This window comes from Microbulbifer discodermiae (genome assembly GCF_040742695.1).
Taxonomy (GTDB): Bacteria; Pseudomonadota; Gammaproteobacteria; order Pseudomonadales; family Cellvibrionaceae; genus Microbulbifer.
In genome coordinates this window covers 1-48,208 of sequence record NZ_JBFLAB010000031.1, presented here as the reverse complement: position 1 = coordinate 48,208, position 48,208 = coordinate 1, and the positions used below count along the sequence as shown (strand labels likewise).

The 48,208-nt window shown below is 58.7% G+C and carries 41 protein-coding genes and 1 tRNA gene; 29 read left to right on the top strand and 13 right to left on the bottom strand.

Annotated features, from left to right (window positions below; genetic code table 11):
• Nucleotides 1-230 precede the first annotated feature (230 nt).
• The 5 genes from AB1S50_RS12210 to AB1S50_RS12190 all read left to right on the top strand — a co-directional run bounded on the left by AB1S50_RS12210 (nucleotide 231) and on the right by AB1S50_RS12190 (nucleotide 3,731).
• The gene (locus AB1S50_RS12210) at nucleotides 231-956 is read left to right on the top strand and encodes a TorF family putative porin (protein WP_367151017.1); all 726 of its coding nucleotides are present in this window, start codon (nucleotides 231-233) and stop codon (nucleotides 954-956) included.
• A 47-nt stretch (nucleotides 957-1,003) separates the two neighbouring features.
• Nucleotides 1,004-1,342, top strand: a complete 339-nt coding sequence (locus AB1S50_RS12205; protein WP_367151015.1) for a P-II family nitrogen regulator — start codon at nucleotides 1,004-1,006, stop codon at nucleotides 1,340-1,342.
• Between the two features lie 79 nt (nucleotides 1,343-1,421).
• A complete protein-coding gene (locus AB1S50_RS12200) occupies nucleotides 1,422-2,681 on the top strand; it encodes an ammonium transporter (RefSeq protein WP_367151013.1) in 1,260 nt (419 codons plus the stop codon).
• A gap of 127 nt (nucleotides 2,682-2,808) precedes the next feature.
• A complete protein-coding gene (locus tag AB1S50_RS12195; RefSeq protein WP_043319767.1) occupies nucleotides 2,809-3,147 on the top strand; it encodes a P-II family nitrogen regulator in 339 nt (112 codons plus the stop codon).
• Between the two features lie 356 nt (nucleotides 3,148-3,503).
• Nucleotides 3,504-3,731 (top strand): hypothetical protein, encoded by a 228-nt coding sequence (locus tag AB1S50_RS12190; protein WP_367151012.1) that lies wholly within the window; start codon nucleotides 3,504-3,506, stop codon nucleotides 3,729-3,731.
• A 148-nt stretch (nucleotides 3,732-3,879) separates the two neighbouring features.
• Here the strand turns inward: AB1S50_RS12190 and AB1S50_RS12185 are convergent, their stop codons facing one another.
• From AB1S50_RS12185 to lptM, 4 genes are all read right to left on the bottom strand, one after another.
• On the bottom strand, nucleotides 3,880-4,629 hold the full coding sequence (locus tag AB1S50_RS12185) for a DUF484 family protein (protein ID WP_367151011.1): 750 nt from the start codon (nucleotides 4,627-4,629) through the stop codon (nucleotides 3,880-3,882).
• A 23-nt stretch (nucleotides 4,630-4,652) separates the two neighbouring features.
• Nucleotides 4,653-5,483, bottom strand: a complete 831-nt coding sequence (dapF, locus tag AB1S50_RS12180; protein WP_367151009.1) for a diaminopimelate epimerase — start codon at nucleotides 5,481-5,483, stop codon at nucleotides 4,653-4,655.
• Nucleotides 5,484-5,634: 151 nt separating this feature from the next.
• A complete protein-coding gene (lysA, locus tag AB1S50_RS12175; protein ID WP_367151007.1) occupies nucleotides 5,635-6,888 on the bottom strand; it encodes a diaminopimelate decarboxylase in 1,254 nt (417 codons plus the stop codon).
• Entirely contained in the window at nucleotides 6,885-7,142 is a 258-nt protein-coding gene (gene lptM, locus AB1S50_RS12170; protein ID WP_367151006.1) for an LPS translocon maturation chaperone LptM, read from the bottom strand. The genes lysA and lptM overlap by 4 nt, the downstream gene beginning before the upstream one ends.
• A gap of 93 nt (nucleotides 7,143-7,235) precedes the next feature.
• Here lptM and cyaY point away from each other — a divergent pair, with 93 nt between their 5' ends.
• Entirely contained in the window at nucleotides 7,236-7,565 is a 330-nt protein-coding gene (cyaY, locus tag AB1S50_RS12165) for an iron donor protein CyaY (RefSeq protein ID WP_367151005.1), read from the top strand.
• Between the two features lie 25 nt (nucleotides 7,566-7,590).
• Here cyaY and argH read toward each other — a convergent pair whose 3' ends face one another.
• Nucleotides 7,591-9,003 carry an argininosuccinate lyase gene (gene argH, locus AB1S50_RS12160; RefSeq protein WP_367151004.1) on the bottom strand — a complete coding sequence of 471 codons (1,413 nt, stop codon included), beginning with the start codon at nucleotides 9,001-9,003 and terminating at the stop codon, nucleotides 7,591-7,593.
• A gap of 113 nt (nucleotides 9,004-9,116) precedes the next feature.
• Here argH and AB1S50_RS12155 point away from each other — a divergent pair, with 113 nt between their 5' ends.
• Both AB1S50_RS12155 and AB1S50_RS12150 read left to right on the top strand, forming a co-directional pair.
• Nucleotides 9,117-10,247, top strand: a complete 1,131-nt coding sequence (locus tag AB1S50_RS12155; protein ID WP_367151003.1) for a sensor histidine kinase — start codon at nucleotides 9,117-9,119, stop codon at nucleotides 10,245-10,247.
• A complete protein-coding gene (locus AB1S50_RS12150; protein ID WP_367151018.1) occupies nucleotides 10,247-10,987 on the top strand; it encodes a LytR/AlgR family response regulator transcription factor in 741 nt (246 codons plus the stop codon). The genes AB1S50_RS12155 and AB1S50_RS12150 overlap by 1 nt, the downstream gene beginning before the upstream one ends.
• A 48-nt stretch (nucleotides 10,988-11,035) precedes the next feature.
• On the opposite strand, the gene AB1S50_RS12145 is transcribed toward AB1S50_RS12150, so the two are convergent.
• Nucleotides 11,036-11,953, bottom strand: coding sequence for a LysR family transcriptional regulator (locus tag AB1S50_RS12145; RefSeq protein ID WP_367151001.1), 918 nt, complete (start codon nucleotides 11,951-11,953; stop codon nucleotides 11,036-11,038).
• A 170-nt stretch (nucleotides 11,954-12,123) separates the two neighbouring features.
• Between AB1S50_RS12145 and AB1S50_RS12140 the strand changes: the two genes are divergently transcribed.
• The 5 genes from AB1S50_RS12140 (at nucleotide 12,124) to pepN (ending at nucleotide 18,867) form a co-directional block, all read left to right on the top strand.
• Entirely contained in the window at nucleotides 12,124-13,461 is a 1,338-nt protein-coding gene (locus AB1S50_RS12140) for an aspartate aminotransferase family protein (protein ID WP_367151000.1), read from the top strand.
• A 101-nt stretch (nucleotides 13,462-13,562) separates the two neighbouring features.
• Nucleotides 13,563-15,056, top strand: a complete 1,494-nt coding sequence (locus AB1S50_RS12135) for a CoA-acylating methylmalonate-semialdehyde dehydrogenase (RefSeq protein ID WP_367150998.1) — start codon at nucleotides 13,563-13,565, stop codon at nucleotides 15,054-15,056.
• Nucleotides 15,057-15,127: 71 nt separating this feature from the next.
• Nucleotides 15,128-15,586 (top strand): protein tyrosine phosphatase family protein, encoded by a 459-nt coding sequence (locus tag AB1S50_RS12130; protein ID WP_367150996.1) that lies wholly within the window; start codon nucleotides 15,128-15,130, stop codon nucleotides 15,584-15,586.
• Nucleotides 15,567-16,010 (top strand): GNAT family N-acetyltransferase, encoded by a 444-nt coding sequence (locus tag AB1S50_RS12125; protein WP_367150994.1) that lies wholly within the window; start codon nucleotides 15,567-15,569, stop codon nucleotides 16,008-16,010. Before AB1S50_RS12130 ends, AB1S50_RS12125 begins: the two co-directional genes overlap by 20 nt.
• Before the next feature lie 178 nt (nucleotides 16,011-16,188).
• Nucleotides 16,189-18,867, top strand: a complete 2,679-nt coding sequence (pepN, locus tag AB1S50_RS12120) for an aminopeptidase N (RefSeq protein WP_367150993.1) — start codon at nucleotides 16,189-16,191, stop codon at nucleotides 18,865-18,867.
• 88 nt (nucleotides 18,868-18,955) lie between these two features.
• On the opposite strand, the gene AB1S50_RS12115 is transcribed toward pepN, so the two are convergent.
• Nucleotides 18,956-20,515: a hypothetical protein gene (locus AB1S50_RS12115; protein WP_367150992.1), complete on the bottom strand. Its 1,560-nt coding sequence runs from the start codon at nucleotides 20,513-20,515 to the stop codon at nucleotides 18,956-18,958.
• Nucleotides 20,516-21,197: 682 nt separating this feature from the next.
• Between AB1S50_RS12115 and AB1S50_RS12110 the strand changes: the two genes are divergently transcribed.
• Nucleotides 21,198-23,879 (top strand): M1 family metallopeptidase, encoded by a 2,682-nt coding sequence (locus AB1S50_RS12110; RefSeq protein ID WP_367150991.1) that lies wholly within the window; start codon nucleotides 21,198-21,200, stop codon nucleotides 23,877-23,879.
• Between the two features lie 185 nt (nucleotides 23,880-24,064).
• Here AB1S50_RS12110 and galE read toward each other — a convergent pair whose 3' ends face one another.
• A complete protein-coding gene (galE, locus tag AB1S50_RS12105; RefSeq protein WP_367150990.1) occupies nucleotides 24,065-25,093 on the bottom strand; it encodes a UDP-glucose 4-epimerase GalE in 1,029 nt (342 codons plus the stop codon).
• Between the two features lie 342 nt (nucleotides 25,094-25,435).
• On the opposite strand from galE, the gene AB1S50_RS12100 reads away from it, so the two are divergent.
• Genes AB1S50_RS12100 through AB1S50_RS12090 form a run of 3 tightly spaced genes read left to right on the top strand, consistent with a single transcriptional unit; the run spans nucleotide 25,436 to nucleotide 30,247 of the window.
• Entirely contained in the window at nucleotides 25,436-27,358 is a 1,923-nt protein-coding gene (locus AB1S50_RS12100) for a PrkA family serine protein kinase (protein WP_367150989.1), read from the top strand.
• A gap of 25 nt (nucleotides 27,359-27,383) precedes the next feature.
• Nucleotides 27,384-28,664, top strand: a complete 1,281-nt coding sequence (locus AB1S50_RS12095) for a YeaH/YhbH family protein (protein ID WP_367150988.1) — start codon at nucleotides 27,384-27,386, stop codon at nucleotides 28,662-28,664.
• Nucleotides 28,664-30,247, top strand: a complete 1,584-nt coding sequence (locus AB1S50_RS12090) for a SpoVR family protein (RefSeq protein ID WP_367150987.1) — start codon at nucleotides 28,664-28,666, stop codon at nucleotides 30,245-30,247. The genes AB1S50_RS12095 and AB1S50_RS12090 overlap by 1 nt, the downstream gene beginning before the upstream one ends.
• 21 nt (nucleotides 30,248-30,268) lie before the next feature.
• Here the strand turns inward: AB1S50_RS12090 and AB1S50_RS12085 are convergent, their stop codons facing one another.
• Nucleotides 30,269-30,838: a response regulator gene (locus AB1S50_RS12085; RefSeq protein WP_367150986.1), complete on the bottom strand. Its 570-nt coding sequence runs from the start codon at nucleotides 30,836-30,838 to the stop codon at nucleotides 30,269-30,271.
• A 519-nt stretch (nucleotides 30,839-31,357) separates the two neighbouring features.
• On the opposite strand from AB1S50_RS12085, the gene AB1S50_RS12080 reads away from it, so the two are divergent.
• The 5 genes from AB1S50_RS12080 (at nucleotide 31,358) to AB1S50_RS12060 (ending at nucleotide 36,692) form a co-directional block, all read left to right on the top strand.
• Nucleotides 31,358-32,578, top strand: coding sequence for a multifunctional CCA addition/repair protein (locus AB1S50_RS12080; RefSeq protein ID WP_367150984.1), 1,221 nt, complete (start codon nucleotides 31,358-31,360; stop codon nucleotides 32,576-32,578).
• Nucleotides 32,571-33,299, top strand: a complete 729-nt coding sequence (locus AB1S50_RS12075) for a pteridine reductase (protein WP_367150983.1) — start codon at nucleotides 32,571-32,573, stop codon at nucleotides 33,297-33,299. Before AB1S50_RS12080 ends, AB1S50_RS12075 begins: the two co-directional genes overlap by 8 nt.
• 278 nt (nucleotides 33,300-33,577) lie before the next feature.
• Nucleotides 33,578-34,270: a response regulator transcription factor gene (locus AB1S50_RS12070; protein ID WP_367150982.1), complete on the top strand. Its 693-nt coding sequence runs from the start codon at nucleotides 33,578-33,580 to the stop codon at nucleotides 34,268-34,270.
• Nucleotides 34,257-35,564: a HAMP domain-containing sensor histidine kinase gene (locus AB1S50_RS12065; RefSeq protein WP_367150980.1), complete on the top strand. Its 1,308-nt coding sequence runs from the start codon at nucleotides 34,257-34,259 to the stop codon at nucleotides 35,562-35,564. The genes AB1S50_RS12070 and AB1S50_RS12065 overlap by 14 nt, the downstream gene beginning before the upstream one ends.
• Nucleotides 35,565-35,627: 63 nt before the next feature.
• Complete coding sequence (locus AB1S50_RS12060) at nucleotides 35,628-36,692, top strand: type 1 glutamine amidotransferase domain-containing protein (protein ID WP_367150979.1); 1,065 nt, start codon at nucleotides 35,628-35,630, stop codon at nucleotides 36,690-36,692.
• Between the two features lie 362 nt (nucleotides 36,693-37,054).
• Here AB1S50_RS12060 and folK read toward each other — a convergent pair whose 3' ends face one another.
• The 3 genes from folK to tsaD are packed head-to-tail and all read right to left on the bottom strand — an operon-like array spanning nucleotide 37,055 to nucleotide 38,967.
• On the bottom strand, nucleotides 37,055-37,546 hold the full coding sequence (gene folK / locus AB1S50_RS12055; RefSeq protein WP_367150977.1) for a 2-amino-4-hydroxy-6-hydroxymethyldihydropteridine diphosphokinase: 492 nt from the start codon (nucleotides 37,544-37,546) through the stop codon (nucleotides 37,055-37,057).
• Nucleotides 37,547-37,548: 2 nt separating this feature from the next.
• Nucleotides 37,549-37,929, bottom strand: a complete 381-nt coding sequence (gene folB, locus AB1S50_RS12050; protein WP_367150976.1) for a dihydroneopterin aldolase — start codon at nucleotides 37,927-37,929, stop codon at nucleotides 37,549-37,551.
• A 15-nt stretch (nucleotides 37,930-37,944) separates the two neighbouring features.
• On the bottom strand, nucleotides 37,945-38,967 hold the full coding sequence (gene tsaD / locus AB1S50_RS12045; RefSeq protein ID WP_367150975.1) for a tRNA (adenosine(37)-N6)-threonylcarbamoyltransferase complex transferase subunit TsaD: 1,023 nt from the start codon (nucleotides 38,965-38,967) through the stop codon (nucleotides 37,945-37,947).
• A gap of 166 nt (nucleotides 38,968-39,133) precedes the next feature.
• Here tsaD and rpsU point away from each other — a divergent pair, with 166 nt between their 5' ends.
• From rpsU to AB1S50_RS12010, 7 genes are all read left to right on the top strand, one after another.
• The gene (gene rpsU / locus AB1S50_RS12040; protein ID WP_367150974.1) at nucleotides 39,134-39,349 is read left to right on the top strand and encodes a 30S ribosomal protein S21; all 216 of its coding nucleotides are present in this window, start codon (nucleotides 39,134-39,136) and stop codon (nucleotides 39,347-39,349) included.
• Between the two features lie 191 nt (nucleotides 39,350-39,540).
• Nucleotides 39,541-39,987, top strand: a complete 447-nt coding sequence (locus AB1S50_RS12035; RefSeq protein WP_367150973.1) for a GatB/YqeY domain-containing protein — start codon at nucleotides 39,541-39,543, stop codon at nucleotides 39,985-39,987.
• Between the two features lie 17 nt (nucleotides 39,988-40,004).
• A complete protein-coding gene (gene dnaG / locus AB1S50_RS12030) occupies nucleotides 40,005-41,963 on the top strand; it encodes a DNA primase (RefSeq protein WP_367150972.1) in 1,959 nt (652 codons plus the stop codon).
• Nucleotides 41,964-42,196: 233 nt separating this feature from the next.
• Nucleotides 42,197-44,050, top strand: coding sequence for an RNA polymerase sigma factor RpoD (gene rpoD, locus AB1S50_RS12025; protein WP_367150971.1), 1,854 nt, complete (start codon nucleotides 42,197-42,199; stop codon nucleotides 44,048-44,050).
• 99 nt (nucleotides 44,051-44,149) lie between these two features.
• A complete protein-coding gene (locus AB1S50_RS12020; protein WP_367150970.1) occupies nucleotides 44,150-44,539 on the top strand; it encodes a diacylglycerol kinase in 390 nt (129 codons plus the stop codon).
• Between the two features lie 484 nt (nucleotides 44,540-45,023).
• Nucleotides 45,024-46,055 (top strand): autotransporter outer membrane beta-barrel domain-containing protein, encoded by a 1,032-nt coding sequence (locus AB1S50_RS12015; RefSeq protein WP_367150969.1) that lies wholly within the window; start codon nucleotides 45,024-45,026, stop codon nucleotides 46,053-46,055.
• Between the two features lie 333 nt (nucleotides 46,056-46,388).
• Nucleotides 46,389-46,465: transfer RNA gene (locus AB1S50_RS12010), tRNA-Ile, on the top strand.
• A gap of 307 nt (nucleotides 46,466-46,772) precedes the next feature.
• Here AB1S50_RS12010 and AB1S50_RS12005 read toward each other — a convergent pair.
• The gene (locus AB1S50_RS12005; RefSeq protein ID WP_367150968.1) at nucleotides 46,773-48,044 is read right to left on the bottom strand and encodes an alpha/beta hydrolase-fold protein; all 1,272 of its coding nucleotides are present in this window, start codon (nucleotides 48,042-48,044) and stop codon (nucleotides 46,773-46,775) included.
• Nucleotides 48,045-48,208: the final 164 nt, after the last annotated feature.

Below are 48,208 nucleotides of genomic sequence, written 5' to 3'. Positions count from 1 at the left end.
AAATGAAGTAGAGCGTCTGTTTCGCCGCTTGAAAGGTTTCCGAAGAATATTTAGTCGATTTGATAAGTTGGATGTCGTTTTTAAGTTCTTCATCAACTTTTCATTGATCGCTGACCGGCTAATTAGTGTTAACAGGCCCTAGGGCGATATGCCCGTGGCCGACCCCCGAGCTGAAGCCGGCTGTAAACGTAAAAAAGTTACCGCAATCTCAGAGATGGAGGAGAACCAAAGTGGCACACACGATAAAAAAAGCCGCTGTTGCACTGGCGGCAGCGATCCTGACTACAGGGGTATCCGCCACTGCAACCGCTGCCGAAAGCGGTATTTCCGTCAGCGCCAACCTGGGGCTGGTGACGGATTACAAGTTCCGTGGTGTATCGCAGACCGATGGCGGTGCAGCCATTCAGGGCGGTGCCGACCTGGAGCTGGAAAACGGCTTTTACCTGGGTACCTGGGCGTCCCAGGTGGATTTCGCCTGGGGCGGCGATGAGACCGACTATGAGCAGGATTTTTACGGTGGTTACACCGGTGAATTCAGCACGGGTGTGGGCTACGACCTGGGTTATATCTACTACGCCTATCACGGCAGCGACCGGGACGAGGATTACCAGGAGATCTACGGCAGCATCACCATTTCCAACCTGACCCTGGGTGCCGCCTACTCCGATGACTACTGGGCCGGTACCGGCAAATTTCTCTACGCCTACGGCGAATTTGGCTTTGAGCTGCCTGCTGCCCTGAGCCTGGATTTCCATCTGGGGGCCAATCTGTTCGAGGAGGAGGGATTCCTGTTCGAGGCGGACTCTTATGTGGATTATTCCTTAACGCTGAGTCGGGCCTTCGGCGGCCTGAGCCTGAGCGCGTCACTGGCTGGAACCGATATCAGCGACCGTGAGTGTTATGGACTGGATTGGTGCGAGCCATCGGTCCTTGCGGGCGCCACCTATAGCTGGTGACGGCTGGGGGATCGAGGGGAGGCCAAATACCTGGGGGGGGAATACGGATGAAACTGGTTACGGCAATTATAAAACCTTTCAAGCTCGGTGCTGTGCGCGATGCTTTGGCTGAGGCGGGAGTCAAGGGTATCACCGTGGGCGAGGTAAAGGGTTTTGGGCGGCAGAAAGGGCACACGGAACTCTACCGGGGCGCCGAGTATGTAGTGGATTTCCTACCCAAAACCCTGTTGCAGATAGCCGTGCAGGAGTCGCAGCTGGACAGGGTGCTGGACGCTGTGGGCCGGGGGGCACACAGCGGCAGGATAGGCGATGGCAAGGTGTTCGTTACTACCCTGGAGCAGGTGGTACGAATCCGCACCGGCAAGACCGGTGCGGACGCTATCTAAGTTTTCCAACCGGCCCCGCAATCGGGCCGACACAATAATTCAATTGTTTTACCACTCTGGGGACTGAACGGAGCAAAAGATGGAAGGTCAAGTTTTTCAATTGCAGTATGCAATTGATACGTTTTATTTCCTGGTGTGCGGTGCACTTGTTATGTGGATGGCAGCCGGTTTTGCCATGCTGGAGGCTGGCCTGGTGCGCTCGAAGAACACCACTGAAATTTTAACTAAAAACGTGGCTCTGTTCGCCATTGCCTGCATTATGTACCTGTTGAGTGGATACGCGATCATGTACGGTGGTGGCTGGCTGCTGGCCGGTATCGAAATTTTTGATATTGAAGAGGTGCTGACGGAGTCCGCCAACAACGGTTTTTCCGGGGATTCGGTTTACTCGGGTGCTGCCGATTTCTTTTTTCAGACGGTATTTGTGGCGACCGCTATGTCCATAGTGTCCGGAGCGGTGGCGGAACGTATGAAACTGTGGAGCTTCCTGGCCTTCGCCGTGGTCCTGACTGGTTTTATCTATCCGCTGGAGGGTTCCTGGACCTGGGGAGACCGGGATGTATTTGGTCTCTACAATCTCGGCGAGCTGGGTTTCTCGGATTTTGCCGGCTCCGGCATTGTGCATATGGCCGGCGCTGCCGCTGCCCTGGCCGGGGTGCTGCTGCTGGGTGCCCGCAACGGCAAGTACGGCCGCAACGGGGAGGTCTATGCGATCCCCGGCGCCAATTTGCCGCTGGCCACTCTGGGCACTTTTATTCTGTGGATGGGGTGGTTTGGCTTCAATGGCGGATCCGTGCTGAAGCTGGGCGATGCCTCCAGCGCTCATTCCGTCGCCACGGTATTTCTCAACACCAATGCCGCTGCCTGCGGTGGCGCCGTAGCCGCGCTGCTTACTGCGCGCATCCTGTTCGGTAAGGCGGACCTGACCATGTTATTGAATGGTGCCCTGGCCGGGCTGGTGGCGATCACTGCCGAGCCGGCTACCCCGACCCCGGTACAGGCGACCCTGTTCGGAGCCTTGGGCGGTGTGCTGGTGGTGCTTTCCATTGTCGCGCTGGACAAGCGCAAAATCGACGACCCGGTGGGTGCCATCTCGGTGCATGGGGTGGTTGGCCTGCTGGGGCTGATGCTGGTACCTGTTACCAATGACAGCGCTTCGTTTGCCGCCCAGTTAATCGGCGCCGCTACTATTTTTGGCTGGGTATTCGCCGCTTCCTGGGTGGTGTGGCTGCTGCTCAAAACCGTCACAGGTATCCGGGTTGGTGAGGACGAGGAGCAAGAAGGTGTTGACTTGCTGGAGTGTGGAATGGAAGCTTATCCGGAGTTTATGGGCAAGTAGTCCGCCTGGGGCAGTGCGCTGGCCGGCCAGGTCGGACAAATCCTCCATTGGCGACAAGGGCGTCGCCGGGTGCGGCAAAACCAACGGGGTTCGCAATCGAGAGCCCGGAGCAGGGGAAAGATACGCAATGAAATTGATTACTGCGGTAGTAAAACCTTTCAAGCTGGACGATGTGCGCACTGCACTCTCGGAGGTGGGTGTGCAGGGGATGACGGTGACGGAAGTGAAGGGCTTTGGCCGCCAGAAGGGACACACCGAGCTCTACCGGGGCGCCGAGTATGTGGTGGACTTTCTGCCCAAGGTAAAACTGGAGCTGGCAGTTGACGACAGCATGGTGGACAGTGCGGTGGAGGCGATCACCAAGGCGGCACAAACCGGCAAGATCGGTGACGGGAAAATCTTTATCACTGCACTGGAGGAGGTGATTCGAATTCGCACCGGAGAAACCGGTAGCGAGGCGGTGTAGACACGGCACTGTTAGGCTGACTGGCCGGGCGTGTATTGACACGCCAAATCTCCCAAAGCCCCGTCCGGGGTTTTTTCATTTCGGAATAATCTTTCCCACCACAGCTGCGACTGATGGAGTTGTTTTCTCCGTCTATGGGCAGTGGCCTCCGCAGGCATAACCAAGCGCGATAAGCGTCGCGGCAATCAATGAAAAAAGCTCTACGCCAGACGCGGCGAGTCGCTGGCGCTACCGGCTGAATCCGCCTATATATTATTCGCCGCGCGGGGTGACACAGTGCAACTCCATTGCACAGACGGCGCGTGGCATTGAGGTACCTCCCCAAAGGCGGGAGCGGTAGTGACAAGGTATCAGTGATGAAAGATGGTAATGATGATCAGAGCAGTAACCCACGCAACAACAAAGGTGGCGATGATTCGGCTGAAGAGCGCAGCGTCACTTCCCGCAAGCGGGCCCGACACAGGTTGAGTGAGGATGTGGAACAATTCCTTGCCAGTGGTGGCGCCATCCGCGAAATCGACCCGGATGTGACCGCCGATCCGCCCCGCAAACCCCAGCCAAAATACGGTAGCCGCCCGATTTGAGACTCGCAGTGGAGCAGCGATAACCACCTTACTGCGGTCGGATAGCTGCTCCCCGGCTCGCTGTGTGGTTGCCGCGGGTAATCCCACAGGGCTTCAACGGCGACAGGGTAATCACAAGATCCGTGGACTGGGCGGTGTGGGGACAGTTTTAGCGGGACGCCGGGGTCAGCAGCTGTGGCAGCAGTCGCTCCAACACCTCTCCAATATAGGTGAGAAACAGGGTGCCGAGGCTGCTGCGGTAGTGTTGTGGATCCTTCGATCCCACCGCCAGGACGCCCAGCTGGTTGGCCAGGGGCACCACTGCGGCTGAGGCGATCCAGTCGGCATCTCTGGCAAACAGGAACTCCGTTTCCGTCGGGCGCAGTACGCCGCAGACGGTGCGCCCGTTGCGTAGTATGGAGCCGATGGCACTCTCGGCGGTGGTGCGCGAGCTGGAGACTACCTCGCCGATGGGGCCGTGCCCCGCCGGCAGGGGGGTAAAGATTGTGAGGGCAACGGTCTCCACGCCGAAATCCTGGCGAAAGCTCCGGTAAAGCGCCTCTCCCGCTGAGGCCACACTGTCGGCTTCCAACAGTTGCAACACCAGATGGCGAATATGCAGAAATAGCTGATCATTCTCCCGCGCATGGTGCAGCAACTGGTCGAGACGCTGGCGCATCTCGATATTGCGTTCGCGCAGCAGATTGGTCTGGTGGGTCATCAGCGATACAGTTTTGCCGTTTTCCCGCGGCAACTGGATGGTTTCCAGCAATTCCATATGTTCTGCGAAAAACTCCGGGTTCTGCGCCAGGTAGCGAGCCACCCGCCGCGCCAGCAATTTCTTGTCGCGCTGGCTTTCGCTGCCGTCGTCTGGGGTGAGGGTATCCCGGTTTTGGGTGGCGTCGCTTTGTTCTGTCATTGCCGCAGTGCTGTCGCCCTTGATCAGAGATTGATATGCCCGTGGTACACGGTGGTTGCGGGCCCCGCCATGGTAACCGCCTGGCCGGGTCCGCTCCAGTGAATTGTCAGGGCACCGCCGGGCAGGCGGACCTTGACCTCTTCGTCCACCAGATCGCACAGGCGCGCGAACACCACGGCCGCGCAGGCGCCGGTACCGCAGGCGCGGGTTTCGCCAACACCCCGCTCGAATACGCGCAGGCGCACTTGGTCAGGGGATTCAATCTGCAAAAAACCCACGTTTACGCGTTGGGGAAAATGCGTATGCCGCTCTATTTTGGGGCCCAGGGTTTCGACCGGTGCCTTTTCCACGTCGTCGACCAGCAGTACCGCGTGGGGGTTACCCATGGATATGGCACCGATGGTGAACACCTCTCCGTCCACTTCCAGGGGGTAGGTGTCGGCGCGATGCTCGGCCGCGAAGGGGATATCGGCCGGCTCCAGAACAGGCGCGCCCATGTTGACGCTGACACTGTTGTCATCCAGGAGGGTGAGGTGCAGCAGGCCCGCGGCGGTTTCCACGCCCAGCCGGTCTTTGCCGGTCAGGCGCCGCTCGCGCACGAAGCGCGCAAAACAGCGCGCGCCATTGCCGCAGTTTTCCACTTCACCGCCATCGGCGTTATAGATGCGATAGCGGAAATCCGCATCCGGGTTGCGCGGCGCCTCCACCACCAGCACCTGGTCACAACCGATACCGGCACGGCGGTCGGCCAGGCGGCGGATCTTATCGCGCGATAAATTGATGCGCTGGCTGATGCCGTCGAGTAATACGAAGTCATTGCCGAGGCCGTGCATCTTGCTGAATTTCAGGCGCATGGGGTTTCCTGGGGTCTAGCCGAAAAAGCGTCACTGTTTATTAGCCAACGCTTGTTTGTAGCAACCAAATTTCTTTCCCCTTGTCTCGATTGGCACTTCTTGTATCACAACAGGGCCAGCTGAGTGAGTGCGAGCAGGCCCCGGTTTGCTGTCAGGTTTTTTCCGGTGCTGCGCTCTCCCCGCGCACCAGGTCCGCCAGTGTCTCCCGCGCGCGCACCTGATAAAAGCGATCGCCGTCCACCAGGATTTCCGCTGCGCGGGGACGGGAATTGTAGTTTGAACTCATGGTAAATCCATAGGCGCCGGCGGACAGCACCGCCAGCAGTTGTCCCGTCTCCAGCGCCAGTTCGCGGCGCTTGCCGAGGAAGTCGCCGGTTTCGCACACGGGTCCGACAATGTCCCAGGATGCCTCCTCTCCATTGCCCGGGCATACCGGGACGATATTCTGCCAGGCCTGATACAGGGCCGGGCGCAGATTATCATTCATGGCCGCATCGACGATGGCGAAGTCGTGTTCCTCGGTGCGCTTGAGGTACTCGACCCGGGTCAACAGGAGTCCGCCGTTGGCGGCGATGGAGCGGCCCGGTTCGATGATCAGCGCCAGCTCACGGCTGCCGAGACGTTTCTTGACCGCGGCCAGATAGTCGCTCTCCAGAGGTGGCTCCTCATTGCGGTAGCGCACGCCCAGCCCGCCGCCCAGATCCAGATGGCGCAATACAATGCCTTCTTCTGCCAGCTGGTCAATCAGTGCCAGCAGTCGCTCCAGAGCGTCCAGGAAGGGGGAGAGTTCGGTCAGTTGCGAGCCGATATGACAGTCGACACCGATCACATCGAGGTGCTCAGAAGCAGCGGCCAGCCGGTAGACGTCGATGGCACCGGCGATGGCGATACCAAATTTGTTTTCCTTCAGACCGGTGGAGATATAGGGGTGGGTTCCGGCGTCCACATCCGGATTGACCCGCAGCGAGACAGGGGCACGCACACCGGCCTCGGCGGCGACAGTTTCCAGCCTTTCCAGCTCCGCTCGGGACTCGACGTTGAAGCAGTGTACCCCGACCTCCAGTCCGCGGCGCATTTCCGCCGCTGTTTTGCCAACACCGGAAAACACCACCCGCGCGGGATCGCCACCGGCCATCAGCACGCGCTCCAGCTCGCCGCCGGAAACTATGTCGAAGCCGGCTCCCAGCTGAGCCAGCAGCGATAATATGCCCAGGTTGCTGTTGGCCTTGACGGCATAGCAAACGAGGCCCGGATGGTCGCCAAGGGCGTCCGCATAGGCCCGATAGCGGGCTTCGAAGTGTGCGCGGCTGTACACGTAGGTGGGGGTGCCGTACCGGGTGGCAATCTCTTCCAATGGCACCTGTTCGGCCCACAGACTGCCGTGGTTATAGTGAAACTCACTCATTTTTCTATCACTGGCTCGCGGTCTTCGGCGTTTTGTCGGGTATCCTCCGGATCGGTTTCGTCCTGGGTCGGCTGCTGTTCCCCGCCGGGTTGGGGCGCGCTCGCTGCGGGGGCTCCCGGCGATGGCGAGCTGCCGGCCGGCTGCGCCGGTACGGCGGCGTCCTGGGGCAGATAGAGGGGACCTTTCTGTCCGCAGGCGCTGAGCGCGGCGGTGACAAGTATCACGGCTAGAGCGGAAGAGACTGGGTGTGGCATCGGCGTAGTCCCGCAGCTTGGTGGGTGGAAAAGCCTGCTAGTATAGCGGTCTACCGGACGCCGCACAGTACACCGTAACAGAAGCAACAAATTATGAGTCAAAGCGAATTCGACACTGCCATCGAACAGACCCTGATCGCGATTGAGGATGCAATCGATGAGTGCCGTTGGGATATCGATTACGAGCGTAGCGATGCGGTGCTCACACTCACACTGGAGGAGAATGGCAGCCAGGTAATTCTCTCGCGCCAGTCCGCCAACCGCGAACTCTGGGTGGCGGCCAGGTCCGGCGGCTACCACCTGGCCTTCTGCGCCTCCGGTACCGGTTGGAAGTGCACGGCCACGGGTGAGGACCTGCCGACCCTGCTGCAGCGGGTGCTGACAGAACAGCAGGGGGAGCCGGTTGTTCTGAATATTCAGTGAGCCCCCTGACCCCCGCCGGGTTGTATCAGCGGGCGGCGATCAGCGTCCGGGCGCGCTCACAGGCGGCGCGCACCTGGTTGGGGGCGGTGCCGCCAATATGGTCCCGCGCCGCTACAGACCCCTCCAGGGTCAGCACGTCGAAAACATCCTCGTCTATGGTGGTGGAAAACTGTTGCAGCTGCGCCAGGCTGAGTTCCGCCAGATCCTTTTGCTGTGCGATAGCAAAGGCCACCGACTGGCCGACGATTTCGTGGGCATCGCGAAAGGCGATACCCTTGCGCACCAGGTAGTCGGCGAGGTCTGTGGCGGTGGCAAAACCCCTGGCGGCGGCGGCCAGCATATTTTCTTTTTTGGCGCGCAGTGATGGCACCATGTCGGCAAAGGCGCGCAGGCAGTCCAGTACCGTGTCGGCGGAGTCGAACAGCGGCTCCTTGTCCTCCTGGTTGTCTTTGTTGTAGGCCAGCGGCTGGCTTTTCATCAGGGTCAGGAGTGCGATCAGGTGGCCGTTGACGCGTCCGGTCTTGCCGCGCACTAGCTCCGGCACGTCCGGATTTTTCTTTTGCGGCATAATCGATGAGCCGGTGCAGAAGCGGTCCGGCAGGTCGATAAAGTCGAACTGGTTCGAAGCCCAGAGTACCAGCTCCTCGCCGGCGCGGGACAAGTGTGTGAGCAGCAGGGCGCTAAAGGCACAGAATTCGATGGCGAAATCCCGGTCGCTGACCGAGTCCAGGGAATTTTCCGTGGGCGCGTCGAAACCCAGCAGCTCCGCGGTGCGGGCGCGCTTGATCGGGTAGCTGGTGCCGGCCAGGGCGGCGGCACCCAGAGGCGAGCGGTTGAGCCGCTTGCGACAGTCCTGTAGCCGCTCGTAATCCCGCTGCAGCATTTCGTTCCAGGCCAGCAGGTGGTGGCCGAAAGTTACCGGCTGTGCCGATTGCAGGTGAGTGAAGCCGGGCATGATGGTGGCCGCCTCACGCTGCGCCAGTTCCACCAGGCCGCTCTGCAGGCGGGTCAGCTCTTCGGCAATTTCGTCGATGCGCCCGCGCAGCCACAAGCGTATGTCGGTGGCCACCTGATCGTTGCGGGAACGCCCTGTGTGCAGTTTCTTGCCGGTGGCTCCGATGCGCTCCGTGAGTCGCGCCTCGATATTCATATGCAGATCTTCCAGTGCCAGCTCCCAGGGGAAGTCGCCGGCGGCGATTTCCCCTGCGATGTCATGCAGGCCGGCAGCTATGCGCTGGTATTCATCGGTGGTGAGCACGCCCACTTCGGACAGCATCCGCGCGTGTGCCAGTGAGCCCTGTATATCCTCCAGCGCCATGCGCTGGTCGAAAGTCACTGAAGCGGTGAAGCGCTCTACGAACGCATCGGTGGCCTCGGTAAAGCGGCCGCCCCACAGTTTGGGGGCGGGTTTGGCACTGGAGGAATCGTCGTTACTCATACTGTGCTTCCCGGTTGCAGGGTGGATAAGGGCGATGGATGGCGGTATTGTCGCAGACAGCTTTCGAGGGCCGGTTAAAACAGATAACAAACCAAATTAAGACTGGACGCGGTATGACGTACCCGGAACCCGCTCGGTCGGCGGGCATTATAAAGCAGCGGGTCGGCGATGGTGGCGGTCCCGGCAAAAAAACTGTACCGGCCCAGTTTCTGCCGGATCTCTGCAGTGTGTCCGCCCTGGCGGTGCTGGTATTGACCGGGGAACTGCTGGCCCTGGTGCTGGTGCTGGCGATGGGGGGGCTGCGGGACTTCAGCTGGCAGCGCCTGGGGGCCGTGTCGCTCACGGTACAGTGGGTGGTCCTGCCTGGGGCGGCGTTGCTGTGCCAACTGCGCCCACTGCTGGCGCGATTGCCCCACAAGGCGGCGGGCGGGTTGAGTTTTGCGGTGACGCTGCTGGTACTGGTGACGGTACTGTCGGCCCAGGAGTGGTGGCGGGCGAGTATCAGCCGCCAACCCTTCGACAACTGGAGTCTGGCAGCCAATGTACTGCTGGGGGCAATCTGTGCCGGGGTGGTACTGCGCTACGCCTATCTGCAACAGCTGCTGCACAATCAACAGCGCGCGGAGCTGGAGGCGCGCATCAATGCGTTGCAGTCGCGCATTCGCCCACACTTTCTGTTTAACAGCATGAACAGCCTCGCCAGCCTGATCGCCGTCGACCCGCAGCGGGCCGAGCGACTGGTGGAAGATCTGTCGTCGCTGTTTCGCGCCAGTCTGGCAGACGCGGGTCTGGTGCCGGTCCAGCAAGAGGTGGCATTGGCCAGGCGATATCTGCAAATCGAGTCCCTGCGCCTCGGCGCCCGGCTGCGACAAAGCTGGCGCTTGGACGGCGACTTCGACGGCCTGCGAATGCCGTCCATGATGCTGCAGCCACTGTTGGAGAACGCTGTGCTGCACGGTGTGGCGCGTCTGCACGAGGGAGGAGAGATCTCGGTCACGATATCCCGCGACGGTGGGCGGCTGCGGCTCAGGGTTGAAAATCCGATCCCACCCGCCGGGGTTGCCCGGCCGCAACGGCCGGAGGCCAACGGCATCGCCACCGAGAATATCCGCCACCGTCTGGCGGCGCATTACGGCAACCGCTTTCGGTTTAGCGCTCTGGTCGACGACAACCGCTATCGGGTGGAACTGCTGTTCCCCGGGGATATGGGCGCGGTGGAGAAAACCGCGGAGGCAGAATTGTGATGCCACTGGGTGTTTTGGTTGTCGACGACGAACCACTGGCCCGGGCGCGCCTGATCCGCCAGCTGCAGTCAGTGTCGCAGTGCCGGCTGCTGGGGGAGGCGGCGGATGCACGGGAGGCCATGGCGCTGGCAGTGTCGCTGGCCCCGGACCTTATCCTGCTGGACATAGAGATGCCGGGAGACAGCGGCCTGGATCTGGCGCACCGGCTTTCTAAATTCGATCCGCCCCCGGCGATTGTCTTCTGCACTGCCCACGACCAGTTCGCCCTGCCGGCCTTTGCCACGGCCGCGGCCGGCTACCTGCTGAAGCCTGTGTCCGGGGAACAGTTGTGCGCCACCATAGACAGGGTGCAACAGCTTAACCGGCCCCAGCGGCGCCTGGTGGAGCCGACCCGAGAGGGCCCTTGTGGGCGCAGCCGAATCCAGGTGGTCAGCCGCCGGCGGGTGGAGTTATTGGATGTGGCGCAAATCCGCTGTTTCGTCGCCGACAGTAAATATGTGGTCGCCCACCACCCGGGAGGCGAAACGATCCTGAGTGAATCGCTGAAAGAGCTGGAAACGGAGTTCGGCCGGCGGCTGCTGCGGGTGCACCGCAACGCCCTGGTGGCGGTGGACTTTATTCTCGGTTTGCACCGGGATGGCGTCCACTACCGGGTGGAGCTGGATGGGGTCGACTGGCGGCCGCTGGTCAGCCGCCGTCTGCTGCCGTCGGTCAAGGCGTTGATCGCGGGCATGGCTTGAGTCCATCCAAGTGGTTGAGAGGGTAGGGGCAAAAGCAGGAGGACCCCTCTATCCGTGTGCCGCTGCCAGGCAATCCCAAAGCGCCGCCACTATGCGGGACGGCTTTGGCGATAACCGCTGGATGGCGACAAAGTCACACTGGTAGTGGTATTCCTGTGGGCTCACCGGGCGGATCTCCCCCTTGTTCACAAAGGCTTGGGCGTAGTGGTCCGGCAGATAACCCAGATAGCGGCCCGACTGCAGGCAGTGGACTATGGCCTCCTGGTCGTTGACGGTGATATCCCGTTCCAGCCCCAGGCGATTGCCCACCTCCATATTCGGCGAGTGGTAGCCGAGGCCGGCATACTTGCAGCGGCGGACCTGATCGTGGGTAATTGCGCTGCTGCCAAACAGCGGGTGGCGGTGACCACAGTAGAGATACATCTGCTCGTAGAAGAGGTGCCGGTAGTCCAGGCTGGGTGAGGTGCGGTGGGCGGGGATCACCCCCAGCGCAAAGCGGCCTTCCATCACCCCGCGCTCAATCTCGTTGATAGGCTCGATATGGATATCCAGGCTCACTTCCGGTGCCAAATCGTCGAATCTGCGCAATGCCTCGCCGATGCGCGCGGCCGGGTTGGTGGCGGTCTTGTCGAACAGGGCGATGGCGATATGCCCGGTCATGCGCCGGTGCACATCCGCCACCCGGCCGCGGAAGCTGTCCAGCGCCGCCAGCAACTGCAGTGTCGCCGCGTAAATCTGCCGCCCTTCGTCAGTGAGGGAGAATCCGCCGCGGCCGCGCTGGCACAGGGTCACGCCAAGGCGTACTTCCAGATCCTTGATATGCCGGCTGATGGTGGAGCGGCCCACATTCAGTTCCAGCTCGGCGGCGGAGAAGCCGCCGGCTTCCGCCACCGCCCGGAAGACCTTGAGCAGGCGCAGGTCGATATCGCTCAGCTGGCCAAGCAGTGCGGCTTGTTTGCGCCCCATCGTTGAATCACTCCCACCGGCTCCAGCCCCAGGTATCCGGTATAGGTAAGTTGTGGCTTTATGAAACTAAAGATCGATAAACTGCAGTTTATGCAACTTTAATGCTGACCTAAAGTGCTTTCTTTCAGCGCAAACCCGGGTTCTCCGGGCAAATCTGAAGGGGAATGGGAATGAACGACAAGTTCGCCGGGCTCACCCAGGCACAACTGGACGCCCACTGGATGGCCTATACGGGCAACCGGCAGTTCAAGAGGGATCCGCGCATCGTTACCGCGGCCGAGGGGTGCTACTACACCAGTGCCGACGGCCGCCGCATCTTCGATGGCCTGTCCGGTCTTTGGACCTGCGGCGCCGGTCACAACCGTATCGAGATCGCCGAAGCGGTGGGCCAACAGCTGCGAAGCCTGGATTACGCACCGGCATTCCAGGTTGGCCACCCCGGGGCATTTGAGCTGGCTGAGCGCATCACCCAGTTTATGCCGGAGGGGCTGGACCGTGTTTTCTTCACCGGTTCCGGCTCCGAGTCGGCGGAGACTTCACTAAAGATCGCCCGCGCCTACTGGCGCAAGCGGGGCATGCCCACCAAGACCAAACTGATCGGCCGCATCAAGGGTTACCACGGGGTCAATTTCGGGGGCATCAGCGTCGGTGGTATTGCCGCCAACCGCGCGCTCTACGGCAATGCCGTGGAGGCAGATCACCTGGCCCATACCCAGCTGCCGGAAAACCGTTTCAGCAAAGGCATGCCGGAAGAGGGGGCACACCTGGCGGAGGAGCTGCTGGAGCTGGTGGCCCTGCACGATGCTTCCAATATCGCCGCTGTGATTGTGGAACCCATGGCCGGCTCCGCCGGTGTGCTGCCGCCACCCAGGGGCTATCTGCAACGCCTGCGCGAAATCTGCGATGAGCAGGGGATACTGTTGATCTTCGATGAGGTGATCACTGCCTTTGGCCGTATGGGCGCGGCTACCGGTGCCGAGGCTTTCGGGGTGACACCGGACATCCTCAACACCGCCAAGCAGCTGACCAACGGCGCCGTGCCCATGGGGGCGGTGGTCGCCAGGCGGGAGATCTATGACACCTTTATGGAGCAGGGCGGTCGCGAGTATTTACTGGAATTGCCCCACGGCTATACCTATTCGGCACATCCAGTGGCCTGTGCGGCGGCACTGGCCACGCTGGATATTCTGCAGCGGGAAAACCTCTTCGCCCGCGCCGCACAACTAGCGGTGGTGCTGGAGGAATGCGTACACCAGCTGCGGGGCGCCCCCCTGGTCGCCGATATCCGCAACTGCGGCCTGGCGGCCGGCCTGACCATCGAGGCGGCACCGGGCGAGCCGCTGCTGCGCCCGTTTCAGATCGCCATGAAAATGTGGGACAGGGGTTTTTACGTGCGCTACGGCGGTGACACGGTGCAGTTGGGCGTGCCCTTCGTGACGCAACCGGAAGAGATAGATACGCTGGTGAGCGCACTGGCTGACACCATTGCGGATGTCGCCACCGGCTGAGTCCCTCGGCACTGCCGGTGCGCCCGGGGGAGTGCGGGGAAAAGCTGCACAAGAAATTTTCAATCAGTTTTTATCAGTTTAAAGAACGGAGAGATCCGACCATGAAGATTGTGGGACACCATATCAACGGCCAACTCAGCGAAGCCGCCGAGCGCACTCAGGACCTGTTCAACCCGGCTACCGGAGAGGTCATCAGGCAGGTGGCCATCGCCAGCGAGGAAACGGTAGAGGAAGCTATTGCCGCCGCCCGGGCCGCCTTCCCCGCCTGGCGCAGCACGCCCCCTGCCAGGCGCGCCAGGGTCATGTTTCGCTTCAAGCAACTGCTGGAGGAGAACGCCGGGCAGATCTGCGCGATGATTGGTGAGGAGCACGGCAAGATTTCTCACGACGCCATGGGTGAACTGACCCGTGGGATCGAGAATGTCGAATACGCCTGCTGCGGTCCACAACTTTTGAAGGGCGAGCACAGCCGCAACGTGGGTCCCAACATCGACTCCTGGAGCGAAATGCAACCGCTGGGGGTTGTGGCGGGAATCACGCCTTTCAATTTTCCCGCCATGGTGCCGCTGTGGATGTTTCCGCTGGCGATTGTTTGCGGCAATACCTTTGTGTTGAAGCCGTCCGAACGCAACCCGTCCGTGGCCCTGTACCTGGCGCAGCTGATGCAGGAGGCGGGACTGCCGGACGGTGTGTTGAATGTTGTGAACGGCGACAAGGTGGCGGTGGATACCCTGCTGACCGCGGTGGATGTGGAAGCGGTGAGTTTCGTCGGCTCTACGCCTATAGCGGCCCATGTCTACACAACGGCCAGCGCCCATGGTAAGCGCTGCCAGGCTCTGGGTGGGGCAAAGAATCACGCCATCCTTCTGCCCGATGCGGATATGGACAATGCCGTGGCGGCGCTGACCGGCGCCGCCTTCGGTTCTTCCGGTGAGCGCTGCATGGCGCTCTCGGTGGCGGTGTGTGTCGGCGACGGGGTCGCTGATGCGCTGATTGAGAAAATGTGCGGCGAAATGCGCAAGCTGAAAGTGGGCGCCTACACGGACAGCAGCAATGACTTTGGTCCACTGATCACCGCGGCGCACAGAGATAAGGTGAACGGCTATATCGCCAGCGCCGCCGAGCAGGGTGCCACCATTGTGGTGGATGGCCGCAACCCCAAATTGCCGGGTGGTGAAAAAGGTTTCTTCGTCGGCGGTACCCTGATCGACAATGTGAAGCCCGGCATGACCTGTTACGAAGAGGAGATTTTCGGCCCGGTGCTGCTGGTGGTGCGCGTCGACAGCATGGCTGAGGCCATGCAGATGATCGACAGGCATGAGTACGGCAACGGGACCTGTATCTTCACCCGCGACGGTGAGGCAGCGCGCTACTTCAGCGACAATATACGGGTGGGCATGGTCGGCATCAATGTGCCCTTGCCGGTGCCTGTGTCCTACCACAGTTTTGGCGGCTGGAAGCGCTCTCTGTTTGGCTGCCTGTCCGCTTATGGCCCGGACGGTGTGCGCTTCTACACCAACCGCAAGACCATCACCCAGCGCTGGCCGTCCAGCGGCGTGCGCGAGGGTGCCCAGTTCTCCTTTCCCAGCAACTGATGTGATGGGCTTGGCGTCGCGTGTTATAAACGCTGCAGAGCAAGCGTTAATAACGATGTATGGGAGGGCGCGTGGATTTCCGTATCAGTAATTTTTTACCGGTTTCGGAGATGATCGCCACCTCGGGACAGCCGGAAGAAAATGATTTCGGCGATATCGCCGAACAGGGATATCAGGCGGTGGTCAACCTGGCCATGAGCAGCTCCGAGGGCGCCCTGCCCAATGAGGGGGATATAGTTACCAGCCTGGGTATGGGCTATGTCCATATCCCGGTACCTTTCGACCGGCCAACCCCACAGCACTTTGAGCTGTTTGCGGCAGTAATGGCCCACTACCAAAACAGGCCGGTCTGGCTGCACTGCGCGCTGAATATGCGCGTATCCGCCTTCGTTTATTTGTACAACCGTATTTACCGCGCCCTGCCGGACAGTGATGCCGGGCCACTACTGGCCGCCATCTGGCGGCCGGACAGCACTTGGCGCGCATTGATTGAGGAGATTCTTAGCAGCCATGGACTCACTTTGCGTTGATACTTTGCAGGTCGGCCTGGTCGCCAGCGATGGGGAACTGGAGGCGGCGGCCGATGTATTGCTGCAACTGCGCAGTTTTCTGACCCGGGAGCAGATACTGATACGGATCAGACAGCAGATGAGCGCCGGTTACCAGCTCGCTATCGCGACACGGAATAATCGGGTAATAGCTGTTGCCGGTTTCGTTGTCGCCCGCAAGCTGGCCTGGGGGAAACACATCTATGTGGACGACCTGGTCACCAGCGCAGACTGTCGTTCAGGCGGCGCCGGCAAAGCCCTTATCGACTGGCTGAAAGCCTTCGGCAGAGAGCAGGGCTGCGAACAATTGCACCTGGATTCCGGGGTGGAGCGCTTTGCTGCGCACCGCTTCTATCTGCGCGAGGGCTTCGCGATCACCAGTCACCATTTCGCCCTTTCGCTGTAATGAACACCGCTGCTCAAGGGCGGCAACCGGCCGCAATGCCGGGATAAATGCCCTTACCCCAGACGGCAAACGTGTTATAAGTGGCGGTTTGCGGGCCGGGCACTATGCGCTGCCGGGCCGGCAACACGTCTGCCACTAAAATTTCATGGGTCTAATAAGCAATTCGCTTGGGGGGGATATGAACAGAAACGGGAAATTTACTGCGGTGCTGCTGTGCAGCGCGATTCTCGTGGCTTGCGGCCAGGATGCAGACCAGGAATTGGTCGCGCCGGGCGCTGGCCAGGAAACAGTCGTTCGCGCGCAGGTACCCGGCCTGTCCGAGGACTACGCCAAGCTGCGCAAACAGCAGGTGGCGTCCGTGGACTACCGGCTGTCGGTCACCCTGGATGCAGAGCGGGATCACTTTTCCGGCCAGGTGATCGCGGATACCAGGTTAAACGGCAAGCCGACCCAGCCCCTTACCGTTGATTTCAGCGGTGGCAGCGTGGACTCGGTCCGCGTGAACGATAGGGAAGTGCCCTTCACTTACAACGATTATTTTATCAGCATCGCACCGGAGTACCTGCGGGCAGGGGAGAACGCCATTGCCATCCGCTATCAGCATCCCTATTCCACTGACGGTTCCGGACTGCACCGGTTTAGGGATCCGGAGGATGGCAATGTCTATATGTATACCGACTTCGAGCCCTACGATGCCAACCGCCTGTTTCCGCACTTTGACCAGCCCAACCTGAAAGCGCACTACACCCTGGATGTGACGGCGCCGAAAGACTGGACCATCATCACTTCTGTGCGCGAGGAGAAAGTGGAGGAAAAGGGTGACAAGAAGCTCTGGCAGTTTCCCCAATCGGCCAAGTTTTCCTCCTACATTTTTTCCCTGCACGCGGGGCCCTTCAGGGTCTGGGAAGACGAGGCGGACGGTATTCCGCTACGCCTGATGGCCCGCCGGACGCTCGCGGAGTATGTGAAGCCGGAGGACTGGTTTAAATTTACCAAGCAGTCGTTCGAATTCTTTCAGCCCTATTTCGACATCGATTATCCGTTCGTCAAGTACGACCAGGTGATTGTGCCTGACTTCAACGCCGGCGCCATGGAAAATGTGGCCGCGGTAACCTTTAACGAGGCCTATGTGTCCCGCGGGGAGAAAACCGAGGCCCAGCGTATGCGCCTAGCCAATGTTATCGCCCACGAGATGGCCCATATGTGGTTCGGCGATCTGGTCACTATGAACTGGTGGGATGACCTGTGGCTGAATGAGAGCTTTGCCACCTATATGGCCAACCTGTCGCTGGCCAGAAACAGCGAGTTCAAAAATGCCTGGGAAAACTTCTACCTGGGTACCAAGCAGTGGGCCTACCGGGCCGATCAGTTGCCCACCACCCACGCGATTCAACTGCCGGTGCACAATACCGACGAAGCGTTTGCCAACTTCGACGGTATCACCTATGGCAAGGGTGGTTCCATTCTCAAGCAGCTGCCTTATTACCTGGGGGAGGAGAAATTTCGCCTGGGGGTGAGCAATTATCTGAAGGACCTGTCCTACAGAAATTCCACACTGGATGATTTTATGGGCCACCTGGGCAAGGCTGCCGATAAGGATTTACAGCAGTGGCAGCAGCAGTGGTTGTACCAGCCGGGCCTGAACACCTTGAGCGCACAGTTCCAGTGTGACAACGGCAAGGTGGCCGGCCTCACCCTGACCCAGACGGGGCCGGAAGAGTATCCGACCCTGCGCGAGCAGCGCACTCAACTCGGCTTCTACAACCTGGAGGGCGGGAGTATGGTGTTGAAGGAGATACTGCCGGTGATGTATAGCGGTGCCAGCACTGACGTCGCTGCCGCCAAAGGTCTCGATTGCCCGCAGATTCTCAATCCCAACGAGGGCGACTGGGCGTTTGTGAAAGTAAATCTGGACTCCACTTCGGTGGACAATATGAAACGGCACATCAACGATATTGAAAAGCCGTTCACCCGCCTGATGCTGTGGCAGAACCTGTACGACAGCTTTTACGATGGGAAACTGCCGCTGAATCAGTACCTGCATTTTGTGCTGGAAAACGCTGGTACAGAGCGCGATATCAATGTTATCCGCCTGGTAGCCCGCCATCTGGGTTCCACCTTCAGATACCTGAATCAGGTGGACATGAACGAGAGCCGCCGCGAGGAACTACAGCTGGCGATTGAAACCTTCGTCTGGCAGCAATTGCAGCAATCCGAGGCGGGCAGCGACGCCCAGAAAACCTGGTTTGGTACCTTCACCGACGTAGCGAAAAGCGACGGGGCACTGGCCAACGCCCGGGACCTGCTGTTGGGCGAGCGAAAGCTGGACGGTTTAACGCTGGACCCGGACCGGCGCTGGGACCTGATTTATCTGCAGAATGCACACCTGTATTCCGACTACCAGCAGGCGATAGATCGCGAGCTGGCCCGGGATAATTCCGACCGCGCGCAGCTGAAGGCAATTGCCTCGGAGGCCGTGCGCCCTCTGCCGGAAGCCAAGGCCAAATGGCTGCAGAATATCCTGGAGCACCGTGAGGATTTCAAGCTGAGTCAGCTGAGGTATGCAGCCGACAATTTGTTCCCCGCTTCCCAGGTCACACTGTACGATGACAATGCCGAGCAGATCATCTCCGCTATTGGCGCCGTCAATGCCACCGCCAGCCCGGAATATATCGGCACCTTTACCGATCTGTTTCCTCTCAACTGTAGTGAGGCGGGTGTGCAACAGCTGACGGCTATTCTGGAAGGTGGCGAGCAACTCAATCCGTTGATGGAGAAATCCCTCAAGAACCGCCGCTACGACAACCAGCGCTGTGTCGATATGGGCCAGCTCCTGGCCCATGCCAGCGCAGATTAAAATGCGGCTGCTAGGGCCAACTCAGTTAGTGTGAACAGGCCCTAATCCGACAATCCAATCGTGGCTCCCCACCGATTGGATTGTCGCCCTAGCTGCCGGTGCTTTTCACTTGTTTGTGTATCAGTCGGGCAGATGCTTTAGCTTCCTGTCGATGACCCTGCTGCGCCCGCATCTCTGCCAGCATGGCTTTGATCTGCCGGTGGGATTCCTCGTCGTTCAGCTCCAGCAATAAAGGTTGTGCAACGGTGGTAAAATACTCGGCGTCTTTCTTTTCGTAAAGTTCCCGTGCCAGCCACTCGGCGATGTAAATTTGTCGCGGTGCGCGAAAATAAGCCTGCTCCAGCATCTCTACGTATTTGTCCCGGGGATAACCCAGCATATCCATTGCCAGCGCAAGGCCATACCAGTGGGATGCGTTGTCGGAGTCATTGTTGACCAGATAGACGAACTCATCCCGCGCTCGTTTCAGCGACTCGCGATCGCGTGATTTTTCCGGTGTGTGTATCTGACGGGTGAGTTCGAGCCAGGCGTCTACGCCCTGATACCAAAATTGTTTGCGCTGCTGGGGCGGAATAGTCTCCAACAGCCGCTGCGCCTGGTCAAAGTTGCCGAGACGGGTTTCGGCGTCGGCCTGAACAGCAGTCAGTTGATGGCTGTAGATACCCTTCTTGTGCGCATAGTGCAACAAGTCGTCCAAGCCACCGACGTTGTAACCGGACATCACCAGAAAGCCGGCTATCTCGGTAACGGCGCTCTGCTGGGAAAGCAGCTGCACCTGCGGCTGCGCCTCGCGGAAACCTGCTGGGATATCGCCGGTTACCATGGCGAAATTGCCGTGTTCGAACAATTGCTTGTAGCGCTGCTTCACATCGGCCAGCTTTACTCCCAGGGCAGTCTCCAGTGTTTTGACCGGATCTGCTCCGCGGTTGTAGCCGCGCACATAGTCTTTGAATTCTTCCGTCTTGCCACTTTCCATGATCAGCCAGTGGGCCAGCATCCAGCCGCTGGCGTACAGGCGCGCCTTGTCGTCATTGGAGGTGTTGTAGATAGTGGCGGTTAACAGCCGCTCCAGCGGCATAGGGGCCATATAGTAGAGGGTCGCGGCGCGCTCCGACGGGACTGCGCCCAGTTGATAGCGACCCGGTGCGGGGAAGGTCATGGTGGACATGAATTCCGCGAAACCTTCACTGTACCAGTAGGGGTAGTAGGTGGTATTGCGGTGATAGCTGAGAAAATGTGTGTATTCGTGAAATAGAAACTCCCGCGCACGCTGCTGCGAACCGCCCTCATCGCTCTCCAGGTTCACAAGGGCATAGCTACCCTGGGCGGTGGTGTCGAACAGGCCATTGGTAACGTCGGCCAGTTCATCCCCCACCAGACTGGCGTAACTGTCGCGGTCAGCGGTGGCATAGATTGTCAGCTTCTGTCCGTCGCCGTTGGCACCCAGTAACTGCAGGGCGACAGTCCGGTAGCGTTCCAGGTCCTGAACAAGGACTCTTACCCTGGCCGCATCGCCATTGGTAACAACGCGGAAATTGGCACTGTCGATCTGGTGCCAGCTATCCCGGCCGGGATTGTGGGATGCTGCCACAGCAGACAGCGAGAAACTGAACAACGAAACCAATAGGGCGAGTGTGCGAGCGAGCATAGTTTTACCACTGCGTCAGCGACCGCTGACCCTCCATAGAGGAATAAATCAGACGCCACACTACAGGGTTTTGCTGTACAAAAAAAGAACAGCTAGAGGCCGTGTATGGAGACCTGGGAGAATCCTGTTGACACATATCCGGCCTTTCGCCGAATAATTTCCGCATTGAAATTTCCCCAGCGCAATTCCATCCAGTGAATTTCGTTTTCTATTGGGATGGGGTTTCAAAGCGGTTTTACGTGACTGTCGCGACATTTTATGACTGATTGGTCATCCCAAGGCTGACCTTATGGGCACAAAGGGGAGCGGGTGGATGATTCCGTTAGGGAGCCTCTGATTAAGTCAGTACTGTCTCAGCGGAGCCTGTGGCACCGCTTGGCAAGGCGCTGCGCGAAGGTCAAGGCTGGTTGTCCTTGATGAGCGCAGCAACAAAGTCCAAGTGGCGCCACAGGCCCGCCCTGCGGGGCTTTGCGTCGAGTCCGCCCGCTGCGTTGCAGCCCCTACAAAGGTAGCCAGCATTCCTGCGCAACTGCGCCTAACTGGCGAACTCGACGCAAAGCCTGAGATTGCACTGACTTAATCAGAGGTTCCTTAGGATATCCGTCGGTATATAGACCCGAGCCGGCGGTAAAAGGGCGGCAACAACCGTTACAATAAGCCTTTTGCCACGCGACGATCCACTATGACCAATCATCCTCTGCTCTTCCTGCTGGCGATTCTTGTGCCCATGCTGACCGCCTGCGGCCCGGCTGAAAATACCGGCAATGGCCCCGCACCTGCCGCCACTGCCGATGCTGCGGCGCCCCCGGGCCGGCTGCCCGCCGGGGTGACCCCCCTGTTCTATCACCTGGATCTTTTGCTCGACCCGTGTCGCGACGACTTTTCCGGCAGTGTGGCAATCGATATTCAGCTGGATGATCCGGCACAGCAGATCTGGCTGCATGGCAAAGACCTGCGCGTAAATAGCGTCGTCGCAACCGTTGCCGATGGCCGCCGGATCACCGGAAAATATGAACAAGTACTGGACAGCGGTGTTGCCGAGGTGAGCTTTGCGGAGACACTGCCCGCGGGAAGGTTCAAGCTGCGAATGGACTATGAAGGGGACTTCGATCGCAATCTGGCGGGCCTGTTCAAGGTAGAGGAGCAGGGCGACGCCTACGCCCTGGCAAAGTCGGAATCCATTCAGGCGCGCCGGTATCTGCCGGGATTCGATGAGCCGGGACTCAAGGCGCCGTTTGCTATCGGTCTCACCGTGCCCGAGGGCTATGCGGCCATCAGCAACGGCCGCGAGATCAAGCGGGAGTCCATTGGGAACGGGCTTGAAAAGATCACCTTTGCCACCACGCGTCCCATGTCCACTTACCTGCTCTCCCTGTCGGTGGGTCCTTTTGACAGGGTCGAACGGCCGGCCATACCCGCCAGTGAGTTCCGTCAGGAACCAATTCCACTGACTGGATATGCCCGCCGGGGCCGGGGTGCGGACTTGAACTATATCCTCGACATAACGCCGCGCATGGTGGAGATTTTCGAATCCCAACTGCGGCGCCCCTACCCCTTCGAAAAACTGGATATCGTCGCTGCACCCCAGTGGCCCAGCGGTGCCACAGAGCTGTCCGCTGCGATTACCTATCGCGAACAGCGGATACTGGTAGAGGGGCAGGAGCCCGCCCCCGGGGCGCGCCTGGCACTGCTGGGAGTTCACGCCCACGAGATTGCCCATATGTGGTTTGGCAACCTGGTCACGCCGCCCTGGTGGGACGATCTGTGGCTCAAGGAGGGTTTTGCCACCTGGGGCACGCCACTGGCGCTGACGCTGTTTGAGCCGCAAGGCGGTCACGACCTGAATGCAAGGGTGCGGGCTATCGGCGCCATGCAACTGGATTCGCTCGCCAGTACCCGCGCCATCCGCGAGCCAATCGAAGATAATAACCAGATTCGCAATGCCTATGACGCGATCACCTATGCCAAAAGCCTGGGGGTCATCGGCATGGTCGACCAGTATTTTGGTGCGCCGCGCTTTCGTCCCGCCCTGGGGCGTTACATCGAAGCCTTTGCCGATGGGGTGGCCGCATCGCCGGATTTCTATAGCGTCATCGGTGAGGAGACCAATACCCCGGAACTGACCGAGACTTTTCGCAGTTTCGTGGAGCAAAAAGGGGTACCGCAACTGGAGTTGGCACTGGACTGCAACCGGGAGGAGGCCGTAGTGGCAATCAGTCAGGCCCGCTACAAACCGCTGGGCTCTCCTATTGGCGACGCCCCTGTGCAGTGGAGTATTCCGCTGTGTCTACGCAGCGAGGCCGGCACTCAGTGCCTGATGCTGACCGAACCGAAGCAGATGGTTGCACTCAAAAGCGGGCAGTGCCCCAGTTGGTTGCTTCCCAACGCCGATGGCAGTGGTTACTACCGCTGGAATTTGGCGGCTCCGCAGTGGCGGGCACTGCTGGATCACTTTTCCGAGTTGACCCCGGCCGAGACACTATCGGTCATCGACAGCGCTTTTGCCGCTTTTGAAGCTGGCAGCCTGGCAGAGGACACCCTGCTGGATGTGGTGCGAAAGTCCGCCGCCAGCGACAAGCGCCAGGTGGTTGTGGCGCCGCTAACCTATTTGCACAAGTACCGCAGCAACTATGTCAGCGGCGCTTCCGCAGCCGCCTTTCGCCAGTTCGCCAGTGCGCTTTACCAGCCGGTGCTGGACAGAACCGCCGGTAGTGAAGACAACGAGGATAAATTGCTGTACAGCGAACTGCTGAGTTTTATGGCACTCAGTGCAGAGGATCGGGCAGCGCGCCGGCAGTTGACCGAAAAAGCGGCCGCCTTTACCGGCTTTCAACGCGACCGCGAGCCTTCGGCGCTCGATTCGGATCTTTACCAGGCGGCCCTCAGCGTCGCGGTGCAGGATGCCGGTCAGGAGTTTCTGCCGCATCTGCTCAGGATGCGCAGCCAACTGGATGACCCGCGCTTTGACAACGCCAGTGCCAATGCCATCGGCGCTGCTGACAAACCTGCGCAGCTGGACACAATCCACCAGCTGGCACTCGGCGATACCGTGGGCGCGAGGGAGACCTTTGGATTGATTGCCCGGGCGATGGCGGAGCCCACACTGCGACAACAGCACTGGCGGTGGCTGAGAGACAATTTCCCCGCGGTTCTCAACAAGATCCCCGTGCAGTGGCGTCGGCAGGCCCCCGCCTTCGCCCGCAGCTTCTGCGACCGCCAGGCATTGGAGGAATTGCGGCAACTGTTCGAGCAATATGGCGACCTGGCCCCTGGATACCAGCGCAGCCTCGCGCAGACGGAGGAGAGAATCCGCCTGTGTATGGCTCAGCGGGAGCAGGGGGCAGCACTGGTTGCGGCGCTGTGATCAAGCGATCAATCCAGTTGATGACCCTTTATCGATTGGATTATCGCCCGTGAGAACCTGCGCAATTGCGCGGAGGTAGGGGCTTGTCCTGGCCTCCACCCGGCGGGGCACACCTTTGTGTCGCATTAACCCGGTAATTTATTTAGTTGCCGGGTTAGCAACCGCCGGCGAATAACCCGGCCCGGCTATTGGGTCGGATACCCGTCAGGATTCTGAGATTGCCAGCGCCAGGTATCCGCCACCATCCGCTGCAAGTCATACTCAGCCCGCCATCCCAGTTCCCGCGCAGCCGCCGAAGGGTCGGCGAAGCTGGCGGCGACATCCCCGGGGCGGCGCGGCAAAATAGCGCAGGGTATTTTACGGCCGATAACCCGCTCGAAGGCGCGCACCACCTGCATCACAGAGCTTCCGCTTCCGGTACCCAGGTTATAGGTGTAGCAGCCGGCAGGGGTCCCGGGTTGGCTGAGTTTGCGCAGCGCCGCCAGATGGCCGCGGGCCAGGTCCACCACGTGAATGTAATCCCGCACGCCAGTGCCATCCAGAGTGTCATAGTCGTCGCCAAAGACGCGGAGTTCCGGCAACCGGCCCACCGCCACCTGGGCGACGTAGGGCAAGAGGTTATTGGGAGTGCCGCGTGGATCCTCACCTATAGCGCCGCTTTCGTGGGCGCCGATGGGGTTGAAGTAGCGCAACAGGCTTACCTTCCAGGGATTGTCCGGCGTTGCACATAGGTCCCGCAGAATATTCTCCACCACCAGTTTGCCGGCCCCATAGGGGTTGGTGGCGCCGGTGGGAAATTGCTCATCCACTGGCACCGAGGCGGGATCCCCATAAACCGTCGCCGAAGAACTGAAAATCAATTGCCGTACACCGAATGCCTGCATGGTTTCAAACAGGGCGAGACTGCCGGCAACATTGTTGTAGTAATAGCGCAAAGGTTGCGCCACTGACTCGCCAACGGCCTTGAACCCGGCGAAATGCATCACTGCCTCTATGGGGTAGCGGGAAAAAACCTCTCCCAAAGCCGCCCTGTCCCCGATATCTACCCGGTGAAACGCCACCGGTTGCCCGGCGATGGCCGCGACCCGTCTTAGTGATGTCGCGTTGCTGTTACTCAGGTTGTCCACCACCACTGGCTCCATGCCTGCAGCCAGCAGCTCCACGCAAATATGGCTGCCGATATAGCCGGCACCCCCGGTGACCAGAATTTTCATTTGCGTCCGCCAAATCGATCCGGGTTTCTGTAGAGGCCATCAGTAGAGCGTAAAAGTGCCACTTAATTCAACCCGTTGTCAGGGTCCGGCGGCGCCTGAATCTTAGGGAAAGCTATGCTGATTAAGCGGGATAAATGTATCTGTGCCCAACCCAGGACTGCACAGCGGCCCGCTGCAACTGGTGATAAAGATAGTATTTTGCGCGCAGGCGCAGCCCGGCAGGCGCACTCGCTGTCCGGCGGAGCTGCGCTAATGTCGGCGACCGGTCGAAGTGAGTGCCATTTACGTTGCAGGGTATTTACTGCAAAGCGTCGCCAGACACGCCACAGGGAGCCGTGCACCATGACGATTTTCAATCATTATCTGGAGAGATACGAGGCCATTAGGGAGGAGGAACTGGGTATCCAGGATTATCTGGAGCTGTGCAGATCCGATCCCAGCGCCTATGCTTGGCCGGCCGAGCGGATGCTGATGGCTATTGGCGAGGCACAACTGGTGGATACTTCCCGCGATCCCCGCCTGTCGCGTATTTTTTCCAACAAAGTGATCAAGCGCTATGAAGCCTTCAGCGAATTTTTCGGAATGGAGGAGGCGATTGAGCAAATAGTGTCCTTTTTTCGCCACGCCGCCCAGGGGCTGGAGGAAAAGAAGCAGATTCTATACCTGTTGGGCCCTGTAGGCGGTGGCAAGTCCTCTCTCGCCGAACGCCTCAAGGCGCTAATGGAGAAAGTGCCCATCTACGCCATTAAAGGTTCGCCGGTGTTTGAATCACCTTTGAGTCTGTTTTCACCTGACGAAGACAGCCGGATATTGCAGGAGGACTACGGCATAGCGCCGCGCTATATCAACACCATCATGTCACCCTGGGCCGTCAAACGCCTGCACGAGTACCGGGGCGACATCAGCCGGTTCCGGGTGGTCAAGCTCCGGCCATCTATTCTGGACCAGATCGCCATTTCCAAAACTGAGCCCGGCGATGAAAACAACCAGGATATTTCATCGCTGGTGGGCAAGATAGATATTCGAAAACTGGAGGATTTTCCCCAGAATGATCCGGATGCCTACAGTTTCTGCGGCAGCCTCTGCCGGGCCAACCAGGGCCTGTTGGAATTTGTCGAGATGTTCAAAGCACCCATCAAGGTGCTGCACCCGCTATTGACTGCCACACAGGAAGGTAATTACAACAGCACCGAGGGCCTGGGCTCCATTCCCTTTACCGGCACGATACTCGCCCATTCCAATGAGTCGGAGTGGCAGTCTTTTCGCAACAACCGCAACAACGAGGCGTTTCTGGACCGCATTTATATCGTCAAGGTTCCCTACTGTACCCGCGTCCAGGAAGAAATAAAGATCTACAAGAAGCTACTGGAAAACAGTTCCCTGGCCAAAGCGTCCTGTGCTCCTGACACGTTGCGCATGCTGGCACAGTTCTCGGTTTTGTCGCGGATCAAGGATCCGGATAATTCCAGCGTTTATTCCAAAATGCGTATCTATGACGGAGAAAACCTCAAGGACACAGATCCAAAGGCAAAAACCATCCAGGAATACCGTGACAATGCCGGTGTCGATGAGGGTATGAGTGGGCTTTCCACTCGTTTTGCCTTCAAAATACTGTCCAAAGTATTTAATTTCGATGCAACCGAAGTGGCGGCCAACCCGGTCCACCTGCTTTATGTGCTGGAACAGCAGATTGAACAGGAACAGCTGGCTCCGGAGGTGCAGGAGAAATATCTGGGATTTATCAAGGAATACCTGGCGCCACGCTATGTGGAATTTATCGGAAAGGAAATCCAGACCGCATATCTGGAATCCTACGCTGAATACGGGCAGAACCTGTTTGATCGCTACGTCACCTATGCGGATTTCTGGATCCAGGACCAGGAATACCGGGATCCGGAGACTGGAGAAATTCTCGACCGCGGTGCCCTGAATGAGGAATTGGAAAAGACGGAGAAGCCCGCGGGAATTTCCAACCCGAAGGACTTCCGCAATGAGATTGTCAACTTTGTATTGCGCGCCAGAGCCAACAATCAGGGTCGCAACCCGGACTGGCGCTCCTATGAAAAACTGCGTGCGGTGATAGAGAAGAAGATGTTCTCCAATACGGAGGATCTATTGCCGGTCATCTCCTTTAATACCAAAGCATCGGCGGACGACAAGAAAAAACATGCGGATTTTGTCGCCCGTATGGTGGAACGCGGCTATACCGAGAAGCAGGTCCGCCTGCTGTCGGAATGGTACCTGCGCGTGCGCAAGTCCCAGTAGGGCGTTAAGCCAAGGCAGTACAGCGATGAGCTATATCATAGATCGCCGCCTGAACGGCAAGAATAAGAGCACCGTAAACCGACAGCGTTTTCTGCGACGCTACCGGGCGCATATCAAGAAGGCGGTTGGAGAGGCGATGAACAGCCGTTCAATCACCGATATGGACAAGGGCGAGCAGATAGGTATTCCCACGCGGGATCTGGGCGAGCCGGTATTCGCCCACGGCTCAGGTGGCCATTTGGAACGTGTGCTGGCGGGCAACCGGGAGTTTGTCACCGGTGACTGTATCCCGCGACCGGAACAGCAGCCGGGTGGTGGCGGAGCTGGCAGCGATGCCAGTGACAGCGGGGAAGGGGTCGATGATTTCGTATTCCAGATTTCCCAGGAGGAGTTCCTCGATTTTATGTTCGAGGGCCTGCAGCTGCCGAATCTGATCAAGCGCAAACTGACTGGTAATGATGCGTTTCAGGTGGTGCGCGCCGGTATCAGCAACGAAGGGACACCGGGGCGTATCAACGTCATTCGCTCACTGAGGGCTGCCAATGCGCGACGTATCGCCCTGAGCAGCGGCAAGAAACGCAACATTCGCGCGATGGAGCAGCAATTGGCGGCGGAGGAGGAAAAAGACCCGGTACTGCGCGACCAGCGCGCGGTTGAAACCCTGAAGCGCAAAATCGCCGACCTGCACGGCCGCATCGAGCGAATTCCGTTTCTGGATGATTTTGACCTCAAATACAATCTTTTGCTGCGGCAGCCCAAGCCCCGCTCCAAAGCCGTCATGTTCTGCCTGATGGATGTATCCGGTTCCATGAACCAGGTCACCAAGGACATGGCCAAACGGTTTTTCCTGTTGCTCTACCTGTTTCTCCAGCGCAGTTATGAATATACCGAGGTGGTATTCATCCGCCACCACACCAGTGCCAAGGAAGTGGACGAAGAGGAATTCTTCTACTCACGGGAAACGGGCGGCACTATTGTTTCCAGCGCTCTGAAACTCATGCGCCGCACCATGGCGGAACGTTACCCCGCCAGCGAGTGGAATATCTATGGAGCACAGGCATCCGACGGCGACAACTGGAACGACGACTCCAGTACCTGTCACAAAATCCTGGTCGACGAAATCATGCCCCAGGTGCAGTATTTTTCCTATGTGGAAATCACCCCCCGGGACCACCAGGCCCTGTGGGAGGAATACGAAAGTGTGCGCACCCTGTTTCCGGATCATTTCGCCATGGAGCAGATTGTCGACGCGCAGGATATCTATCCCGTATTCAGGCAGTTGTTCAGCCGCAAGGTGGCCAACTGATGCCTGGTCTATCCCCTTCATCGCCGCAAACAGCCAAGCCCAGCGGCCCCATCTCCACCAGTTCCGAGTGGACGTTTGATTTGATCCGGGACTATGACCAGGCGATCTCCGAACTGGCCGATGCATTTGGGCTGGATACCTACCCCAACCAGATAGAGGTGATCAGCTCCGAGCAGATGATGGACGCCTACTCTTCAGTTGGCATGCCGGTCGGCTATCACCACTGGTCATTTGGCAAGCAGTTTATCAGCGTGGAGAACAACTATCAGCGGGGGCTGATGGGCCTGGCCTACGAAATCGTCATCAACTCCAATCCCTGCATCGCCTACCTGATGGAGGAGAACACCATGGCCATGCAGGCGCTGGTGATAGCGCACGCCTGTTACGGCCACAATTCCTTCTTCAAAGGCAACTACCTGTTTCGCAGCCTGACCGATGCCGGCAGTATCATCGACTATCTTATTTTCGCCAAGAATTACATTGCCCGTTGCGAAGAGCGTTACGGGATCGATGAAGTTGAGGCCCTGCTCGATTCCTGCCACGCGCTCATGAACTACGGTGTGGACCGCTATAAGCGGCCCTATCCCATATCCGCGCTGGAGGAGGAGCGCCGACAGAAAGAGCGCGAGGAGTACCGTCAGCGACAGCTCAACGACCTGTGGCGCACCATTCCCAAGCCGGCCGCCGGCCAGCAGCGGGATTCCGAAACGCGTTTTCCCGAGGAGCCGCAGGAGAACCTGCTTTATTTCATCGAAAAAAACGCACCCCTGCTACATAACTGGCAGCGGGAACTGGTGCGTATAGTGCGCAAACTCGCGCAGTATTTTTATCCCCAGCGCCAGACCCAGGTGATGAACGAGGGCTGGGCCACCTTCTGGCATTACACCCTGATGGGTGAATTGTACCGGTGTGGTCGTGTGACCGAGGGTTTTATGCTGGAGTTTTTGCAGAGCCACACCAACGTAATTTATCAGCCACCGTTCGACAGTCGCAGCTACAGTGGCATCAACCCCTACACTCTGGGGTTTGGTATTTTCTCCGACCTGCGCAGGATCTGTGACCAGCCGACCGCCGAGGACCGGCAGTGGTTTCCGGATATTGCCGGCAGCAACTGGCGGGAGACACTGCAATTCGCCATGCGGGATTTCAAGGATGAGAGCTTCATTCAGCAGTTTCTGTCGCCCAAGGTCATACGGGACATGAAGCTGTTCAGTGTCTGCGACGATGATCGCGAAAAGGAGATCCGGGTCAGTGCCATTCACGACGAGGAAGGGTATCGGGAGCTGCGCGCTAATCTCGCCGGGCAATACAATCTGGGCGACCAGGAGCCCAATATACAGGTGTACTCAGTGGACACCCGAGGCGACCGCTCCCTCACTTTGCATCACACCCAGCACCGGCGCCGCCCTCTGGGCAGGGACACCAGTGAGGTGCTGAAACACTTGCACCGGTTGTGGGGCTTCGACGTTCATCTGCACAGTCTGCACGGTGGAGAAATCAGCGCCAGCTACCATTGTCCAGATCAGGGCCCGGGCATCCGCGACCAGGAAGAGGAATCGATGTTGGTGCCCAAGCCAATCTGACCTTGTGTGCCGCTGCTGGCTTTACTGTGTTTCCAGCAGCAACTTCACTTTGCCGGCGAGTTCATTACTGTCCACCGGACTCGCCACCGCGGCATCCGCACCGGCCTTCAGCCAGCGCTGTAGGTCGTTCTCACCAGCCGGGGCAATCAGCAGGATACGCACGCTGGAACTGTCGCTGCTGGAGCGCAGGTGGTCGAGAATCTGGAAGCCGTTTACACCCGCCACATTCGTGTCCAGTAACACCAGCGCCGGCTTGCAACCCGCCAGGAGTGTCCCGGCGACAAAGCTGTCGCCCGCCACTTCGACCTCGCAGCCCGCCTGCTGCAGGGCCTGGCGCGCTGCTCCCGTCAGCTCCGGGTCCTGGGCCACCATCAGGACCTTGCGACTGGCCGAAGCCAGTTCGCCCGGTACCGGCATGGCGTTGTTGCGCAGAAAACCGACAAAATCCTCGACGCATATACGGTGATCGCCGCGGCCGGGCAGCTTGTACGCCTTGAGCTGTCCCCGCTCGATCCAGCGGATAACCGTGCGGAAATTGACTCCACAGTACCTGGCGGCCTCGCCAGTGGTGAGTACATGCAACTGATTCATTCTCTTTGATTCCCCCAAACAATCCATGGTTTGTGCAGACGTGCCGGTGAAATCCAGTGCTCGCGCGAATCGCTGGCAATGACAGCTTTCCGAGAGAAACCCTGAAATTTCCCGCCACCCTTACTAATTATCCTGCCTGCACCTGTAAACCCAGGTTGAAACTCGGCACTAATAGCCTGTTAACGAACGAGGGGGAAACTACCTCAAAAAAACAAAAGCAACAATTGACATTTTAGGCAGCTTGAGTAGTATGGCGACTATTGAAGACCCTTCAGACGCACCTGCCAGCCGCACCTGAGCGCCAGGGGTGATCGAGAATTCTTTGTAACGGCGAGTGGTTATTTTTCAGCCACACTAATACCCTAAGACCCTGGGCCCCCTTGTCTTTTTGGGGCCCTTTTTTTATCTTGCCAAAACTCCCTTAACCTGCCGCGGAGCGGAAAGCGACGGCGTGGACATATTTGCGGCCGAAGTCAGCCTGGACCGGCATCTCGTCCCGCAACGAGCGGTGGTGTCGTCGTGAAAGTCTATCTGGTCGGCGGTGCCGTGCGGGACAAACTGCTGCGTCGCCCCGTCTGTGAGCGGGACTGGGTGGTTGTCGGTGCCGACGAAGAACAGATGCGGCGGCGGGGCTTCAAGCCGGTAGGGCGTGACTTCCCGGTATTTCTACACCCGGACACCGGCGACGAGTACGCCCTGGCCCGCACTGAGCGCAAGCGGGGGCACGGCTACGGCGGCTTTGACGTGCAGGCTGTACCGGAAGTCACCCTGGAGCAGGACCTGCTGCGCCGCGACCTCACCATCAATGCCATGGCCGAATCCGGCGATGGCGAACTGACCGACCCTTACGGTGGCCGGGCAGACCTGCAGGCCCGTATCCTGCGTCACGTATCCCCCGCGTTCGCCGAAGATCCGCTCCGCATACTGCGCGTGGCGCGTTTTGCCGCCCGTTACCATCACCTGGGATTCACCATTGCCACCGAGACCATGGCCCTGATGCGCCAGATGGTGCGGGCCGGCGAGGTGGAGTATCTGGTGGCAGAGCGCGTATGGAAAGAGGTCAGTCGCGCCCTGGTCGAAGCGGACCCGGATGTTTTTGTGCGGGTATTGCGCGAGTGTGGGGCCCTGAGCGTTCTGTTGCCGGAACTGGACCGGCTGTTTGGTGTGCCGCAGCCGCGGCAACACCACCCGGAGATAGACACGGGGGAGCATGTCCTGTTGGCCCTGAGCGCCGCCCCTGCGGAGCTGCCGGTGCGCTTTGCCGTGTTGCTGCACGACCTGGGCAAGGGAGTGACGCCGCAGGAGATGCTACCGGCCCATCGCGGCCACGAGATGGCAGGCCTGCCGCTGGTGCGGGCCGTGTGTGAGCGCTGGCATACTCCCAGAGAACTGACAACTCTGGCCCTGGGAGTTTGCCAGTACCACTTGCACTGCCACCGCGCCCTCACCCTGCGGCCCCAGACTCTGATGAAGCTGTTGCGCGGCCTGGATGCCCTGCGGCGCTCCCAGCGATTCGAGAACTTTCTGCAGGCCTGCGAGGCGGATGCCCGCGGGCGCCGGGGGCTCGGGGAGCGGGATTATCCACAGGTGGACTTCCTGCGCCGCGTGCGACAGGCTGCTGCCGAAGTGACCGCCGATGCCCTGATTGCGCAGGGCTGCCAGGGTGCGGAGTTGGGCAGGGCCCTGGATAGAGAGCGGGTGCGGGCTATTGCCAAAGTGAAGGAAGCCTATCTTGCGTAATGTACTGATCACCGGCGCCGCCGCGCGCCTTGGCAGCGCCATGGCCCGCGAAATGCACCGGGACCACCGCATAGTGATTCACTATCGCAGCTCCGGTGACGCCGCCAAAAGGCTGGAGCAGGCGCTGAACGCCATCCGTCCGGACTCCGCCGCGGCCGTGCAAAGCAACCTGGACACCGCTGACGACTGCACACAGCTCGCCAGGTGCGCCGAAGAGGTGTGGGGCGGGATCGATGTGCTGGTCAACAATGCCTCGGCGTTTCACCCCACCCCGGTCGGCAGTACAACGGAGGCAGACTGGGAGCAATTGGTGGGCAGCAATCTAAAGGCGCCTTTTTTTCTCAGCCAGGCACTGGCGCAATCACTGGCGCGCAATGGCGGTTGTATTGTCAATATGGCCGATATCCATGCCGAGCGTCCCATGCCCGGGCACACCATCTACTCTGCAGCCAAAGCTGGTCTGGTGATGCTGACCAAGAGCCTCGCCCTGGAGCTGGCCCCGGGGGTGCGGGTCAACGCCATAGCCCCGGGTGCCATCCTGTGGCCCCAGGGGGCAGCCGGCGACGAGCAAAACAGGGCGCAAATCCTACGGCGCATACCCCTGGGCCGCACCGGCTGTGCAAGCGACATCGCCAGTACCCTGCGCTTTCTCGCCTGCGACGCCCCTTATATCAATGGGCAGGTGATCGCGGTCGACGGTGGCCGCAACCTCACCACCTGACGGCTATCCTCCTGATTCGCCATCTTGGCGGGCTGTTGAATAAGCCTCCCCCTGGCTTCCCTCAACCCGGGTTTGCGGCACAAGCCCGCATCCCCTCAAGGACAAATCAAACAGTTACATGCCTGATTTGCGGCCCGAACATCCGTGTTCGGGACAGCAGGCAGCTGAAAAATACTTTTTTCAACAGCCTGTAAGGGCTGGTGACAGCAGCTTCACTTCAATTTCACCACCGGGATGGCAGAATGGTCCGCATTTGCGCAACCATAAGATTTACGCCGGTGCACCCGCTGAAAATTCTTCTGATTGAGGACAACCCCGCGATCGCCCGCCAGATTGCCGAGTTTCTGCAAATACAGGGCTGGCAGGTCGATTTCGCCCATTGCGGCGCTCTGGGGGTGCAGCTGGCGCTGCAGCATATTTTCGACCTGGTTATCCTCGACCTGGGACTTCCGGACCTGGATGGCCTGCAGGTATGTGAATCCATCAAAACCCAGGCCAGCGTGAATATGCCCGTACTGATGTTGACGGCGCGGGATGCCATAGCGGATAAGGAACTGGGTTTTGGTATTGGTGCCGATGACTATCTGTGCAAGCCCTTCGATCCGCGGGAACTGGTTCTGCGTTGCGGCGCGCTGGCCCGCCGCCACCAGTTGCATCGCTGCGACTTGATTCAGGTGGGCAGTCTGCAGATAAGCCACCGCAACCGGCAGGTTCACAGAAACGGTCAGCCACTGCGCCTCACTGCCATCGGATTTCGTATTCTCAGCACTCTCGCCCAGGCATCTCCCGCTCCAGTGAGTCGCTCCGCCCTTATCCACCAAATCTGGGGCGACGAGCCCCCGGAAACCGACGCGCTGAAGTCCCATATTTACAGCCTGCGCCAGGCTGTGGACAAACCCTTCGGCACCCCCATGTTGAAGACCATCACCAACCTGGGGTATCAGCTGGAGCCCGGCGATGAGCGCAAATAGCAAATTACAGCGGCGCGTGTTTGCGGTTTTTGGTGGCTTTACCCTGCTACTCTGCCTGATATTTTTTGCTATCTGCCTGCTGGCAGCTTATGTGATTGAGGACCAGTTGCTGGACAACCTGCTGGAGGGGGAGGTGCGCTATATAGAGCAGCAGCTGCAGTTGCACGGCCGCCTGCCCGAGCCGCGGCTGCCCTATCTGACCCTCTACACCGATCCGGAGGTAGTGCCTGCCGGTCTGCTCGGCGCACTGCCGGGCGATACCGTCAGGGCCGAGTGGTTCAGTGACGCTGAACATCACTTCCATCTGCGCAGGATTTTGCAGCCGGACGGCGGGAGGGCAATACTGGCGGCCGAGGTGAGTGGGCTGCTTACTGTTACACGACAGTCGACCAAACTGCTGTGGTTGTTTGGCGCTGCGTGTATCGTCACCATGCTATTGGCGCTCTGGTGTGCCTACCGCATTTCCTGCAAAACCATAGCCCCGGTCATTGCCCTGGCCGAGGCTATCCGGCGGCAGAAGTCCCTGGGCAGCCAGGTGCACCTGCCCCACAGTGGCGACGACGATGAAGTCGGCTATCTGGCCGCAACTCTCGAACAAACCATCAACCAGTTAAAACAGGCACTGCAGCGGGAAACGGAATTTACCCGCGATACCAGCCACGAGCTGCGCACGGCGCTGACGGTTGTACGCGGCACACTGACACTCTGCCAGCAGCGGGAAATGACAGCCGCTGAGAGAGAAGAACTGCTGCAGACAGTCGCCGACATGGAAGAGACGGTGGCGACTTTGCTGGCATTGGCCAGATCGGAATCCCTGCAGCGGCAGGCCTTCGAGGTTCGCCCGTTGCTGGAGGAGCGCCTGCTGGCACGGCACCGGGAGATTACCGGGGCAAATTTCAGGGTGTGCCTGAGCCTGGGGAGGGATGTGAGGATTGTTGCCAATCGCCATTTGGTGTCGCTGCTTTTCGACAACCTTATCGGCAATGCCCTGCAACATGCATCCACGCCCAAACTGCGTATTTGTTCCGCAGGAGATTCACTGCTGTTTGAAAATTCGATCGCTGATGACTTCGACGCCAGTTCGTCTCTGTTGCCCGGTCACAGGGGAAGCGGCAGTCGCGGTATTGGCCAGGGGTTGTTTCTGGCAAAAAGAATCTGCTGCGCATTGGACTGGGAAATTACTGTCCGGTGCCACCGGGGGATTTATCAATGCCGGATTTCCCGCCTTAACCCGCCCGCCACAGATCGCTCCCAGCAAGAGAATCTCACCTGGATTTCACCTGCAGGCCATTAATCTCTCCAGTGAAAAGCCGGGCATCTGCCTTGTCTTCAGAAAATCACTGTTGCGGAGATTGTCATGTTAAAAAAATCCTTTATTGCACTGCTTATGGTGAGCGGCCTGTGTTTGGGATTATTTCTTTGGCTCAAGAGTCTGATCCCCCAGCCTGATCAGGATTTTTCCCAGACACAGCCCGGCGAGCTGCGTTACTTAAAACAGAAGCCCAGCCAGTCTCGCGGGAAGGTGTTGGTGGTGGTGACCAGTAGCGGGATCATGGGTGCATCTGGCAAAGCGACCGGCTATGAGTTGACCGAGCTGGCCCGCCCCTATTATGTGTTTCTGGCCAACGGGTTTGGTGTCGATATCGCCAGTCCTCAGGGCGGCCAGCCACCGGTGGTGATCGACCGGGACGATCTGGGGCCTTTCGACTATGCCTTTCTCAATGATCCCCAAGCCCAGTACAAGGTCAACTACAGTATTCCCATAGCGCAGGCATCCGCCAAGGACTACCAGGCGATTTTTTTTGTTGGGGGTAAGGGCACCATGTTTGATTTTCCCAACAATACCAGTATTCAGGTATTAGTCCGGGATTTTTATCGCAGCGGCAAAGTGATTGGTGCTGTCTGTCATGGGCCTGCTGCACTGGTCCATGTTCGCATGGAAACTGGTGAACTGCTGGTTGCCGGCCGCCGGATCAGCGCTTTTACCAATGAGGAGGAGCTGTTCCTCATTCCCGACGCTGAGCAACATTTGCCCTTCCTGCTTGAAGACCGCCTGCGTGCCCAGGGCGCTATTATGCAGCCTGGTCCCGCCTATCTGGAACAGGTCAGTGTGGATGGACAATTGATTACTGGGCAAAACCCCTGGTCTACCTGGCAGACCGTCGAGCGGATGGTGGAGGCAATGGGTTACACGCCGGTACCGCGCCAGGTTACGCCGGCGGAGTATACCGTAGAGCTGCTCTTGGCCTATGAACAGGGTGGCTTCGCGCAGGCGGCGCAAAAGTTACAGCAGTTGAACAGTGATCAGGGCACTGAAATCGATCGTCGCTTGTTGGCCATGCACGGCGTAGTCGCCGCCATGCGCTGGGAGTTGGGTAAAACCCTGGATCTGCTCAGGCTTTTGCGGCGCAGCAAAAAGTAGCCGGACGATTCAACCGGTCCGGTCCAGCAGCTGGCCATTGGCGACCGTTAACAGTATATCCCGGATGGTCAGGGCGTCTTCCTGCGCGCTTTGCGCCTTCCCTTTCGTTTCAGCGCAGCTTCCCCACCCGCATAAAAAAATAAAGCCCTCCCTGGGTTTTCTCGGCCCGGTTTTGCGGCGTATTTTCGCAAAACCGCCACGACAAATCCGACAGTTATATGCCTGATTTGCACCCTGAACCTTGGGGCAGCAGGCTGCAGGCAAAGGCTTTTCCTTTGCCTGCTGGTAAATCAAAGACCTGGGGTTTCAGAAATAAAAAAACTGCTTGGCGGCTTTCTAAATCTCTTTGCCAAGCCAGCTAATCAAGGCCAAATAAACTCCACCGGCCACAGCTTTTGTGAAGCCTGGTCGTACTCGCTCCACAACTGGTGATAGGTCTTGTTCTCGACAGGGTGCACCGCATCCGGCGCCAGTTCCGCTAGAGGCTGTAACACAAAGGCATTCTTGGTGATTTCCCGTCGCGGTAGCCTTACCCCGTCGACAATACCGGTGAGGTCGTTATAGACCAGGATGTCGATATCCAGGGTGCGCGCACTGAACTTAGGACCAGCCCGCAGGCGGCCGTTTGCGTCCTCGATCCCACGCAGCTGGAAAGCCAGCCGTCCTACCGGCAGGTCCGTGCGCAGTCCCACCACCAGGTTGTAAAAATTATCCCCCTGAAATCCCACCGCCTCGCTCTCGAACACACGGGAAACCTGCAGTTCACCGAATTGCGCGGCCAGGGCGTCCAGCGCCGCGCGAATGTGTTGCGCTCGATCGATATTGCTGCCGAGGCTCAGATACACCTGTGCCACTGTCATAGCTCCGCGGCGGCGCCACGCTGCGGGCGCTCACCGCGCTCGATGATCACACCCACGTCCCGGGAACCCCGCACGGCTCCGGGTTTGGACAGCCGCAGGCGCAGCCAGGGCACCTTGAATTCCTGCCGCACTATACCGGCGGTCTGCTCTGCCATGGTTTCCACCAGCAGAAACTCGCTGTTTTCGATAAAGGCGATCAGGCGCTTCGCCACCGCCTTGTAATTGAGGGTATGCTCGATATCGTCTGTGCGCGCCGCCTCACTGATATCGAAAGCCATTTCCAGGTCGAGGCTCACCGTCTGGCGAACCTCCCGCTCCCAGTCGTAGATACCGATGATGGTATCCACCTTCAGATCCCTTATGTAAACAATATCCACGGTCAGTCCAAAAGCTCAGTTAGATGCCGCTAGCGGCCAGCGCGGCCGCACTTCAACCGCCAGACCCTCATATTCCCCCGCCGTTAAGCGCAGGCAGCCGGCATAGGCGATCATGGCCCCGTTGTCGGTACAGAATTCATGCCGGGGGTAGAAAACGCTGGCGCCCTCCCTGCCCAGGCTGGATTCCATCTGTGCGCGCAACCGTTTGTTGGCCGAAACCCCGCCCGCCAATACCAGGGTTTTGTGGCCTGAGGCCCGGATGGCGCGGCGGCACTTGATCACCAATGTGTCCACTACGGCCTCCTGAAAGGCTGCGGCAATATCCGCGCAGGCCTGCTGGTCCGGCAGGCCGTCGTCCCCGGCATGCTTGCGCACTGTGGTCAGGGTATAGGTTTTGAGGCCGGAAAAGCTGAAATCGAGGCCCGGCCTGTCGGTCATGGGGCGCGGAAAGGAAAACCGCCCGGGGTCGCCGCTCTCTGCCAGTGCCGCCAGGCGCGGGCCCCCGGGATAATCCAGGTCGAGCATCTTGGCCGCCTTGTCGAACGCCTCTCCGGCGGCATCATCCAGCGACTCCCCCATCAATACATAGTCTCCCAGACCTCGCACCTCCACCAGCTGGGTGTGGCCACCGGAGACCAGCAGGGCCACAAAGGGAAAGGCCGGGGGGCTGTCCTCCAGCATTGGCGCCAGCAGGTGACCCTCCATATGGTGCACAGCCACTGCCGGGACACCCCAGCCGTAGGCCAGGGCGCGGCCGGCACAGGCGCCCACCATCAGTGCACCGATCAGGCCCGGCCCGGCGGTATAGGCCACACCACCCAGGTCTTGCGGACTGGTATGGGTCTGCGCCATTACCTGCCGCACCAGCGGTAGCAATTTACGCACATGGTCTCGACTGGCCAATTCCGGCACCACACCGCCATAGTCGGCATGCAGGTCGACCTGGCTATAGAGGGCGTGACCCAGCAGCCCCGCACGGTTGTCATACAGCGCGACGCCGGTTTCATCACAGGAGGTTTCTATGCCGAGGACGCGCACTTCGATTCTCTTGGAACAGCTCCGGGGGCGCTATGATACCTGAAAAGAGGCTTGCGATTGCAGCTTCTACTGTTTAGAATCTGCGCCCTCGCTGTAAACCGGCCGCCGGAATCTGCGAGAGCAATTGCCGGAATGGCCGAGAGAAACAAATTTTTACAGGTAACCTATGCCCTCTGTACGGATTAAAGACAACGAGCCCTTCGATATCGCCCTGCGCCGCTTCAAGCGCTCCTGTGAGAAGGCAGGCGTGCTGTCTGAGGTGCGTCGTCGCGAGTTCTACGAGAAGCCCACTACAGTGCGCAAGCGCAAGGCTGCCGCGGCGGTGAAGCGCCATGCCAAAAAACTGCAGCGCGAAAACCGCAAATTCCAGCGCCTCTACTAATCGCCTGAAACGGCGACCCCGCCAGGGGTGAAGGTCCCGGACAGCCAGGCTGGCTCCGGTGGCGCCAAGAGCGGCGTGCGAGTGTAACTCGTGCGCCGTTTTTCGTTTTACAGCCGCATTTTCCGCAGGGGTCGGACGCGCTATGCTTAGCAGCCCAAACCCGTCATCAACGCAACCCCGGAACCCCCACTATGAGCACCCTCAAGGAAACACTGGCTCAGGCCACCAAGGACACCATGAAAGCGAAGGACAGAGCGCGTTTGGCGACGATGCGGCTGATCAACGCTGAAATCAAGCGGGTCGAAGTGGACGAGCGTATCGACCTGGATGACGCCCGCATCCTGGCGCTACTGGACAAAATGACCAAGCAGCGCCGGGATTCCATTGCCCAATATGAAAAGGCCGGGCGCGCCGAACTGGCTGCCGTGGAACAGGCGGAGATCGAGGTTATTCAGGAGTTTCTACCGGAGCAGCTCAGCGATAGCGAACTCACCGAAATCGTTGCCGCGGCGGTGAGAGACACCGGGGCCGGCGGTATGGCGGACATGGGCAAGGTGATCGCCCAGGTCAGGCCGCAGGTACAGGGCCGCGCGGATATGGGCGCTGTGAGCAAACTGGTCAAGGCACAGCTGGGCTGATTGCCGCCACCAGCGCCATGTCCAGCAAGATACCCCAGCACTTTATCGACGACCTGCTCGCCCGGGCGGATATCGTCGAGCTGGTGGACAGCCGGGTAAAGCTGCGCAAAACGGGCAAAAACTACTCCGCCTGCTGCCCCTTTCACGACGAGAAAACCCCGTCCTTCACCGTTAGCCCCGACAAGCAGTTCTACTACTGTTTTGGCTGCGGTGCCAACGGCAATGCCATCGGCTTTCTGATGGAGTATGACCGCCTCGGTTTTCCCGAGGCAGTGGAGAAGCTGGCCGCGACCCGCGGCCTGGAAGTGCCGCGCGAGCAGCTGGCACCTGGGCAGGAGAAGCGCCAGCGGGAGAGCCAGCCCCTCTACCAATTCACCGAACAGGCGGCCGACTTTTACCGCGCTCAGTTGCGCAGCCATCCCACCGCCGGCCACGCCGTGGCCTACCTGCGCAATCGCGGATTGTCCGGGGAGGTTGCCCGGGCTTTTGGCATCGGCCTGGCACCGCCGGGTTGGGACAACCTGCTGAACGCCCTGGCGGATACCCCGGGCAAAGCCGAACAGCTCGAACTGGCGGGTCTCGCCATCCGCCGCCGGGATAGTGACGGTAATGCCAGGCCCGGTATGTCCAGGCACTATGACCGCTTCCGCAACCGCATCATATTCCCGATCCGGGACCAGCGCGGCCGCACCATCGCTTTTGGCGGCCGGGTACTGGGGGACGAGAAGCCCAAATACCTGAATTCCCCGGAAACGCCTATCTTCCACAAGAGCCGTGAACTCTATGGCCTCTGGGAAGCGCGCCAGGCCAATCGCGAGCTGCAGCGCCTGATTGTGGTGGAAGGTTATATGGATGTGGTGGCGCTGGCGCAGTTCGGCATCCGTTGCGCTGTGGCCACTCTGGGCACCGCCTGCGGCGAAGAGCATATCCAGTTGGCCTTCCGTCACACCGCGGAGATTGTTTTCTGTTTCGATGGCGACCGGGCGGGTCGCGCCGCCGCGCGCCGCGCTCTGGAGTCCGCATTACCGCAGATGCAGGACGGCCGCAGCGTGCGTTTTCTGCCGCTGCCGGAAGGTGAAGATCCTGACACCCTGGTGCGCCAGCTGGGTGGCGAGCGCTTCGAACAGTTGATCGACCAACAGGCGCGCCCCCTGGAGGATTTCCTGTTCGACCTGCTCGGGGAAGGTATCAACCTGCGTACCATGGACGGCCGCGCGCGGCTGTCCAAACTGGTGGCGCCGCTGCTGGACCTGTTACCCGCCGGTGTCTACCGCCAGCTGATGTTCCAGCAGCTCGCCGCCCGCACCGGACTGGAACAGGCCACACTGGAAGAGGTTATCAGTGCCGAGCGGGCCCGCGCTGCCACTGCCGCCTCCCAATCCGGCGCTCAGTCTGCACCCGCTCCAGTAGCCGGGGATGCACATCAAAGCGTCGGCGATTCTATCCCCTCTGGACAGCCGTCGCCCTATGATCCGCAAGTTCCCAGTGGCGACCCCGCGCCCCCAGCCACTACATCGGTGCCGGTCAGGCGGCGCGGCAGTTATCGCCTGCCCAACGAGCGGATGCTGGTCGCCCTGTTATTACACCATCCGCAGCTGGCGGCACAGATTGCCGACTGCACGCCCTACCTCAACCACAGCGACCCGGATCTGCGCCTGTTTGGCGAAGTACTGGAAGTCATGCACCAGCGGCCCGACTGTAACCGCAATCAGTTTTTTGGTTTCTGGATGGCGCATAAGGACAAAGCATCTCTGGAAATTCTCTCCCGACTGGCGGGGAGCCACCCGGTGGCCGGAGTACAGGGTCAAAGGGTGGAATACGACCCCAAAGCGGAGTTCGCCGGCTGCCTGGAGCGACTGGAAAACCGGGCCGAAAAGCAGCGTAATCGCCACCTCCTGGCGCAACTGCGCGACTCAAATGGCCAGTTGAGTCCCGAACAGCTCGCGCTTCTGGCCAACTGGCGCCGCGAGCCCTAGCGGCTGAGGCACCAGTTGGTGGCAACGGCAGGGTACTCGCGACCTTCAGCTTTGCAGCCCTTGACTTTCCTCCGCCCGCCTCCATATTCTGCTCCGGGTGATGTGGACAGGGGGCCCTCGACCTGTACCTGTCACGAGCCCCGTGTCTCCGCAGATGCAGTGGTTACTGGCATCGCAAGTGCGCTATAATCTCCCGTCTTTGTCCCGTTTTTTTCCACTTTTCAGGGTTGTGCATGACTGACAAAACCCAGCAACAGACCTCCCGTATTAAGGAACTGATCGCCCGCGGCAAAGAGCAGGGCTATCTGACCTATGCCGAGGTGAACGACCACCTGCCGGAAGATATTTCCGATCCCGATCAGGTGGAGGACATCATCGGCATGATCAACGACATGGGCATCAAGGTGTTCGAAAGCGCGCCAGATGCCGAAGAGTTGTTGATGGCCGAAGGCGATAGTTCCGCCGATGAAATTGCCGCTGCCGAAGCCGCCGCCGCGCTGGCTGCAGTGGAATCCGATGTGGGGCGCACCACCGATCCGGTACGCATGTACATGCGTGAGATGGGCACTGTCGAGCTGCTCACCCGCGAAGGCGAGATCGCCATTGCCAAGCGTATCGAAGAGGGGCTGCGCGAGTTGATGGCCGCGCTCGCATACTGGCCCGGCGCTGTGCAGCACGTGATTGACGAGTATCGTCTGATCGAAGGGGGCGAGCGCCGGATACCCGATGTGGTCGCCGGCTGGCTGGACCCGGCCGAGGATGTCCCCCCCGGCGCACAGGCAGGTCAAGCCAGCGCTGCTGGCGAGGACACCAAGGGTAAAGACAGCGAGGGCGGCGACAGCGACTCCGATGAGGAGGAAGAGGAAAATGTCGGCGGAATAGATCCGGAAGAACTGGCCGAGCGGATGGACAAACTGATTGCGGCGCAGAAGAAAGCTGACGCCGCGATCAAAAAGCACGGCCGGGATTCGAAAGAGGCCGGTGCAGCAATGGAGGCAGTGGGGGATGTATTCCGCTACTTCAAGCTGGCGCCGCGGCAGTTCGACCCCCTCTATATCGAAGTCCGCAGCATTCTGGACGATGTGCGCGCCCAGGAGCGCAGCATCATGAATCTGTGTATCCGTCGGGCGCGCATGCCCCGCAAGACTTTCATCAAGGAGTTCCCCGGCAACGAGATCAACGAAAGCTGGATTCCCGCAATCATCAAGAAAAAGCGCGACTACTCCGACAAGCTGCGCCAGGTTGCAGAGGATATTATTCGCGCGCAACGCAAACTGGCGCTGTGCCAGGAGCGCGCCGGCCTGGATGTGGGCCAGATCAAGGAAATCAACCGACGCATGTCTATCGGCGAGGCCCGTTCGCGCCGCGCCAAGAAAGAGATGGTAGAGGCCAATCTGCGCCTGGTGATTTCCATCGCCAAGAAATATACCAACCGCGGCCTACAGTTTTTGGACCTGATCCAGGAAGGCAATATTGGTCTGATGAAAGCCGTAGACAAATTCGAATACCGCCGCGGCTACAAATTCTCAACCTATGCCACCTGGTGGATTCGCCAGGCGATTACCCGCTCCATCGCCGACCAGGCACGCACCATCCGCATACCGGTGCATATGATTGAGACTATCAACAAGCTCAATCGCATCAGCCGCCAGATGCTGCAGGAAATGGGCCGCGAGCCCACCCCGGAAGAGCTTGGTGAGCGCATGGATATGCCGGAAGACAAGGTGCGCAAAGTTCTCAAGATCGCCAAGGAACCCATCTCCATGGAGACGCCCATCGGCGATGACGAGGACTCCCACCTGGGTGATTTTATCGAGGACCAAAATCAGTCCTCACCGGTGGATACCGCTACCCGGACCGGTTTGGATGAAGCCACCCGCTCGGTGCTCTCGGGTCTCACCGCGCGAGAGGCCAAGGTGCTGCGTATGCGTTTCGGTATCGACATGAATACCGACCATACACTGGAAGAGGTGGGTAAGCAGTTCGACGTGACCCGCGAGCGTATTCGCCAGATCGAGGCCAAGGCGCTGCGCAAGCTGCGCCACCCATCCCGCTCTGAGCATCTGCGCAGTTTTCTCGACGAGTGAGCGACAAAGACTACCCGGCTTAGCCGGGTTTCTTTTGCCCTGTATCACGGCCGCCGCGGATCACCTGTGCAGCGCAAACACCTATAGGGAAATAAATCCATGGGGGATCAATTCGTCAACAAGCCAGGGAAAACCGGTATCTCACGGCTTATCGATGCCACCAGCTACTCCTGGCAGGGGCTGCTGGCCACCTGGCGTAACGAAGCGGCCTTCCGCCAGGAAGTCACTCTGGCTATTTTCCTTGTTCCCGCCGCCATCTGGCTTGGTGAATCCGGTGTGGAGCGCGCACTTCTGATCGGCGTCACTTTTCTCGTGATGATTGTCGAGCTGCTCAATAGCGCGGTGGAAGCCGCCATTGACCGCATCGGGCCTGAACATCATCCGCTGTCCAAAGTCGCCAAGGACACAGGTTCTGCAGCTGTTTCAATTTCTCTATTGTTGTGGCTGTTCACCTGGATTTGCGTTCTGCTGCCGCGCTGGCTTCCCTAGCAGGTTGTTGAAAAAGGCATCCTGCCTGTTTCAAAACATGAAAAGCGAAAAATGTAATTTTCACTTTCTTCCAAAATCAACGACTTAGACGTCGTCGATTTTGCCGGAACATCCATATTCCGGTACCAGGCGTCGAAATTCTTCGAATTTCAACAGCCTGCTAGCAGATTGTTGAAAAAGTCCTCACTGACCTTCCTCAACCCGGGCTTGCGGCACAGGCCGTCGGAAAGCAAGCGCTTCCGCCTAATTACCCAGGTTTTCATGGGCGACGATCCAATCGGGAGGGGTTTTCTATTGGATGGCCGGGTGAATAAATCCCACAGGCTGGTGAATAGTCATCCCTGCGCTGGTGATAGTCCAACACCATTGGCGGTGTCAAAACCCGCAACATCTGGCGGCAGAGTTTGTGCAACGCAGCATACAACCGACTTCCCCGTCTAAACTTTGCATCTCGACGACCAATTAATAAACCGGGGATCTGTTTATGTCGCCACCGAGTATTGTCGCCGCGCTAACTCTATCTACCCTTTGGTTGCTGGTGCATTTGCAGGCGCCTAGTGCCCGAGCCGAGACTGCCGAACCTTCCGTGTCTGCTGAGTTGATAGCCCCTGCGCAGATCAAGGCACTGGCCCAGCAAATCTCCCTGCTGGAAGTCAGCGGCTACCAACAGCGCCGGGGTGAACAGCGTATCGGTTACAGTGGCATCAGCAGCGGTAGTGCGCACATCTTTCACCGTGCATTGAACCTGGGTTGGCGCGGGACTGTGGAAAGCCAATTCGATGGCCGGTTGAGCGGCCTCCAGCTAAACAGGAATTTTTATGCCAGCCCAACCTGCCGGGGATCCCAGGAGCTAGGCCTGTTCGCCGGTACCAGCAAGGCCCGTGGTGATACTTTCGGTGGTATATCCAAGGGGGCGGATTTCGACGGCGGCCGCATTGAGCTGACCAGTTACTATGGCGGCGTTTACTTCAGCGATTATCGTCACGATCTCAGTTATTTGGATGTGGTGGCAAAAGTTGGCTATGTCACAGCCTCCATGCAGCCCCCTTCTGCAAGTCGCAGCCGCGTTACCGGCCCCCAGCTCACCCTGTCGGCAGAGCGCGGTTTCGTACTATCGTTCTCGCCTACGTGGAAACTCGAGCCCCAGGCCCAGTTGGTTGCGAATTACACCAGCTTTGGCACGGTTCAGGCCCTCACCGGGCCCGTGGGTATCGATAAAACCCCTGAGGTGAGCTTTCGGGGCGGCTTGCGCGGTTATCCATCCCAGAGCGCCTTTGAACTGTACCTGTTTGCCAATCTATGGCACACATTGAGGGGTGAGGATGACCTCAAATTGCAGGAGGGGCCCAGGGAAAGAATCCAACGGGGTGTTACCTGGGGCGAATTTGGTGGCGGCGTGACTCTGCTGGACAGCGCAGTTGGCAGTGTGTTCCTGAATGCCAGCTACCGCCGATCCGGGAATCGTGAAAACTGGAGCGGTGGGGGTGCCAATCTGGGCTTTAACTGGCGCTGGTGACTCATGTGAAATCCCGAAAGCCATTGATTCAAAAGGCAACATTGATTAGCATACCACCCGCTCGCAGCACTTCGGGGAAGCCGCAGGAACTCCCCACTCGGCAGAGTGGCACCAGCCCAACGATTGAGAGACGCCATAGGACCTCCATGGAGGTGTTTGCTGCTTTAGCAGGCTGTTGAAATTCGCAGAATTTCGACGCCTGGTACCGGAATATGGATGTTCCGGCAAAATCGACGACGCCTAAGTCGTTGATTTTGGGAGAAAAGTGAAAATCACATTTTTCCCTTTTCGTGTTTTGAAACAGGCGGGATGCCTTTTTCAACAACCTGTTAGGGGCCTTTAGCTCAGTTGGTTAGAGCATCCGACTCATAATCGGCAGGTCGCTGGTTCAAGTCCAGCAAGGCCCACCATCTTTATTAGCCACGCGAATCTGTGCGTGGTTAATATTATATGGCTCCCTAGCGCTCAGCCCCCTCTTTTCTAGGGTGAAGAGTCCAGTTCAGCCTGAACTTCTCAATTGGTTTCATGCTCTGGCCTGCCATTCCGTGGGGGCCTCCCTTTAATGCTAATGCGAACCCATAGGGGAACATTCGCAATCGAGTCTGCCGATAAAAAACCATGTAAAAGCGGCCAAGTTATTATTTAAGCCGGTTTGTACTTCCTCCGGGGAGCTGAAGTGACTGGCCATTACTTACAAAAAACAAAGTATAAAAGGGTCTAGTTCGGCGGGGTATCAACCTTTCCCGACACTTGTTCTTCCAACTCATTCAAGTTGTGCTTGATAGCATCAACCTGGCTTTTGTTAAACAAGACCGCTAAATCCAAAGCTTTTTTAAAAACTGAAATTGCATTATGGCTATCGCCATTACTCGCATAGGCCTTTGCCAGTTGTCTGTAGGCAATTATAGAGTTTGGCCTGTATTCCACCCATCTCAGCGCCACGGAAATGGCCTCCTGAGATCTGTTTTCTCTTAATAACATTGTTGTTATGTGACTCAGCTTGTTTACGCTCCTCCAGCGCGTCGCTCTTGGTAGAATGGAAAAGCCGTATTCACCTGATAACGTAGCGTAAAAATTATCAATATTTTGCATAGCGTCGCCGGGTTGGGCTATTAAATCCCTATATTGAGGAGACCATTTTCTCCTTGGATAAATAAGCTCAAGGGCTGATAGCATGGCTTTGATAAAGGCATCATAGTGACCTTCATTTTCGATAACCTCAATCTTTAGTTTGAGGTTATGCTCTGTATACGGTCTTAGCAGTATTCTCGCTTTATTCAATATTGTTGAGTATCTTTCATTTTTAGCGATGTCGCTATCTGCAATGCCGAGATAAAAATTGGCATTCCTTGTGGGATTTTTCTGCATACTGTATGCAATTTTGTCGATAAAGCGCTTATCGGGAGACAAGCCCATTCCCAACATATCCGCGGCGGCAAGGAAAACATGAGATTGAAAAAGTTCTGGGGTATGAAAAAATGTATACAAAGGAAATAAGCTACTGGTGGAAATACCAATAATCATTCTGTTATCCAAAGCCCTATATTCTCTTTCGAGGTAAGGAAATAGCTCATCTTTTAAAAAGTTGATGTATGCCGAAGAATCTCCTTCAGATTCGAATTTTTCAACATCTGTATGCGCCCACATGCCATTCAAGTATATGTCAGGCATGGGTCCACCGTCATTTAAACTTACAACAATGCTTTCAGGCATTCTTTCCACACTACTCAAGTGCTTTACTATTCGTGTCAAAGTAAGAAAGAATTCACGTCCGTGGATGCCATTAATAAAAATAACAGGATATCTTTGATGCTTCGAAGCCTCATAAAAATTTCCAGGAAGATATATGTTCAAGGAAATATCTGAATCGAGAAAAGCAGAGTTAAAATTGACTTCCTGCGCATAACTTAGGGCTTTCTTGGCAGTGATAGTGGGAACATCTGAAGCTATTGCTTGCGCAACATCTGCAACTGATGAAATTAGAAACAAGGATAGAGCTAGTAGTTTATATGTAAGCGTCCGGCAAACTCATCTACCAAGCCAAATTCTGCGCTGTAATTTAGGTGTCCACCTATCAACAAGTGGACACCTAATATGAGTGAAATTATCCCTGCTAAGAAACCCGTGAAGCGTCGCCGGCATTCCCCGGAGCT

Coding starts and splice junctions, on each gene's coding strand:
- AB1S50_RS12065 (WP_367150980.1), top strand. CDS start 34,257: ATGAGCGCAAATAGCAAATTACAGCGGCGCGTGTTTGCGGTTTTTGGT.
- AB1S50_RS12135 (WP_367150998.1), top strand. CDS start 13,563: ATGAAGATTGTGGGACACCATATCAACGGCCAACTCAGCGAAGCCGCC.
- rpsU (WP_367150974.1), top strand. CDS start 39,134: ATGCCCTCTGTACGGATTAAAGACAACGAGCCCTTCGATATCGCCCTG.
- AB1S50_RS12185 (WP_367151011.1), bottom strand. CDS start 4,629: ATGACAGAACAAAGCGACGCCACCCAAAACCGGGATACCCTCACCCCA.
- lysA (WP_367151007.1), bottom strand. CDS start 6,888: ATGAGTGAGTTTCACTATAACCACGGCAGTCTGTGGGCCGAACAGGTG.
- AB1S50_RS12100 (WP_367150989.1), top strand. CDS start 25,436: ATGACGATTTTCAATCATTATCTGGAGAGATACGAGGCCATTAGGGAG.
- cyaY (WP_367151005.1), top strand. CDS start 7,236: ATGAGTCAAAGCGAATTCGACACTGCCATCGAACAGACCCTGATCGCG.
- AB1S50_RS12085 (WP_367150986.1), bottom strand. CDS start 30,838: ATGAATCAGTTGCATGTACTCACCACTGGCGAGGCCGCCAGGTACTGT.
- AB1S50_RS12110 (WP_367150991.1), top strand. CDS start 21,198: ATGACCAATCATCCTCTGCTCTTCCTGCTGGCGATTCTTGTGCCCATG.
- AB1S50_RS12125 (WP_367150994.1), top strand. CDS start 15,567: ATGGACTCACTTTGCGTTGATACTTTGCAGGTCGGCCTGGTCGCCAGC.
- rpoD (WP_367150971.1), top strand. CDS start 42,197: ATGACTGACAAAACCCAGCAACAGACCTCCCGTATTAAGGAACTGATC.
- AB1S50_RS12150 (WP_367151018.1), top strand. CDS start 10,247: ATGCCACTGGGTGTTTTGGTTGTCGACGACGAACCACTGGCCCGGGCG.
- AB1S50_RS12020 (WP_367150970.1), top strand. CDS start 44,150: ATGGGGGATCAATTCGTCAACAAGCCAGGGAAAACCGGTATCTCACGG.
- AB1S50_RS12015 (WP_367150969.1), top strand. CDS start 45,024: ATGTCGCCACCGAGTATTGTCGCCGCGCTAACTCTATCTACCCTTTGG.
- AB1S50_RS12090 (WP_367150987.1), top strand. CDS start 28,664: ATGCCTGGTCTATCCCCTTCATCGCCGCAAACAGCCAAGCCCAGCGGC.
- AB1S50_RS12205 (WP_367151015.1), top strand. CDS start 1,004: ATGAAACTGGTTACGGCAATTATAAAACCTTTCAAGCTCGGTGCTGTG.
- galE (WP_367150990.1), bottom strand. CDS start 25,093: ATGAAAATTCTGGTCACCGGGGGTGCCGGCTATATCGGCAGCCATATT.
- AB1S50_RS12140 (WP_367151000.1), top strand. CDS start 12,124: ATGAACGACAAGTTCGCCGGGCTCACCCAGGCACAACTGGACGCCCAC.
- AB1S50_RS12190 (WP_367151012.1), top strand. CDS start 3,504: ATGAAAGATGGTAATGATGATCAGAGCAGTAACCCACGCAACAACAAA.
- AB1S50_RS12095 (WP_367150988.1), top strand. CDS start 27,384: ATGAGCTATATCATAGATCGCCGCCTGAACGGCAAGAATAAGAGCACC.
- dapF (WP_367151009.1), bottom strand. CDS start 5,483: ATGCGCCTGAAATTCAGCAAGATGCACGGCCTCGGCAATGACTTCGTA.
- AB1S50_RS12200 (WP_367151013.1), top strand. CDS start 1,422: ATGGAAGGTCAAGTTTTTCAATTGCAGTATGCAATTGATACGTTTTAT.
- dnaG (WP_367150972.1), top strand. CDS start 40,005: ATGTCCAGCAAGATACCCCAGCACTTTATCGACGACCTGCTCGCCCGG.
- lptM (WP_367151006.1), bottom strand. CDS start 7,142: ATGCCACACCCAGTCTCTTCCGCTCTAGCCGTGATACTTGTCACCGCC.
- AB1S50_RS12035 (WP_367150973.1), top strand. CDS start 39,541: ATGAGCACCCTCAAGGAAACACTGGCTCAGGCCACCAAGGACACCATG.
- AB1S50_RS12060 (WP_367150979.1), top strand. CDS start 35,628: ATGTTAAAAAAATCCTTTATTGCACTGCTTATGGTGAGCGGCCTGTGT.
- pepN (WP_367150993.1), top strand. CDS start 16,189: ATGAACAGAAACGGGAAATTTACTGCGGTGCTGCTGTGCAGCGCGATT.
- AB1S50_RS12115 (WP_367150992.1), bottom strand. CDS start 20,515: ATGCTCGCTCGCACACTCGCCCTATTGGTTTCGTTGTTCAGTTTCTCG.
- AB1S50_RS12145 (WP_367151001.1), bottom strand. CDS start 11,953: ATGGGGCGCAAACAAGCCGCACTGCTTGGCCAGCTGAGCGATATCGAC.
- AB1S50_RS12195 (WP_043319767.1), top strand. CDS start 2,809: ATGAAATTGATTACTGCGGTAGTAAAACCTTTCAAGCTGGACGATGTG.
- AB1S50_RS12155 (WP_367151003.1), top strand. CDS start 9,117: ATGACGTACCCGGAACCCGCTCGGTCGGCGGGCATTATAAAGCAGCGG.
- argH (WP_367151004.1), bottom strand. CDS start 9,003: ATGAGTAACGACGATTCCTCCAGTGCCAAACCCGCCCCCAAACTGTGG.